Origin of the sequence: Pseudomonas sp. BGI-2 (genome assembly GCF_004310295.1) — a bacterium.
In the GTDB taxonomy this organism is placed as follows: Bacteria; Pseudomonadota; Gammaproteobacteria; order Pseudomonadales; family Pseudomonadaceae; genus Aquipseudomonas.
This window is the reverse complement of the sequence record NZ_SISB01000033.1, coordinates 1-57,671: the sequence shown is the minus strand read 5'-3', so window position 1 is coordinate 57,671 and position 57,671 is coordinate 1. Positions and strand designations below refer to the sequence as shown.

Sequence of the window (57,671 nt, the reverse complement as noted above, 5' to 3'; positions counted from 1 at the left end):
CGCGCCAGATCACTTTTCAGCGTGTCCAGAACACTGCTACGTCGCGGGCTCGATGCAGCAACGGGTGCCTGAGCAACGATCAGTTCAGTTCCCACCCAGTAGGGCTTGCGATCAAACGGGTAACCTGGCAGTTCAATTCGCGGGTATCGGGCCGCGTGCCCGATGTCGTACAGCGGCAGGTCGATACCTGCCAACCATCGCTGCAAGCGTTCGGCAAGCACGGTGTCGGGCAAAACCTCGACCTTTGAGCAGCCTACGCCGAGCTGCTCTGTCGGTGTTGCTAGCCATTGCTGCAATTGCGTCACCAAAGACAAACGAGTCGAAGCCGTGACAGCCAGACGCAGACGATACGGCTGGCTCCCTTTGCCAAGTGCCACACTGAGTGCCGCCAATTGATCGTCCGGCAGTCCATCGAGAACGCCCAGTACCTGGCGGATACGCTCATAAAGGCTGGGGCTGGATTGAGCGCTGATCAGAAAAGCCCAGGGGCCTGGGCTATTCTGCGGGTCAATCTTGCGCGGCTCCGGCTTGCCGAGCACGAGGTGAGCATTGCTACCGGTAAATCCAAAGGCACTGACACAGGCATACGCCTTGTCGGACGGCCAGGGAACTGCCTGCTCGCTGACCTTGAACCGATCAAGATCCAGAGCGGTATTGAGGGAACGCGCTAGAGGCTGGCCCGGAATGGTGCTATGACGAAAGATCAGCAGTGTTTTGATCAAACTGGCCAACCCGGAACACACCAGTGTGTGGCCAATTACGCTTTTCGAGGCGCCCAGATAAGTATCGTAAGGTTGTGCCTGAGCTCGAAAGCCGTTGACCAGCCCCGCCACCTCAATCGAATCCCCCAAGCGCGTGCCAGTTCCGTGGGCCTCGACGTAGCCGATGCGCCCCACCTCAATGCCACAACGCTCGTAGGAACTGGCGATCAGCGCCGCTTGAGCCTGACTGTTGGGCGCCATCATGCCATTGCTCATGCCGTCATGATTCAGGCTGATCGCTTCGATGCTTGCCAGCACATCCAACCCGAGTTCCCGGGCTTTGCTGGCGCTCATCAACATAATTGCCGCCACGCCCTCGGACGGGACGAAACCGTCGGCTTCGTCACCGAAGGCGTCGCAGTGCCCCCGCGCCGACAACATGTTCGAGCGCTGGGCAAACTCGAAAACCTCCGGGGTGGCAAACACCGAGACCCCAGCCACCAGTGCAGATTCACATTCACCTGCACGTAGTTGTGAAACGGCAATCTGCAAGGCTGTCAATGACGATGAGCAAGCGGTATCAAGGCTCACCGAGGGGCCATGGAAATCGTAGAAATAAGACACTCTTCCCGCCAACGACGACGTGGCGTTGCCAAGAAAGCTGTGGCTGCTGAAAGCTGATTCAGGCTCCTGCGCCAGCAGAAACTTGTAGTCTCCGGGCAGGCCGGTGCAAAACACCCCGCACTGCAAGTCGCGCAAGGTCTGGACCGGCACGCCGCAGTTATCCATTAGATGTTGCACGGTTTCCATCAACAATCGTTGTTGCGGGTCCATGCAGCGCGCTTCGTTGGGCGAGATACGGAAAAACCCCGCATCAAACTCGTCCACATGCTCCAGCAGGCCGCCATGGACCGCCGTTTCGCGCAGAGACTCCCATCGCGTGACCGGGGCAACGCAACGCTGACCGGCCATCAGGTTCCGCCAATAGGTCGACAGCGAATCGCTGCCAGGCAAACGGCAGGCTGCCCCCACAATCACCACTTTTTCGGCCGATTGCGATTTCAGGTGTGCTGTCATGTTGTGTGTCTCGTCCGTGTGCATGCTCTGCTCCTGTGATTTCAGCGATTGCCCGGCTGAACCTGTGATCCATCGTCAAACCAATACCGGCGCGTATCGAAGGCATAACCTGGTAAATGGAGCCTGCCCGCCTGCGGGTACAAGGTCGGCCATTGGACCTCCCCCCCGTGCAAATACTGTTCGCGCAGGTCATGCCATTGCCCGTCGACTTCGGGCGCTTCGGTGCCTCGCTCAACGTGGTGTACATCCGGAGTCTGTTCCGCGCGCAATGCATGCAACAACGCATCAACGGTTCGAACGCTCCAAGCCAGGCGATATTCAAAATGCTCGCGTCCGGCCCCAAGGGTAAACGCGATGTCAGCCAAAGACTGTGATCGGCCCTGTGGCGAATCAAGGTGAACAAGCAAGGCCTGCTTCATTGCCAGCAGTGAGTCACGGCTGCGGGCAGACAACACGATCAAATGATCCCCGTGTATCGACGACGCCCGTGCGGCGAGCGCCGGTGGTTCAGATAGGACAACATGAGCATTGGTCCCGCCGAAACCGAACGAGCTGATTCCGGCGACGCGATCGTGCCCCTCCCAAGGTATATTGCGATCCAGCACCTTGAACGGCGAGCCTTCGAAATCGATGTAAGGGTTGAGCGTGCGCAAATGAAGGTTGGCAGGCAGCAACCGGTTCTTGAATGCCAGAATCACCTTGAACAGTGACGCAATCGCGGCGGCCGGTTCTAGATGCCCGACATTGGTTTTGACCGAGCCCAGCAAAACCGGGTGCTTCTGGCCGGGTACCAGCGTGTGCCAGGCGCCCTTCAAGGCATCGATTTCCACAGGATCGCCCAAGCGCGTCCCCGTTCCGTGAGTTTCGATGTAACTGACTCGGGCTGCCAGCGATGGCGAGTAGGCGGCAAGCAACAGACGTTGCTGCGCCTTGGGGTTGGGTGCCGTCAGCGAGTTGGCCCGCCCTCCGTGATTCTCCTCGGCGGCCTCGATCACCGCATGAATGCTGTCTCCGTCGCGGCGAGCATCGACAAGTCGCTTGAGCAACAGGCTGCCAACCCCCTCCGCACGAACGTAGCCATCGGCTTCGCTATCGAACGTGGCACAACGAAAGTTCGGCGATAGCACGCCCATGCTTTGCGCCGCTTCGGTCATGTCGCTGTCTATCAATAAACTGACCGCACCGGCCAGCGCGTAGTCGCACTCCCCCCGTTGCAGCGAAATGACGGCACGGTTCACCGCCACCAGTGCACTCGAACAGGCGGTATCGATAGACTGGCTCGGGCCTTCGAAATCGAACAGGTAGGACACCCGATTAGCCAGCATCGCATGGGCATTACCGGTGGCGGCGAAGGGATGAAAACTCTGTCCGGAACGCTGGAGTAGTGTCTGGTAATCGCTGAACTGAACGCCAGCGAAAACCCCCACGCGCTTGAGCGAGGACGGCGTGTAACCTGCATCGAGCAACGTGTTGTAGCACGCTTGCAAAAACAGTCGGTGTTGTGGGTCCATCAGCATCGCCTCGCGCGCCGATATCCCGAAAAAACGTGCATCAAAGTGCCCGATCTCGGGAATAATCCCGGCATGGCAGGCCTTGTCAGGCCAGCGGTCCACCGCTTTGATCGCACTGCGATTGGCTAACAGCCCTTCCCAGAATCCGGCCAGATCCTGGCCGCCGGGCAAGCGACCGTCCATTCCGATGATCGCAATCCGTTGGTCATCGACGTCTGGATCGATGGCCAGCGTTGCCATCGGTATCGACGACGAACGTGCGTCTGGACCTTGCGCTTTGATGGGGGCCGCAGACTGCGCCCCCCGTTCACGAAGGTAATCAATCAACTGCACGACTGAGTTGTACGTGAACAGCGTATTGGGGGCCATCGGCACCTTGAACTGTTCCTCAATATCTTGCGCTAACTGTTGCAACATGACCGAGTTCAAACCCAGGTCACCAAAACTGCAACGATCATCGATGTTTTCAGGCAGCAAACCGGTCAACGCGCTCAAAAGCGCTTTGAGCCGAAGCTTCAGTTGCTCCGGTGTCGCCGATCCCCTGCTGGTTTCAGCGATGGCCACTGCGTCAGGCGCCAGCGCTGCGCTGCTGCGCAATCCTTCAGGAGCAACACTGCGACGGATTTTCTCGCCGTCGCCAACGAACGGGGCAATCTGAGTCATGCTCGAGTCCACCCCATCGATCAACCTCACCAACAGGTCGACGCCTGCGGCGGGGGTCAGCGCTTGCATGCCGTAGTTGTCCTGCAAATAGCGACTCAGGGCAACTCGACCCTGTGGGTCGGTATCTTGTTCCTCAAGCCACAAAGGCCAGTTCACCGACAGACTCAGCCCACGACGATGACCACGGGCAACTTGCCGCTGACGACCGCCGGCAAACAGGTCCAGATAATAGTTGGCCACGGAGTAATCAGCCTGGCCGATATTGCCGAACAACCCGGACACCGATGAAAACAACACGAAGAAATCCAACGCTACATCAGCGGTTGCGCTATCGAGATGGCGAGCGCCGTTGAGTTTTACCGCTATCACCTCCTGGAAGTCCGCCAGTTGTTTATTGCGCAACAGTCCATCCCGGGTGATACCGGCAGCATGCAACACACCGTGCAACGCGCCATGCCTGGCAATTACCGTCTTGACCAGTTCAACCACTACGGCGCTATCGCCTATGTCAGCGCTGATGTAATCGACGTTTGCCGGCGCGGCCAACCCGGCAAGCTTGTGTCGGATCGCTTCCCCCGCTGGGCTCCGACCGACCAACACGACCCTCGCATCGAACTGGCTGATCAAGCGTGCGGCAACCGCCAGCCCGATCAGGCCCATCCCCCCGGTTATCAGGTAGACGCCCTTGTGGCGAAAACGGCTGCCAGTCGCTACGGGCCAATGAACTTCACGCAAGCGAGCCTGCCAGCGCTCACCGGCCACATGCCGACTGACACTAAAGCCGTCAGAGGCATTAGCTAGCTCATCCAGCGCTGACAGCAACAGCTCAGGCACACGCTCGAAGTCGTGCGATGAGACAGTCATCGACACCAATTCGAATTCGGGCTGTTCCATTTGCAGCACGCGGAACAATCGGCTCACGGCCCCCGCTGCGGGCGTTGGCCAGACCTCCAGCCCTTCTTCGTGGACAAAGGCCATCCGATAACGGGCGCCGGCGGCAATGATCGCCTTGGCTAGCGTGAACTGCCAACACGCCCATGCGGCCTGCATGTCCTCGCCCGAACTTTGCACCAGATTGATCAGCCACGGTCGCTGCGCCACCTCACCTGAGGCATAGCGTTGCAAAACTTGCCGGCAATCGTCGATCGAATCACTGCGCACTTGGGCGAAATGATCGTCCAGACGCAGGCTGTCACCGAGCGTGACCACCACAATATGCGGTTGGTCGATCAACGCCCGAGCCTGTGACGGATTGCAAAAGACAATGGCATCCTGACCTCTCGCACCCGATGCCTGAACGGGCCGGGATTCCCAAACGGTTTGAAAACACACGGGCACCGAGGCCTTCGTCAACGCCGAAGCGCCTTCCTCCACAGGCTTGAGCGAGGCAGCGCCCGTCGGCCCGGAGGGAACGAGCTCTTCGTCCCAATACGTTTGTTCTTCGAATGGATAATGTGGCAACGACACCAGCCTACGGCTGTCATGCATCGCCGCGAAATTCAGTGCTTCCCCCGCCAGGTAAGACGCTTGAAGGGACAGCAGGGTAGACCGCGATTGATCCACGACGTCGGGCACGCCAGCCGCGGCATCCTGCAACTGTTGCTTGAAGCGAGCCAGGTTATCGCCAACGAAACAAACACGGTGGACAAAGTGTTCACGTGCGACGCCCAAGGTATACGCAATCGCGGCAAGGCTGACCTGTGGATGCTTGTCGATCCAGACGATCAAATCGTTGATCCGAGCCTTCAACGCCAAGGGTGTGCGCGCCGAAACAGGCAACAAATATTCCACCTGTGACGCAGGCCCGAGCGACGCATCAGTGTACTGCTGAACGATGACATGCGCATTGGAGCCCCCGGCACCGAACGAACTGAGTCCAGCCAGCAGCGGCGTGTCAGCGGTCCAGGATTCGGTGTCGCGTGGCAAGCGGAAATCAGTGTCGGCCAGGTTCAACCAGGGGTTTTCGATTTCACAGTTGAGCGTCGGCACTCGCTTCTGGTGCTGGAACTGCAGCAAGATTTTGACAAGGCCAGCCAGCCCCGCAGCCGATTCAAGGTGTCCGATATTGCTCTTGATCGAGCCGATGCAGCGTCGCTCACCCTGACGAGTGCCATAGGCCGCGTTCAGTGCATTGATCTCGATCGGATCGCCCAGTCGAGTGCCGGTACCGTGGGCTTCCACATAATCGATCTGGTTGGCGTCCACACCGGCCTTGCTTAACGCTTGGCGAATGACCTTCTCCTGGGCTCTTGCCGAGGGCACGGTAAAACCGCTCGAGCGCCCGCCACTATTGAGCGCAGAGGCACGAATGACCCCGTGTATCCGGTCCCCATTGGCTTGCGCCTTGGCCAGCGGCTTGAGCATCAGGGCGATGGCCCCCTCTCCCGGAACATAACCGTCGGCTTCGATACCAAAGCTGTGGCACCGTCCGCTGGGGCTCAGGAAACGCCCTGCCGACAGCAATTTGAACTTGCCCGGGTGAGGCATGATGTTGACCGCACCGACCAGGGCTTGGGTGCATTCCCCGCTACGCAGACTGTTGATCGCCAGATGCAGGGCGGTCAGCGACCCCGAACACATGGTGTCGACACACAGGCTCGGGCCTTGGAGATTAAAGGTGTACGAAATGCGGTTGGCAATCGATGCAAATGAACTGCTGGTCACCGTGTTGGCAGCGTTCAGGTTTTGATAATGACCGAACATCGCAGCGGTGAAGACCCCAGTATCCTCCTGCGGATCGGCAAAATGTCCCGAGTCTTCCAGGGCGTGGTAGGCGATTTCCAGCAAACGCCGTTCCTGTGGGTCAAGACGCGTCGCCTCGACCGGGGTGATGGAAAAAAAGGCTGGATCAAACTGCTTGGCCCGCCGCAAAAAACCGCCATGACGGCCATAGCTGGCGCCCGGTTGTTTTGGGTCGGCTGAGTAATCGAGCTGCCAGTCCCAGCGTTGCGCGGGGATGACGCTGATCGCCTCGGACCCGGACCCGGACTCAAGCAACGTCCACAACTGGGCCAGGTTATCCGCCCCGGGAAACTCGCCAGCCACGCCGACAATCGCGATGTCGTCCGGCCGATAGTGAGCACCGAGACCAGGGGCGACATCAACCTCCGGGCTCACCGCCACCGTTGCCGTCACGACTGCCGAGTTGATCCCCGGCGCCATCTGCGCCTCAACAGTGTCCAGCACGGCGACAATCTGCGCTTCATAACGATCTATCAGGAAACGCACAATCTGATTGATGCTCGAGTATTCAAACAACAGCGTCTTGCTGATGCTGACCGGGGTTTGGGTCGACAAACGTCGCGCCAGTTCGGTGGCAATGTTGATACTGGCCACCGAATCCAGGCCACGCTCAAGCAGATTGTCGTGTACCGACGGATCGGTTATTCCGCTGAAGCGCCGAACCACCTCTTGCACCCACTGCGTCAGGCGGTCCTCAAGGTTGATGTGTGCGCCAGGCGTGGACGTAATCGTCTCGATGGCCAGCAAGGGCTTGGTCGGCCCACCCCCTTCACTGGCAAATGCCGCAGCGAGCGCCTGGGGCTGGGTGCCGAGCAAATACTCACTCAACGCGGTCACCGATGAGTAATCGAAAATCAGCGCCTTGCTCAGGGAGACCGCGACACCGGTGCCGTTCAGTCGATGCTCCAGGGCCGAGACAATGCTGATCAGCGCCGAAGACGTCACGCCCAGCGCCACCAGCGATGCGTCATGCGACACATCGCGTAAGCCGCTGTAGGTATAAACCAGTGAACCAATCCACTCACTGACCTGAGCTTGGGATGGCAAGCACACGGCAGCCGGTGCATCTGCTGCGCCTTGCCCGCCACCGGACGGGTTCAGTGCGCCAAGTACTGCGCGGCTGCCGACGAAGGCCACCAGACGCGGTGCAGCCTGGTCGAGGATGGTGCGCAATGCCGCCAAACCCTGCTCATCCGACAGGGCCAGTAATTCACTACTCCCTTCGGCCATTTGCATGCCCTCGGAAGCCCACAACCCCCAGTTGATCGACTGCCAGCGAGCGCGACCGGCTGGCGCCTGGCGACTGACAAAATCGGTCAGCTCATCGATAAAACCATTCGCAGCGGCGTAGTCGGCCTGACCGACATTGCCCACCAGCCCACTGAGGGAACTGAAGTGGCAAACAAAGCCTGGCTGTATCAGGGGGTCCAGGGCCCAAAGATTCAAGCTGCCGGCAATCTTGGGCAGCAGCACCCGCTCGACATCGGCACCGTTTTTGTTGATCAGCAAGCGATCGGCCGTCGTACCTGCCAGGTGAAAAACCCCGTCGATGGCGCCATAACGATCCTTGAAATGATTCAGTGCCCCCGCCAGTGACTGTCGGTCCGTCACATCGGCCTGCACATAAGAGGTCACACCGTGAGCCAAGAGCATTGCGCGTCGTTCGTCATCCACCGAGGAACGCCCAACCACACAGACCTTGGCCTGATACTCACGGGCCAGCCACCGGCAAAGCAGCCGCCCGACACCACCGCCGCCGCCCGTGACCACATAGCAACCGTTGTGGCGCAAGGTGGATCCCGGACTCGACTCGACACGATTGCCCACTGGCTCAAGTTGCTCACGCGCCAGGGTCTGCCCGTCAAAGCGATGCCGTACGCCAGGCTGGTCCAACGCCGTGGCAATCGCCTGGGTCAACGTCGACGTCAACGCACCCTCAACGATCAGCGAGGCATAACGCAGGCGGGTCGTTTCCTGGCACGCGGACAACCCCAGGCCATCGAGCACACTGGCCGCCAGGGCGTCGCGACGGCGCAGCCCCACCAGCGCGACGGCTCTGGATTGGCTGATCAGGCCCTTGAGCAGCGCCAGAAAAACCTGCGCACATTGACTGACCGCAGGGTATTGCTCAACCGCTGGCGGGCATTCGCCAGACAATGCACAAAGGACGGTGTGCGCACGGCTCGCGTCGAGGCGCGACAGGAGTTTTTCCAGTTCATCCGGCGCGGCCAGACGCTCAATGTCCGTCTGAATGACCAACAGCCCAGCGGTGCTGCCCCAGCGTGCAAACTCATCACTGTCAGTCAACAGGACGCTGGTGCTCAACACTGGATCCGAACCGGAAGCCATCGGTGTCGGGACGAAATGACGCTTGAAAATATCCATATCAAAAATATCTCTCGGGTAACCATCGAAGCAGGCGTGCGGGCAGGCCCTTTGTTCGCTTAGCGGATGTACCGCCCGTCCAGGTACTTCATCGCCAGATCGATGTAATCGGGGCGCGTGGAATGGCGTATGCATTCGAAGAAAAACATTTCCCGAGTCAGCACGCGTATGCCTGCCTGCGCCAGATTGGCCAGCGCGTGCTGGTGATCGAAAAGATTACGGGCGCTGCACGCATCCGCCATCACGCTGACCTCATAGCCCAATTCACGCAGCCCCAGTGCCGACTGCAGCAGGCACACATGTGACTCCGCCCCCGCCAGCACCACCTGCCGCCGACCGGTGGCCTCAAGCGGATGGGCAATCGAGTCATGCGAGCTGCAGTCGAACCAGGTCTTTTCGAGGTAAGAGGCGGCGCCCGCCACCTCTTTCAATGCCTGGGACGGTGCGCCGAGTTTGCTGTGTTCGATAATCAGCGTTGGCACGTCGAGGGTCTGTGCCACATCGGCGAGCCAGCAGCAGTTGTTCAGCACTTGCGTGCCTTCATGCAGCAACGGAATCATTTCCAGTTGCATGTTGAAAATAACCACGCATACGTTGTCGGCCTTGATCAACATGATGAAACTCCCTGTCAGATGATGTGTTCGCCAAGCCCTGGGTCGGCTTAAACGATGACGTCCTTGATGAACTTATGAGACTGACTTTTGTGCAGCGAGGTGCCTTTGGCGGCAGCGAACAAGAGGTTGCCCAATGTCGCCTTGAAGCGTTCGGAGGGTCGGTGTACCCCCATCAGGTCCTTGATGACATTGAACTGAATGGTGGCCAGGTTGTTGTCGGCATAAGGATGGTCGGCACCCAATCGGTGGGCAATGACCATACCCGACACTACCGCCCCTTCGTGGCCGGTCAGTGAGGTGTCGGTGCCGCAATACCAGAGCTTTCCAAGCCCTTGAATGCGTCGATAGCGCGATTTCTGGTAGAAGTCGATCGGACGCAGCTTCGGCAACTTCCAGTGCTGTTCATGAACCTGCCGATCAGGGGCGATCGCCTGTTTGGGGTCGAACGTCACCAGCACCGGTTCACGCACATGGGCATAGGGCGCCAGGGCATTATTGATTCGCGTCAATTGCCCGTGGTCCGTGCCCTCGAGGCCTGAAGGTCGGGAAAACTCGCAGTACTCACCGCGCCCGCCTTCGACCAGCACCTGTTCGTCGGTGTGCAGCACACTGCGGGTCGGGACATAGTCGAAACGCGAAAGAATGTCCCGTTGCTCGACGGTCGGAGCTTCAAGCAACTTAAGGGTGACATCGGCGTGCGTGGCAAATACCACACTGTCGAACTGTTCAATGTCGCCTTGTTCGGTCTCGACCAGCCAGCCGCGACCGGTGTCCTTGCGCACTTGCCGTATCGGGCACGCAAGGCGCACCCGCGCGCCCAGTAACTCGCCGAGCAGCAGCAAATAACCATCGATGCCGCCCTTGGCTTTACGCCAGACGCCCGGCGTAAAAAACGACAACAGACTCATGTTGAACGAGATCGCCACGTACATGAGTGTGTATTCCAGCGAAGGCGCATTGCACCCGGAAAACGTCGTCAACAAGGGCAGCAGCGCCTGTTGCCTGAAGGCTTCGGAGTAGTTGCGCTCGGTCAGGAACTCGCCAATGTTGAGTTTCTTGTAACGCGGATCACCGCCGCTGAGCACCTGGGTCATGTCCAGATGAAAACGGTCGATCTCATCGGCCAGTTCACCCCGCAGTCGCCCCCGGCCATGGAGATTGCTCCAGGCATTGTCAACCCCAGGAAATGCCGCGCGAAACGACATGGGCGCGATGTAGGTATCGATGCCCAATTGCTGCAACATCGCGAACAGGTTAGGGGCCAGGCGCTCGTTGAAATACTCCACCCCCATGTCCACGTGAAGCGTGTCCTCACCCACACTGAAATGGTGGGTATAGGCATGGCCGCCCAAGCGCGGTCCGGCCTCGAACAGTGTGACATCGTGCAGTGTGCGCAGCTGCCAGGCGGCTGTCGTACCTGCCGCGCCGCCGCCAATAATTGCAATCCTTTCGCGTTTCATATCGACCTCGTCCGTGTCTGTAAGCGCAGTTCAGTTGTGCGCAAGCAATTGAGCGTTAAGGCGGGTCAAGACCTGGCCCGGTCCGACTTCCTCGAAAGCAATCTCGTCAAAGCGTGAACACAAGGCTCGAATGCTTTGGGTCCAGCGCACCGGACGAATAAGCTGCAAGCCCATTTCTTCCAGCAAGTGCGCCTCCCCGAGACGCTCGCCACTGGTGCTGGAAATAACCTGTGTGCCGGGAGAACCCAGGGTCTGTTGTTGCAGGAACGCGACATAGCTCAGCCGGGCCGGTTCCATGTAGCGGGAATGAAAAGCTCCGCTGACGGGAAGCCGCACACAACGCAGGCTGTGCTGTTCCAGCGCTTTGCACGCCGCGTCGATATTCTCGGACTTACCACTGATCACTGCCTGCACCGGGCTGTTGTAGTTGGCGATATCAATTTGATGAAATTGATGTTCAAGCAGCAACTCGGGTAGCCGTTCGACGTTCTCGCCAATGATCGCCGCCATCGCCCCACCCTGCACCGCCGCCATCAACTCCCCCCGCTTGGCCACCAGCCGCAGGCCGGTCGCCAGGTCAAAAGCCCCAGCGCCGAACAACGCGGCATACAAGCCCAGACTGTGGCCGATCAACAGTTGCGGCAGGTCACCGGCTTGCTGTTGACGTTCAAGCCAGGCCAGGCAACTGACGAAAAAAATCGCCGGCTGGGTGTAAGCCGTCGAGTTCATGCGCAGGGAATCTTCACCGTTGCACAGGGCGGTAATCGAGTAACCGAGAATGTCGTCGGCGATTTCGCATTCCAGCGCATAGCGGGCGAACAACTCCCGCCCCATACCAGGGAACTGGGATCCCTGGCCGGGAAACATACCTATCAACATGAGCGTTCCTCTCTTAATCCAGGTCGAAGGCCACGATCCGCGCCGGTTTGTGGACCGCCAAAAAATCGCGGTCGACGCCAGTAGGCCGCTCGGCTTTCAATGCGCTTTTATGCACCACCACCGATGTCAGCTCACGCATGACAATCAGCGGTTGGCCTTGGCCGTCACTGAAGAGCAAATCAAAGGTCACCGATCGATCACTGGCCTGTGCCGGACGCATAATGCAGTGACAGAACACCGCTTCATGCTCCGGAATGCGCAATACCTGACACTCTCCCAAGTGGTAAGGCACCAGCAGTTCGTCCGCGCCAAGACTTTGCAATTGCGGAATCAAAATGGCGGTTTGCAGGCCGCCATCGAGCAGCGCTGGCGATATCCGGTAACCCCAGTCGCGTCCTGCATCGAGCAATGTCCTGACGCTGTTCTGCCCCACCTTCGCCCAACGCAGAGGTCGCAAATCTTCTCCGTACTGGTAACCCAGCCTTGTGAACTGCCGGTAAATCTCCTGATGCCCCAGAAAGGTCGACGAGGGTTCGGGAGTTGGCCAGTTCACCACCGTATTTTTGACAGCGGGTTGCAACAACCCTTCACAGTAGATCTGTGAGTGATCCAGGGAGCGCAATTCGAATCGCTCGCCGGTGATGTCCAACAGCACATCATCCAGATCACGAATGACACTGCGCCATATCACGGCCTTCAAGGTCACGTCGCGGCGGTTCTCCAGGCAGTGCGCGAGCGCCCACGCGGCCGGTGCGATCTCAGTACCAAGAATCGAGTGTTGGCGTACGAGATCATTGGCATGATGGAACGCACTTTGTGCCGACTTGACCCACGACCGGGTTTTCTCGAACGGATACCCGGGTAGTGAGATGACCTCGCGCAGGGGAAAGAATGCTGACCATGCAATGTCCTGCCCCGCCCTGAACGCCAATACCAGTTCGGCAGCCTGAGCCGCCTGCAGCCGACCGTTGCCGGCCACCGCTTGAGCAATTGATAGTGCATTGACGGGATCGGCAGCCGCAGGCGTACGCTGCTGTAAATCTTCTCGCAGCAGACTCAACAATTGCGCCTTGCTTGAGAACACGTACCCCTGGCGATGGGCGAAATGTTCCCGCGCACAACACAGGGTGTAGCTGACGGCGGTGAGCGACGGATCGTGCTGCTCCAGCCAATCGTGCAGCGCATCGATTTGACGTTGCAGACCCGCCTCGGTACGCGCCGACAAAAGCGCGATGTTCACCTCGGCCGCCGGCTGTTCCATGGGAGCCGGCACCGACTGCAACACCGCGTGGGCATTGGCTCCGCCGGCACCAAAAGAACTGACTGAGCCGTACAAGGTTCCGTTGGCCGGCAATGCCTGGGGTTGTTGGACCAAGTAAAACGGCGTGTCGGCGAGGTTCAACAATGGGTTGATCTGCTGCGCATTGATCGAGGGGGCCAACGTACGAGCCTGCAACTGCTTGAGTACCTTTATGACGCCGGTCATCCCAGCCGCCGACTCCAGATGCCCGACGTTACCTTTGACCGAACTGATGGCGACTGAGCCCGATGCCACTCCTTTGAACACGGCGCTCAGACCACGAATCTCGATCGGATCGCCCAATTCGGTACCAGTGCCATGAGCTTCGACAAAATGGATGTCGGCAGGCGTCAGCCCGGCACGCTCAAGGGCCTTGCTGACAACCCGCGATTGCGCTTGCGGGTTAGGGGCCGAGTATCCGTTGGATTGGCCACCGGCATTAATGGCCGTCCCGCGAATCACACCGTAGATACGGTCATTTGCGCGGATCGCATCAGCATAGGGCTTGATCAGGATCGAGCAGATACCTTCACCGTCAACAAAACCGTCCGCCGCCGAGCCAAACGGGCTGCAGGTGCCCGACCGCGACAGCATGTGCAGGCTGCAGAGCTGCTCGTAATGACGCGGGTTAACAATCAGGTTGACTCCACCGACCAGCGCCTGGGTGCAGTCACCGCTCCGCACCGCCTGACACGCCAGGTGCAGCGCGGTCAGCGACGCCGAACAGGCGGTGTCGATGGCCATGCTCGGCCCTTTGAGATCGAACAGGTAGGAGACACGATTGGCAATGGACCAGAACAACGACGTCGGCGTCGGATCCGTCGGTTTGTCGGGCCGATGCCAGGCATAACCGCCATTCATCACCCCGACGAAGACGCCGGTTTCACTGCCCTTCAGATCACCGCGCCGGTAACCGGCATCGGCGAACGTCTGATACGCGTTCTGCAGGAAGAGACGCTCTTGGGGGTCCATCCGCTGCGCTTCAAGCGGTGTGATATTGAAAAACTGATAATCGAACGCATCGACGTCCCGCACAAATCCACCGATCGAGGTGTAGCTGCCGCCTTCAAGCGGACTGCGCGGGTTCTCAAAACCTTCCAGCGGCCAACGTTGGCCAGGAATCGAAGCGGTGCACTGGCGCCCAGCCTGCAAACTGGCCCAGAACGTCTGTACATCATCGGCGTCGGGAAACTGCCCCGCCACACCGACGACCGCCAGATCATCGGCACGCGCCAGCGACGCAGCGTCCATGCCGGCGTCGGCGCAGGACGGTTGCGCGGGCTCGCGCAGTGATTCGTTGGCCACCTGCGCAGGCACTGAAGCCTGCGGCCCTACGGCATCGGGGTAATGCTGTTCCAAGTAGGTCGCCAGCCTGTCGACGGTGGGATACTCGAACAGCAACGTCGCCGGCAGGTATCCAAAACGTTCACGCAACGGTTTGAGCAACTCCAGAGAAATGATCGAATCGATGCCATATTCCTTGAACGGAACCGTGTCCTCTAGCTCATCGGGCTCCATCAACATGGTCTCGGCGATCACCTGGCGCAGGAGCGCGCTGGCCGGCCGCTGCGAGGTTGGCGCCGCTGCGACGGCAGTGACAGCTGGCGCTTGCGACGGTGGCGATGTCGGTGTTACTGCGACTGGCGGTTGCTGTGTGCCAGCGGCGAGTGGCGATATGGCGCCGGCCGCCCGCTGCACCACGTCGCCGAACTCCGTCAGGAAGTGCCGTGCCAGACGCGAGACGGTGGGATGTTCGAACAACACGGTGGCCGGCAAGTACCCAAGGCTTTCCTTGAAGGGTTTGAGCAACTCCATCGCAATCAACGAATCGACGCCGTACTCGTTGAAGGGTTGGTTCACATCGATTTCGTCTTCATAGGCATGCAGTACATCGGCGATCACCTTGCGTACCCAGTGCTCGACCGACGTCTGGGAATCAGCGACATCGCCAACGTTCGGGGTTGCTTCGGTCACTGCCGCAGACGTAGCGCCTGCGGGCTCAAGCCTGGCAACGATCACCTGCTGATCGTCGGAACCGTGGCCGATCGTTGCACTGAATCCAGCGTCGCTGAGCAACGATCGCCAGGTTGCGGCTGCCACCAACGGGCTGTTGGGAATCCGGTAAGGATCAACACTCAACCACCAGCCCTCGGTCAGGCCAAAGGTCAGCGTGGCGTAGTCCTGGCAGGACGTTATTTCATTTAGGATGAATATTCCTCCAGGTGCCAGTCGATCACGTACATTGGCCAGGGTTGCCGGGAGATCGGCGGTCGCATGGATGACGTTCGTCGCGATGATGACGTCGTAACGCTGATCGCTGGTGGTCGGCTGTGAGATGTCGCAGAGCTCGTAACGCACAAATCCGTACTCGACAAAACGGCTGCGCGCCTTGTTCAAAAAGGCATGGGACAGGTCAGTGAAGGTGTAAGTAGCGTCCGTCCCTTGCAATACCGGGAGCACGAATTGACAGGTACTGCCGGTGCCAGCGCCCACTTCAAGCAACTGCAAGGGTCGTGCTTGTTGACGGGCAAACCTGTCGACGACCTCTGCCACAATACTGTTGAAGTAATCAGCCAGGGGATTGTCCCGGTACACCGGCTCGACCAGAGCGAAACTTCCTTCGGGGAACAGCACGGTCAACGGGTCGATTTCACCACTGAGAATTTGGGGATAGCGCGCCAGGCAAGCGTCGAGCAACGCGACATGTCCGACGCTTTCCGGAAACTCGCTCAACAGTTGTTCACGACTGGGGCCTTGGCTTTGTGCAATGACCTTGATGGCGGCCACCAGTTTTGCGTGTCGGGGTACTGTAACCGCTGGAATGGTGGTCTGCGCCAGGCGAGCGCGTGCGTAATTTTGCAGTCCCAGGGACAAGCCAATATTGCGGCGTACGCTCTCACTGTCGGCATCAAAGGCCGGAACGACTGCAGCCAGCAGCGATTGCGCAGCGTTCACCGGGACCTCTATCCCACTCTCCGGATGGGGGCTGATGCGCAGCCGCTCCAACGCTTGCGGCGACGCCTTGACCACGCTGATCTGGGGGACGGTGCTATGCAGCAAAGCTTCGATGATTGCCAGCCCCTCCGGCGCCTCGATCGAACCGATCTGTAGCTTTTGCATCCGTTCACGGTAGAGGGGCGAAGCCACGATCCCGATAGTCCCCCAATACCCCCAGTTGATGACTTTGGTGTTGACCATCAGTACGTCACGCAGCAATCCACCCAGTGCGTCCTTGCTGACACAGGCCGCCGTGTAGTTGGCCTGACCTGCGTTGGCAATGTAAGACTGGATCGAAGAAAACAGCAGGACAAAATCGAAGTCTCGCCCACGGACTGCATTCAACAGATTGACCATGCCGTGCAACTTCGGCTCCAGCACACGCATCAACGCGTGCTCGGTCATGTTGCTGAGCACCGCATCATCGAGCACCAGCGCTGAATGAATAATCCCGTCTATTTCGGGATAACGCGCCAACAGTGCCGCGACCGCGCCAGCATCAGCCAGGTCAGCCTGTTCATACACCACACTGGCGGCCAAGGGGCGTAGACCAGCGAGCAGTTCATCGGCGCTGATGCGACGGCCGACGAGAATCAGACGGGCCTGATAACTACTGGCCAGGTATTGAGCAAGCATGCTCCCCAAACCACCGGTAGCGCCGAATATCAGGTAGGTGCCACCTTGTTTAAAACCTTTGGCAGTCTCGACCCGTGCCAGCGATTGAGCAGCCAGGGTTTGTGTCCACCACTGATGGTCATCCAGGGTGATTGGTTGGCCGCTCTCGACCGTGAATTGTCCGTGTAAGGCAGCCCGAAAAAGCGCCTGGGTGAACGCCGCCAACGAGAAACAGCGCACGTCCCAGCCACTGAACTCCTTGGCCGCCGTCTGCCCCAGACCGATGTAGACACTGTCGACCGGATGGGTCGGCGCTTCAGCAGCCGGTGACACAATCGACTTGACTGTCACGATGTCCAGCCGCAGATGCGCCAGTTTGGACAACCGCTTGGTCATCTGTAAAAAGACTTTGATCGCCTGATCATCGATGCCATCTCGCCAAGGCGTGACCGACATGAAAACAATGCGCGAAACCGCACCGCTCTCGACCAACTGCCCAATTCGCTCGACGTTTTCGGCATTGAGCAGCAGCGACTGCGCATTGGGCAACCACTGCTTGAGCGATTCGAAAGTAGCGACCTGCCTGGCCGGAACCACAATCAGAATGTCGCCCTCGATGCAGGAGCGAGTGTCGGGCTGCAGCTTCGAACACTGCCACCGAGGTGCGTATACCAATGATGCAACCTGGGAGAACGGAAGAACGGGCTGGCTCATGTTTCACCTCCATATGAATATGATCTGCGCTTTACAGAAGAGACGGTTTGACGCCCAGGTCGCGAACCGAAATCAGCGGTCTGCCGTCATGGCTGAGCACGCAAATGTCGGTTCGAAACTCAGTGTTTTTTTGGGTGGTGACCCAGTATTCACTCGTGTGACTGAAGTCGATGGGCGCATGCAGCACCAGCGTGCCGAGTGAAAACGGCATCAGGCTGCCGCGCTCGGTGCCAATGGAAATGGCCATGCCCGATTGAAACGCGCAGTCCAGTAGATTACTGAAGCAAAATCCGGCACCGGCCTGCCTTGAAAGCAAGGCCAGGGACTGTTGCTCATGGATGCGCACATCGCTGATCTTTTTGAAGAACGGGCCGTAGTCGATCCCCATGCCCGTGAATTCGGCGTACACCTGCTGATGGCTGAAATACCGGCTGAAGTGCCGCCCCAACTGCTCGCGAATACGTTGGCCCTGCGCAGGAATGTCCGTTTTTGCGGGCTCCGCGCAGAGACAGCCCAGCGCATAGGTATGTTCCTGGTCACCGACGGTAAACGCCAGACGCTCATCGCCGACCGGCTTGAACTCGATGTTCAGTCGCGGGGCCGGGACGTTGCCAAGAAACGGCCTGAGCCACAGGCAATCTTCCAGAGTGCTTGTCGTGTAGTGCGGAAAGAGTAACTTCGCGGCATTCAAGACCAGCTCCAGGTAACTCACGCCGGGCAAGACCGGCATCGAGCGCACCTGATGATCAGAAAAGCACGGATGATGGGGCGGCAGACAGAGCGTCGCGGCGTGGCCCTGCGCCTGAATGAAAGGAGCAAAAATACCCTCCCCGATCATCTTGCTGATTCCTGACCGGCGCGGTTTGGACGTATCTGGTCAAACCAATAGTCGCGCTCGTCGAAGCGATAAGTCGGCAGATGCACTCGCTGGCCGCTTTCGCCCCGATGGACGCTCGTCCAATCCAGAGTCTCGCCCAGCAAGAAGCATTCTCTGAGGGCTGACAACGCTTCGTGCCGGGGCAGGTCTGACCGCAGCACTGCAGCAGCGGCGCCATTGGCTTGAGCGACCGCACGCCATGAGGCAGACGGTAGTGCCAGTTGCTGTACCAGATCAGCAAGACTGCTAGCCACCCAGGCCAATCTGAATTCCGCCTGAGCACGACCGCTGTTACACGTGTAGGCAACTTGTTCCAAGTCGAGGAGCGACGGATCATTGCGCAACGTAAGTGTCAAAAAGTCTTTGAGTTGTTCACGCATGGCCTGCAAGGCGTTGTCGCTGGCAGCGGACAATGTGACCAGATAACAGGCGTGAAGATTGGTACATCGCACACGGTGCGGCGCTTGGCCAACGACCAAATGAGCATTGGCTCCGCCGAAACCGAACGAACTGATACCCGCCACCTGCGGCGAAGGCCACGGCTGTGTTTGGGTGAGGATCGAGAACGGGGACTGCTCTAGGTTGATCAGTGGATTTAACCGACTGAAGTGATGGTTCGCTGTCAGAGTGCTGTGCTGCATGGCCAGCAGCACTTTGGCCAGCGACGCGGCCCCAGCGGCTGGCTCCAAATGACCGATATTGGACTTTACGGCCCCCAGCCAGACCGACTGCTCAGGCTGGTTCGGACACAGTTCGCGCCAGGCGGCTTTGAGCGCGTCAATTTCGATTGGATCGCCCAACAACGTACCGGTGCCGTGGGTCTCGATGTAACTGACTTGTGCGGCGAGCCCTGGAGGACTGTAGACGCGAGTCAACAGCGCAGCCTGAGCAGCCGGGTTAGGCGCGGTCAGGGAGTTGGCCCGTCCGCCATGATTTTCACCATACGCCAGGATCACACCATGAACGGCATCCCCATCCTGCTGGGCCTGACGCAGAGGTTTAAGCAAGAAACATCCCACGCCTTCTGCGCGGACATAGCCGTCGGCAGACTCATCGAAACTGGCACAACGAAACTTCGGAGACATAAAGTTGCCGGCCTGTAGCCCCAAGGAAATCTGGTCATCGGCAATCAGGTTGATGCCGCCCGCCAGCGCGACTTCACAAACACCCGAAGCCAGATCCTGGCACGCCTTGACCAGTGCACTCAACGAGCCTGAACAGGCGGTATCCAAGGTGAAGGACGGGCCGCGCCAGTCGAAAAAACTCGACAGACGATTGGCCAGGATACTCAACGAGTTGCCAGGCAATGTGTACGGGTTGGGAGGCGTGGAGAACCTGGCCTGCAGCGTGGCGTAGTCGGCACCTGTTCCTGCGATATAGCAGCCGGTTCGACTGCCGGCCAAGGCGTGCGGTGCATACCCGGCGTCTTCAAGTGTGCGCCAGGTCGTCTGCAAGAGCAGGCGTTGACGCGGATCCATGTAATTGGCTTCCAGCGGTGAAATGGAAAACAACTTGGCATCGAACGCCTTGATATTTTTTAGAAAACCGGCCTGAAGCGGCGCGGTAAAACCGGGACGCAAGGTGCTGGAGATCAGGTTTCGATTGTCCAGCAAAGCCTGCCAGAAACCTGGGGCCTCAAGGTCTGAGGGCATCAATACGGAAAAACCGATGATCGCGATCTGATCGTCCCGTTCAGTTCGGGTCGCTGGCTGCGACGTCTCACTCGCCTGCTGGCTATCGGCATCTCCGTTCAGCGGCTGGCGGTCCGACAGCTCTTCGGTGATGGCAGCCAGCGTGTTGAGGGCATAGAAACGATGGGGGGCGATTCTAACCCCTAGTTCGTCGGACAGTGACTGTGACAACAGATTGTAGGAAATCGAATTCAGGCCCAACCATCCCAGAGGCAGTTGCCTATCGTGGACATCCACCCCAAGACAAGAAAGGATAATGGCCCGGACTTTGGCCTCGCGGCCCTCAGACTCGTGGTTTGATGGTGCCAGCGCAGAAACAGGCTTGACGGCGCCAGAGGGCAAGATGCTCAGCAGCTCCAGTGGGTCGCTGGCCAGGCTTCGTAAATCGACCTTGCCACTCGTAGTCAGCGGGATCGCCTCCAGACGCAAGAGAGCAGCCGGGATCATGTAAAGCGGAACTACTTTTTTCAGTTCAGCCAGGACGCGAAGCTCATCCACTGCATCGCCCTGCCCGGACCAGTAAAAGCTGTACAAGTGAGGGACGGCGCCGGTACGCACGACCGTGAACACCTCCACCGGCCCGAGCAACGCGGCAAGACGAACATTGATTTCGTCAAGTTCGATCCGATGTCCATTGAGTTTGAGCTGACTATCGGCCCGCCCCAGATAGGCCAACTGCCCCTCGCCGAAATGTCTGACCTGATCGCCCGTACGGTAGACTTTGCCGTGGATGCCGGGCACATCGATGAACGCCTTACGGCTGTCGACATTAAAATAACCCGGCGCCACGCTGGCTCCGCTGATCAGCAGTTCCCCTGCCTGGCCGTTGGCGACGGTTCGCAGGTTTTCGTCAACGACATAAAAGCGACTGTTGAGTACAGGACGGCCGAGGTAAATGACATCGGGATCGTCAATACGCGCACAAGAAGCCCAAACCGTTGCCTCCGTAGGACCATAAACGTTGTACAACAAGTGCCGGTCCCGGAGCAGGAACTGCGCGATATCAGCCGTCAATGCTTCTCCACCGCAAACAATCGTCAGCCTGCGAGGGCAGGACCATCGGGCATTCTTAAGCAATCGCCAGGTGGCGGGAGTAGCCTGGACTACCGTGGCGGCAGAGTCATTGATGTGCCGGGCGAGTGCCGTCGCCGAGCGACGAGTCTCGTCATCGACAATTTCCACTGTGCCGCCGACAACCAGTGGCAGCAGCAGTTCGAGAATCGAAATATCGAAACTAATGGGCGTCAACGCCAGGAAATGGTCTTCTTCACAGAACCCAGGCTCAAACGTCATGGCCATCAGAAAATTCGAAAGGTTGTCTCGGGTCGGTGCAACGCCCTTGGGCACACCAGTCGAGCCTGAGGTGAACAGAATGTAGGCCTGATCGCAGCCCAACTCCCGAAGCGGTTCCTCACTGATACTCGACAGCGTGCCGGAGTGAGGTAATTCGATCACCAGCACCCCAGGATGGCGAGCCTTTAATTCCGCGACATCCACCAGCCCATCGCTGAGCACCACCGCCAATCGCGTCGAGACAATGATCGCGTCTAGCCGTTGGCCCGGCAGCGCGCTGTCCAGGGGAATAAATGGGACCTGAAGATTCAATGCGGCGAGCATCGACACCGGTAGCCAGGAGGAGCGCCCTAGCAACAGGCCGATACCGTGCCGCAGCGGTGCTCCTTCGACAACTGCCTGAATTTGCCGGGCCAGATTTAGCGACTGGTCTGACAATTGAGCATACGTCAGCGCCTGATGTGGCGACTGCACGGCGGTTTTTTCCGGGCGCAATTGCACCTGTTCACGCAAGCGTGCAACCACACTATCAGTCTCGGTCAACGCCACTACATCGCCGCATGCCGCCGGGTGCAGGGGTTGGGTAAACTCGATGGCGTCGATGGGGGTATCGCCGTCACTCACGAAGCGATTCAACACCTGCATGAGGTTATCGGCCCACTGTTGGACCAGGGCGACAGTAGCAAGGCTTTCGGGGATATCGACACTCAGAGAAAGCCCCTCGGCATCGTAATGGAAATTCACCCCTAGATCGTATGGCCCCCCGGTCAATGGCGTTTCGATCAATTCGACCTTGAGCCCTTCCAGCTCAGGGCAGACGCTTGGCAACAGTCCCTCGGACTGGTTGACCACGACGTTCAGGACCGGACGATTACGATTTAGACGCTCATCCGCAAGCCCCAACATCGTCTGGGGTGCCAACAGTTGATGCGCCCTGAGGGCGCGGCGTTCCTGATCCACATGGCTCAGGTACTGGCGAGGCGACCACTCCGGGTGGTGTGGAATCCACAAGGGCACCAGGCTGGTGAAGCATCCCAGCGCACCGGGCTGCTGCCGAGTGTCGAGCGTATGCGCAATGCTGACCCCTTCAAGGTCCTGATCCTTGCTGTAACGGGCGATTGTTATGGCCGTCGCGGCTACGATCAATCTGAACAACGTACTGTTTGACGCCGCAACAAACGCCTGGAGGGCTGCGTAGTCCGAGCCGCTCAGCGAGCGTTTGACAGTCACAAAGAGGGATTCACCCCGATATCGCGCCTTGAGAAACGTCAACGTTTGGCCGAGCGGATATCGGCTCAGCCGGTCCTTCCAGAAAGCGACCGAGTCGGCCGATTGAAGGGACCTCGCCTCAAGAGGAATACATTGGGTACGTTGAGCTTCATCGACCGGGTCGGGTCGGACACGCGCTTGTCCGTAAAGTCGGGTTAGCAACGTACAAAATATCCGATAGCTCTGCCCGTCGAAAATCAGATGGCTGAACGTCAATCGAAGATGGTGGAGATGCTCCGAGTGTTTCGTCAGCGTGAAGCTATACAGCCGGCTGTCCGGGAGTGAAATCGTAGAACCGGGCATGAAAAAAGGCTCACTACGGGAGGTACACTCTACATATTCCAGTACATTCTTCGGCATTGCAGCCGGATAAACATGAAGACCAGACTCTCTTCTAACGAATGTGCTTAATGCCGTTCGATAATCTCGAAAAATCAATGTGTACAGTGCATCATTCAACACACTTGCCACTATTTCGCCATGAAGTAGAAAGGCATATGACAGCGTGCAACCGGGATCACCCCGATTTTTCTCTATTCGGTCGAATATAAGTTCCTCATGGCAACTCGCGAGCCTGTGCATTGTATATCGGCCCTCCCGGCCATTCTACGACGCCTTATTAAACGTCCAGTCCATAAATTACTAAAAATCACCTGAATACAACATGTTATGACTACTCAGCGAATTATAACCCTTTGCGAAATATCAACTATTGACGAAGAGCCTACAGCACAAAAAGCGTAGGAAGCAACCCGACTTGCAAATATCAAATATTGGGCTACATTAACTGCGAAACCACTTTCCTACATCTGCAATCCATTTAAAAACCACGATATTTGACTGACTTAACCTTCAGCAAATTCCCACATCAGCCAATGAATTCGGCACTTCGAAGACCTTTCACTCAGCAACTTCCTACATGGATATTTTTTATGGATGATATAAACACAAGCTCACTACCGCTGAGCTTGGAGCAGGACGCTTATCGTGAGAAACGCTGGCAAGCGTTAGTAATTGTCTGCCTGGCCACATTGATGATTGTGCTAGACACCACGATCGTTAACGTCGCGCTGCCCTCGATCAAATTAGAACTGGGCTTCAGCGATGTTTCGCTGGCCTGGATCATCAATGCGTATTTGCTGACGTTTGGAGGTTTCTTGCTGTTGGGCGGTCGTTTGGGCGACTTATACGGTCAGCGCAATCTTTTCATTGGTGGAGTCACCCTCTTCACGCTGGCATCACTGGCCTGCGGGCTGGCATCGACGCAATGGACCCTTGTGGCCGCGCGGGGTTTCCAGGGCCTAGGCGGCGCACTGGTCACAGCCACCGCGCTGTCGCTGATCATTCATTTGTTCACCGACCCGATCGAGCGCGCGAAAGCCATCGGCGCCTACAGTTTCGTATGTGCCGGCGGCGGCAGCATCGGTGTGTTGTTGGGGGGCGTCCTGACCAATACCTATAATTGGCATTCGATTTTCCTGGTTAACTTGCCCTTGGGGATCATCGTTCTAGGCCTGACCAACCGCTTGCTTCCGCCTGCCGAAAAAATCAACAAAGGTAAGCTCGATGTGGCCGGCGCCATCACAATCATTGCTGCACTGATGCTGGCGGTGTACGCGATCATGAATGGCAATCACGCAGGCTGGGGTTCCAAGCAGACGCTTGGCTTACTGGCACTGGCGGTCTTTATGTTCGTGCTGTTTTTAGCGATAGAGCTTCGCGTGAAGGAACCGTTAGTACCGCTGCGTCTGTTCCGCTTACGAAACCTGAGCACAGCCAACCTGATCGGTATCCTCTGGGCAACGTCGATGTTCGCTTGGTTTTTTCTGTGCGCCCTCTACCTGCAACAGATTTTGGACTACAGCCCGCTTGAAGTAGGACTGGCCTTTTTGCCCGCCAACCTGGTGATGGCCGTGTGTTCATTGAGCCTGTCCTCGAGGCTCATCATTCGTTACGGCATCAAGCCGCCGCTGGTCCTGGGTCTCGCGCTGGCCGCCGCAGGTCTGCTGCTACTGTCAAGGGCACCCGCTAACGGTGATTTTCTGTTTGACGTCTTACCAGGCATGCTGTTATTGGGATTGGGTGCCGGAATGGCGTTCAACCCGGTGCTAGTGGCCGCCATGAACGATGTGGAACCCAGTGAGTCCGGCCTCGCTTCAGGTATTGTCAACACATCCTTCATGATGGGCGGTGCATTGGGTCTCGCCCTCATCAGCAGTCTGGCTTCCTATCACCGTGATTACCTTATAGATAACGGTCTTGGACCTCTTGAAGCGTTGGGCGGAGGTTATGGGATGGCATTTTTAGTGGGGGCCCTGCTTTCCCTCTTAGCCTCGCTGATTGGAGCGGTGTTCCTGCGTAAATGATCCCTGACCCAAACACCAGCGAAGTAAATGGCCGACCCGGCAGCAACCGGAAGCCCTCGCCGACATGGCCGCCCGCTTCGTGCCACTGTCCGACGCGCTGGACGGCTTGAACGGCGCGCTCTACAGCGAAACCGGGCAGCACTGGCAAGGCGAAGAATTGTGGCGGGCGATCAAGGCGATCCCGATTGCCGAGCGGGTTCAGGACCCGGTGGGTGACAGTGGCCTTCCGCCGCTTTACCCAAAATAGTCACTGCCACCACACTCCCTGTAGCAGCTGGCGAAGCCTGCGTCCGGCTGCGCAGCAGTCGTAAAATCAGCGCATGCGGTGTATCAGACAAACCGCGCAAGCCGCATTTACGACTGCTGCGCAGCCGGACGCAGGCTTCGCCAGCTGCTACAGGGTTGTGGTGTTGGCCACATCCACCGCGTTTGCCAGTAAACTCTCTCCCCTTTCGCCGCCATCATTTTCCTCGCGGCCATTACCTTATTTCCTACGGAGTTCGCCTTGCGTCTGTTTCACACCTCCGACTGGCACCTTGGGCAGAACCTGCACGGCCAGGAACGCGATTTCGAGCACGCCTGTTTTCTTGAATGGCTGCTGTGTCAGCTGAAGCTGGACCAGCCTGATGTGCTGCTGATTGCCGGCGACATCTTCGACACGGTCAACCCGCCCGTCAAAGCCCAGGAACGCCTCTACGATTTCATCGTCAGTGCCCATGAGCAACAGCCGAAGCTAACCATCGTGATGATCGCCGGCAACCACGACTCCGGCTCGCGCATTGAACTGCCGGCGCCATTGATGCGACGCTTGCGCACCCACGCTTTGGGCCGTGTGCTGTGGCTTGATGACGGTCAACTGGACGCCGAACGCCTATTGCTGCCTCTGCCCGATGCCACCGGGGACATTGCCGGCTGGTGCCTGGCGCTGCCATTCCTGCGACCGGCCGAAGTGACCGGCGCGCATTTGGGCGACAACTACCTACGCGGCATCGGTCAGGTTCACGAGTGGCTGATCGAAGCGGCCAATGCCAAACGCCAGCCGGGCCAGGCGCTAATCGCCATCAGCCACGCGCACATGGCCGGCGGTTCGGTGTCGGAAGATTCCGAGCGCAGCCTGATCATCGGCAACGCCGAAGCGCTGCCCGCCAGCCTGTTCGGGCCGAGCATCAGTTACGTCGCCCTCGGCCACTTGCACAAGCCGCAGAAGGTCAATGGTGAAGAGCGTATCCGCTACAGCGGCTCGCCAATTCCGTTGTCGTTCTCCGAAATCGGTTATCAGCATCAGATTCTCGACGTCACGCTCGACGGCGAAACCCTGGTCAGCGTCGAACCGAAACTGATCCCTCGCGCAGTCAACCTGCAACGCACCGGCCCGGCCCCCTTGGCCGAAATCCTCTTGCAGTTGGCCGACCTGCCAAACATCGATTTGCTGGCCGATATCCAGCGCCAGCCGTGGCTGGAAGTTCGGGTGCGTCTCGACGAGCCGCAACCCGACTTGCGTCATCAAGTGGAAACCGCCCTGCAAGGCAAAGCCGTGCGCCTGGTGCGCATTGCCGCCGAATATGCCGGCAACGGCAGCCGCGAGGGGCTCGATGACGGCACGACCTTGATCGAACTCGACCAGCTCACACCTCAGGAACTGTTCAGTCGCGCCTGGCAGGACAGTTACGGCAGCGAGGTCGATGAGCAAACACTGAAGGACTTTGCCGAGCTGTTGCAGGATGTGCAGATGGAGAGCGAACAACCATGAAGATCCTCGCGATCCGCCTGAAAAACCTCGCCTCATTGGCCGGGCCTTTTGAAATCGACTTCACCGCAGAACCGCTGGCCAGCGCCGGGCTGTTCGCGATCACCGGGCCGACTGGCGCCGGCAAAAGTACTTTGCTCGACGCCTTGTGCCTGGCGCTGTTCGGCGCTGTGCCTCGGCTGAGCACTGCTCAGGTGTCTGCCAAAGCGCCGGACGCCGACGGCGAGATCAGCACGGGCGATCCCCGCACGCTGCTGCGTCGCGGCACGGGCGAAGGCTATGCCGAAGTAGATTTCGTTGGCATCGATGGCCTTCGCTACCGCGCTCGCTGGGAGGCTAATCGCGCCCGCGAGAAGGCCGGCGGCAAGCTGCAAGCCAGCCGTCAGAGTTTGCGCGACATCGATCAGGATCAACTGCTGGCCAGTCAGAAAGTCGACTTCAAAACCCAGCTCGAAGCCGTGCTGGGCCTGAACTTCGAACAGTTCACCCGCGCCGTGCTGCTGGCCCAAAGCGAGTTCAGTGCCTTCCTCAAGGCAAACGACAACGAACGCAGCGAACTGCTGGAAAAACTCACCGACACCGCGCTCTACACCCGTCTCGGTCGCCGCGCCTTCGACAAAGCCAAAGAAGCCCGCGAAGCGCACAAGCTGCTGCAGGATCAGGCCACGGGCGTGACGCCGCTGTCACCCGAATCCCGGGCCGAGCTTGATGAGCGCTTCAACGAGGCGCAGCAGCAACTCAAGACTCAGCAAGCGCAACTCAAACAGCTTGAATTGCAGCACACCTGGCTCAAGGACCTGCGTCAATTGCAGGACGAGCAACAGAGCGCCACCGAGCAACTGACCAGCGCCCGCCAGCACTGGGAAAGCCTGGCTGGTGAACGGTTGAAGCTGACGCGCCTGGAACATCTGGCCCCACAGCGGCACCAGTTCGCCCGCAAGACCGAACTCACCGCCCAGCTCACCCCGCTGGCGGCGCAGATTCAGCAGCACACCCAACAGCAAGCCGAGTTGAACGAACGTCAGGCGCAACTCGAACAGAGCTTGAGCGCTGCGCAGACCGCGCTGGTTGAAGCCCAAAGCCAACACACCGCAAAGGCTCCGCTGCTAAGACAGGCCTTTGAAGCGCAAAGCACCCTCGCCCGGCTGGTCAAAGACGCCAGTGCGAGCGCGGACCTCAAGCAACAAGCGGAACTGGCCAGTACGCGAGGGCAGAACACGATTCAAGGCCTGCTTGAGCAACAAAAGCAGGTGGCTGCACGTCTGGATCGGATTGCCGGGGAGCTTGAGCAAAGCACGCACCTGGCACCGTTGAGCGAAGCGTGGAACGCCTACCGTGATCGCCTGCAACAGCTGATGCTGATCGGTAATCGCTTGAACAAGGGCCAGGCTGAACTGGCCGCGCTGGAGCACAGCGCCACCCGCGCGGGCGAAGAACTGGCTGCGCAAAAGCAGAATCTGGAAGTGCTCTACAAAGAAGCGGGTGCCGAGCCTGAGGCCGTGGCCGAACAGATCCAGCTGCTGGGCAACCTGTTGCAGGACAACCGCAAGCAACTGCGAGCGTTTGAAGAACTGACGCGGTTGTGGGCCAGTCAGCAGGAGATCGACAAGCGCGGCGCAGAGCTTTCGCAACGTCAGCTCAGTGCCCAGCAGGAACGTGATCGCCTGACCCAGGACGGCGTGAAGACCAAGAACGATCTGGTCATCGCCGAACAGACCCTGACCGTCACTCGTGAACTGCTGGAGCGTCAGCGTCTGGCTCGCAGCGCCAGCGTCGAAGAACTGCGAGAACAGCTGCAGGACGATCAGCCGTGCCCGGTCTGCGGCAGCCCCGACCATCCTTATCATCAACCCGAAGCGTTGCTGCAAAGCCTCGGTCGCCACGATGAAAGCGAGCAGGCCAACGCGCAGAAAGCGGTTGACCTACTGAAAGAAAAACTCACCGATTTGCGCGCCGAAGTCGGCGGATTGATCGCTCAGCAAAAAGAGCTGTTGCAGCAACAGGACCAACTCGCCGCCCAGCAACAAGGCCTGACACCGAGCCTCGAAGCGCATCCATTGTCCACGCAATTGCTGGCTCAGGACGCGAGCAAACGCGACAACTGGCTCGTGCAGCAAAATAGCCAGTTGAACCAGAGCATCGCCCAGGATGAACAACGGCAAACCGCCCTGCTCACCCTGCAACACGACGCTGCTCGCCTTCAGCAGCAACTGCGCAGTGCCGAAGCGGCGAGCCAGCAAGCGACTCAGCACCTGAGCAATCAGCAGCGTGAACTGAGCAGTGATCGCCAGCGACTGGACGAAGAGTTGGGCGCCTTCAGCACCCTGCTCCCGGCCGAGACGCTTGAGGCCTTGCGCAACGAACCTGCCGCGACCTTTATGCAGCTCGACCGCCAGATAGCCCAACGTCTGGAGCAACTCGACCAGCAACGCGATGAACTCGGCGAACAGCAACAACGTCAGCAGACACTGGAAAAAGAACAGGACCGCCAACTGGCCCGCGCCCAGGCACTGGAAGCGGCTCAGCAACAGTTCACCGTCCTCGCCGAGCAACAACAGGCTTGCCAGCAACAACTGACCGAACTGCTCGGCGAACACAGCAGCGCCGAACAGTGGCAGCAGCAACTGGATCAAGCCGTCGAACAGGCGCGTAATGCCCAGGTTACGGCGAATCAGGAACTGCAAACCGTGCGCACGCGGTTAGTCGAATTGGCCGCCGAACTTAACGCCAAACAGGAGCGTCTGCTGGCCCTGGAAACCGAGGACCGCGAGCTGAGCGCGAAGGTCGCCGACTGGCGCGCCTTGCATCCGGAGCTGGATGACGGGGGGCTGGAAGCTCTGCTGAGCATCGACGATCAACAGGTCAGCGAACTGCGCCAGCAATTGCAGCACAGCGAAAAAGCCATCGAACAGGCCAACGTGCGATTGCAGGAACGCGATCAGCGCTTGCTCAATCACCAGGCGCAACACAACGGCAACCTCGACGCCGAGCAACTCGCCACGGCCCAGACAGAACTGCAAAACCTGTTCGCCGCCAGCGAACACCGCTGCGCCGAACTGCGTGCCGAACAGGCCGAGGACCAGCGGCGGCAGAACGCCAATCAGGCCCTGGCGCAGCAGATCGCCGACGCCTATAGCGAATACCAGCGCTGGGCACGCTTGAATGCGTTGATCGGCTCGGCTACCGGCGACACCTTCCGCAAGATCGCTCAGGCCTACAACCTCGACTTGCTGGTGCATCACGCCAACGTGCAGTTGCGGCAACTGGTGCGGCGCTATCGCCTGAAACGCGGTGGCAGCATGCTCGGCTTGTTGGTGATGGACACGGAGATGGGCGACGAGCTGCGTTCGGTGCATTCGTTGTCGGGCGGCGAGACGTTCCTGGTGTCGCTGGCCTTGGCGCTCGGTCTGGCGTCGATGGCCTCCAGCACACTGAAAATCGAATCACTGTTCATCGACGAAGGCTTCGGCAGCCTCGATCCGGAATCCCTGCAACTGGCCATGGACGCGCTGGATGGCTTGCAAGCCCAGGGCCGCAAGGTCGCGGTGATTTCCCACGTGCAGGAAATGCATGAGCGGATTCCGGTGCAGATTCAGGTCCACCGCCAGGGCAATGGCTTGAGCACCCTGGAGGTGAAATGAATACGCTGTACTCGTTCCGCCGCTGCCCCTACGCCATGCGAGCGCGCATGGCCCTGCGGTATTCGGGTGTCGCGGTGCAGATTATCGAGGTCAGCCTGAAGGCCAAGCCTGCCGATATGCTCGCGCTATCAGCCAAGGGCACGGTCCCGGTGTTGAGTGTCGACGGTCAGGTGATCGATGAAAGCCTGGCGATCATGCGCTGGGCCTTGGCGCAGAACGATCCGCAGGATTGGTTGCTCAAGGATGATCCTGCTGGACAAGCGCAAATCGCCGCGCTGATTGAAGAGAACGATCAGGCGTTCAAGGTGCATCTGAATCGCTACAAGTACGCCGAGCGTTACCCCGAGCAGCCGATGGAAACTTATCGCGCTGCGGGTGAGGTGTTCTTGCGAAAGCTGGATGAGTTGCTGGAGGGGCGCGACTACTTGCTGGCCGGGCATCCGAGTCTGGCGGATGTGGCGTTGATGCCGTTCATACGGCAATTCGCCCATGTCGATCGCGAGTGGTTCGGGCAGACGCCTTATGTGCGGTTGCAGGTTTGGTTGCAGCGGTTTTTGGAGTCAGAACTGTTCACCGGAGTAATGCAGAAGTAGCCGCACCGCCCCCTGTAGCAGCTGGCGAAGCCTGCGTTCGGCTGCGCAGCAGTCGTGAATCCGGTTGTCAGATGTATCTGGAAGACCGCGTGCTCTGGTTTCACGACTGCTGCGCAGCCGAACGCAGGCTTCGCCAGCTGCTACAAAGAGTGCGTCGCCTGAACGACTCAGGCGAACACTTCACACATCTCCAACACCGAGCAATCAACCTGGAACGGCCCGAAAAAATCGTCTTGGCGTTTGATAGGCGGATTGCCTGCCAGCAATCCCAAGGCCTTTGCCGTTTCAATGTCCCGCGCAAGGTTGTGATTGGCTTCGATGGACCGTGCGACGGAACCTGCCGAGCCCTGCCCTATCCCCAACAGGGAAGAGCCATTGGTCACGAACGCCAGGAAGGCGATGACCCAGAGTTTGCCCCCTTTCATGCCCCTGCCACTCCCGCCAAGTCTGCGTGTTCAACCATCACGCTTTGAGCGCGGTGTTCGAACTGGATGGCGGGATAAGCGACCTGAATCGGTGCTTCAACGGTATGTTGCAATTGAGCCGAAAGGCTGACGACCAGTACCAGGGCCACATAAAGGCCTATGGCCAGGTAGGCGCCGTATTTGGCAGAAGTGAGGATTGAGCTGGCCATGGTGTTCTCCGTGGGCATGTTTCAGAGCCCACAGAATCGATCAAAAAAGCTGTGTTAACCACTCAGGGTTTTCCATAGTAGCCATCAGCTTCGTTAATCATTAAGCCAGTCTATTTCAGTCTTCAATAAAACTCATCATGCGCTCGCGGGCCGCATCCGGGTCGTCTGGAACGGGCTGGGCAGCCGAAAGAATGGGGGTGGAATAGAGAAACAGAAGAACCACTGCCAGACGCATCGCCATGCTGTCGATCCTTGTTATTAGATAAGGAGTCAAAAACTCAGCGTCAAATCTAAACGCATGGCCATGTGACATCAAGCGCTTGATTAGTGGCTATGTGATGCTGACGTAAACGCGTTATGCAGGAGCGACATCACTCAGGTTTCTCGATGCTTTTCAGCTCTATCGGCGCAAGTGACTTCGCTCCTGCATAAAAGGTGCAGGGCTGGAATTTCAGGCTTGGGTCTTGTGATCCAGAGCCGCGTAGAAGTTGGCGCTCTGTTGCAAGTATTTCTGGGTGTAGCTCTGGGCGTGGGATTTTTTGTCGCTGATTTCAACGTTAGCGCTGGCTGGCAGAGCAACGGTGGCAGAGATGGCAGAAGCGGCGATGATGGAGAAGAGATTGAAGTTCATGGCGGTATTCCTCGGATTCAGTTGGCTTGCTTGCCCGGTGGGGCCGTGAAGCAAACTTAACCGTCGAGGTGGGCGCCTTGAAATCTTTTGTAGCATTAGCTGATATCAGCGTCATTAATACAAGGACGCAGGCCCCATCAACCGGGGCCTGCGGCCTATTGACGCACCAGAAACTTGAGGTCGCTCGGAGCATCCATCGGCAGCTTTTGCACGGTTTTACCCAGCAAACCGCTCTTGGCATCGCGTTCGACCACGACAATCTGGTTGCTCTTCTGATTGGCAATCAGCAAGAACTTGCCGCTCGGGTCGAGGCTGAACTCGCGTGGATGATCACCGTCCACCGAACGACGCTGCAACTCTTTGAGGTGGCCGGTCGCAGGATCAATGGCAAACACCAGCAACTGATTGGCGGTGCCACGGTTGCTGACGTAGAGGAACTTGCCATCGACCGATGCGTGCAGCGCAGCGGCTGCCTTGTCGGAAACAGGCTGACCCGCCGCCAGATCAACCCTCTGGGTTTGCTCAAGCTTGCCGTTCTGGTAATCGAACACCGCGACCTGCGCGCTCATTTCCATGGTCAGCCAGGCATGTTTGCCATCGACGCTGAACAACAAATGACGCGGTCCGCTGCCGGGTGGCAACTGGACGGATGCCGGGGTGGCTGCAACCAGCGGCAGCTCCGGGTTCGCCTTGGGATCGAAGCGGTAGACAAAGACCTTGTCTGCCCCCAGGTCATTGGAGAACACAAACTTTCCGTCCGGCGATGAAATCGTCGAGTGCACATGCGCCGACATCTGCCGCTCGGGGTTAACCCTGCTCGACGGATGACTGCTCATCTGCACTACGTTTTTGAGCTTGCCATCAGCGCCAACCGGCAACACCGCCAGCGTGCCACCCGGGTCTTCAACCACCGAATAATTGCTGACGAACAAATGACTGGCATCACCGCTGAGGCTCGAATGTGTCGGCTCGTTACCCAGGCTCTGCACCTGATTGATCAGGCTCAGTTCGTGGGTCTTGGGGTCGATGGCATAACTGCTCACGCGCCCTACCGGATCTTTCTGTCCGGGGCCGTTTTCGTTGACCACGAACAGGCGCTGCTGATCCTTGGAAACCGTCAGCCAGGACGGGTTTTCACTGGTGACCACTTGCAGCGGCTTGGGGTTGATCTGCCCGGTGGTGCTGTCGAAGTTCAGGCGATAAATCCCCTGACTCTGCCCCGCCGTGTAGGAACCGACCAGCAATTGATAGTCATCGGCCGACGCCGCCTCAATGCCCATCGCGCCGATGCTGCCGGCCATCAACAGTGGCCAAAGTTTATGCATCCTCATTCCCTTCTTCATCCTCGTCGTCACCACGGAACGCGGTCATGCACACCAAGCGGTGCTCGCCGGAATCACCGGTGATCAGCCAGCTTTGCAGGGTAGGGTCGAAGGTTGCGGCCTCGACTTGGGCCGGGGTGAACTCCCAGTGCTTGGACACGCGGCCGTCGAGGCATTCGATGTGCAGGTTATCGTCTTCATCGAGGGAGAATTCGAAGGCGTGCAGCCCGTCGATTTCCACCATATCGCAGTGTTCGAGGGTGGCGAGCAAGGTGTCGGTAGCGGCAGTCATGGCAGTAATCTTTGAATGGGAAAAACGCAATGATAGCTCAATGTGAGGGAGGGCCTGTGCCTGGCACACATATCCCATACAACCCCGAACAAATGTGGGAGTGAGCCTGCTCGCGATAGCGGCGTGTCAGTCGACATCATTTTTGACTGATAGACCGCTATCGTCGGAACGCCGCCCGGAGCCGGCTCACTCCTACAGGGGGTTTTGCTCGGCGGTCAGAGGGCGTCGCGGGATGGTTGGCCGTTCACCAGTCGTTGAATGCGCAATGGATTCCCATTTTTCAACGCCTCCGGCAGCAGGCTGTCAGGATAGCTTTGGAAGCACACCGGCCGCAGGAAACGGTCAATCGCCAACGTACCCACCGATGTGCCGCGCGCATCGGAAGTCGCCGGATACGGCCCGCCATGGACCATCGAATCACAGACTTCAACGCCCGTCGGATAGCCATTGAGCAGGATCCGTCCGACCTTTTGCTCCAGCAACGCTGTCAGCTCGCGGAACTGTTCGAAGTCCGCCGGTTCGCCAATGATCGTCGCCGTCAGCTGCCCGTGCAGGCCGTTCAATGCGGCACAGAGTTGCGCCTGATCCGCGACTTCGACGAACACCGTGGTCGGGCCGAAGACTTCTTCCTGCAAGACTTCATCGCCATTGATCAACAGGCTGACGTCGGCTTTAAACAGTTGCGGTTGCGCCTGATTGCCCTGCTGCACCTGGCCGGCCAGATGCTCGATACCCGGGTGAGCGAGGAGTTTTTGCAAGCCTTTGCCATAGCTGCTCAAGGTCCCGGCATTGAGCATCGTTTGCGCCGGCTGATCGCCTATGAGTCCCGCCACCTGTTGCGCGAACGCGGAGAATTGCGCCGAGCGAATACCCATCACCAGGCCCGGATTGGTGCAGAACTGACCGCAACCCTGCACCACCGAAGCGGTCAGGTCGCGGGCAACGGTGTCTGCGCGAACGTCCAGGGCCTGCGGCAACACGATCACCGGGTTGATGCTCGACATCTCAGCAAACACCGGGATGGGCTGCGCACGTGCTGCGGCCATGTCACACAACGCACGGCCACCCTTCAGCGAACCGGTAAAACCGACCGCCTGAATCGCCGGGTGCTTGACCAGCGCTTCGCCGACTCCGCCGCCGTAGATCATGTTGAATACGCCGGCCGGCATGCCGGTTTTTTCCGCCGCGCGAATCAACGCATCAGCCACCTGTTCAGCAGTGGCCATGTGGCCGCCGTGAGCCTTGAACACCACCGGGCAACCGGCGGCCAACGCCGAGGCGGTATCGCCGCCCGCCGTGGAGAATGCCAACGGAAAATTGCTCGCACCAAACACGGCGACGGGCCCTAGGCCGATGCGGTATTGGCGCAAGTCCGGACGTGGCAGCGGTTGGCGATCCGGCAATGCCTGATCAATCCGCGCGCCGTAGAAATCACCGCGACGCAGCACTTTGGCGAACAGTCGCATCTGGCCGCTGGTGCGCCCGCGTTCACCTTGAATACGTCCGGCAGGCAATGCCGTTTCGCGGCAGACCACAGCGACGAAATCATCGCCCAAGGCGTCGAGTTCATCGGCAATCGCATCGAGAAATTGCGCGCGACGTTCCGCGCTCAGGCTGCGGTAAGTCGGGTAAGCGGCTGCGGCTGCCTTGGCGGCGGCATCGACTTCTTCAGGCGTGGCCTGGAAGAAATCATGAGGCAATGCCTCGCCGGTGCTGGCATCGATGCTTTGCAATTTGACGGTGCCGGCGGCGCTGCGCTGGCCGCCGATGTAGTTGTGACCAAGAATCAGGGTCATGGGTGTCTCCTTAAAGGGTGCCGACGGTGCCGGGCTCGAACGCTGCTTCAACCGGTGCAATCCCGTTGATCAACGGCGCGCCGAACTCGGCCTGACTGATCTCGAACACATCACCCGGTCGGGTGCGAATGCCGTCGGCAAAGGACAGGGTCGCGGTGCCGAAGAAATGAATGTGCACGTCCCCCGGACGCAGGAACTGGCTGTATTTGAAATGGTGGTACTCGAGGTTTTCCAGGCTGTGGCACATGTTGGCCTCGCCGCTGAGGAACTCGTTTTGCCACAGCACCTCGCCGTCACGCAGGATGCGGCTGGTGCCGGCCAGATGCTCCGGCAATTTGCCGACGCGAAGCTCCGGGCCATAGCTGCAACTGCGCAGTTTCGAATGCGCCAGGTAGAGGTAATTCTTGCGCTCCATGACGTGATCGGAGAACTCGTTGCCCACCGCGAAACCGAGGCGATACGGTTTGCCATCGTGGCCGATGACGTAGAGGCCACTGAGTTCAGGCTCTTCACCCGCGTCCTCGGCAAAGGGCGGCAGCGGGAACGGTTGGCCCGGACGCACGACGATGCTGCCGTCGCCCTTGTAGAACCACTCCGGTTGCACCCCAGCCTGGCCGGCCGCCGGTTTACCGCCCTCCACGCCCCATCTGAAAATGCGCATGGTGTCGGTCATCGCCGCTTCGTCGCCGACCTGCTGATGCATTTTGTCCCGGGCCGAAGCGCTGCCGAGGTGGGTCAGGCCGGTGCCGCTGACCAGCATGTGCGCCGGATCCGGGTGATCCAGCGGCGGCAGGATCCGCAGTTGGGCCAGCAACTCTGCGTAGTCATGGCTGATGCCAAGGCCAAGGGTTTTCACCTGCTGCTGCAGATTGACGCCCGCCTCGATCGCCGCCAGGGCCAGGTCGCGAACAGTGCGCGCGTCCTGCACTTCGCGGATCAGCCCCTCTTCGACCACGCCCACCCGACGCTCGCCGTTACTCAGTTCGAACTGCACTAAACGCATGGATTTTCTCCTTTAAACAAAACTCGAACACACCGCAAAACCCGTGCGGGAGTGAGCCTGCTCGCGATAGCGATCTGACAGTCGACTCCATTGGTGAAAGTGAGTCAGTCATCGCGAGCAGGCTCACTCCCACAGTGGATCGGTGTAACTCCTCAGGTACGGGTTGCGCCTCTGGCACTGGCGGCAAACTGGTCACCCGACAGCACATGCTTGCGCTCCAGCAACCGATACACCACGCCGGTCAACACCAGCCCGAACACCATCACACCCGACAGGAAATACAGCCCCGATGCCAGGTTGCCGGTGTATTCCTTCAGCGCACCAATCACGAACGGCCCGATATAGCCACCCAGGTTGCCCACCGAGTTGATCAACGCGATCCCCGCCGCCGCACTGGCGCCTGCGAAGAAACGACCGGGCAAGGTCCAGAACACCGCCGTGCAGGAAAACAGCGCAAACGCTACCAGGCACAACGCCGCGAGTTGCAGCATCGGCACCGTCAGCCAGGCGCTGAGGAACAGGCCGATGGCACCCAGCACATAAAGCACAGCGAGGTGGCCGTAACGATCATTCAGGCGGTCGGAACTGCGCGGAATGATCAGCAAACCAATGATCCCGAAGATGTACGGCACCGATGACACGAAACCGGTCACCAGATCAGAGCCGCCGAACTGTTTGATCAACGTGGGCAGCCACAGGCCCAGGCCATAAATGCTCAAGGTCACCGGCAGATAAAACAGCGCCAGCAGCAACACGCGCTTGTCTTTCAGGGCATGCAGCGGATTGCCGTGCCGGGTCTGGCCGTATGCCTCAAGGTCCTTTTTCAGCTCACCGGTCAGCCAGTCTTTCTCGGCCTGATCCATCCATTTCACCTGTTGCGGGCCGTCCGGCAGATAGCGCAGCACCGGCCAGGTCAGCAGGATCGCCGGGGTGCCGATGACGATGAACAGCCACTGCCAGCCATGCAGACCCAGGATGCCGTCCATGCCGAGCAAGCCGCCGGACACCGGGCCGGTGATCATCATCGCGATGGGTTGGGAAAGGATGAACAGCCCGAGGATCTTGCCGCGATGACGAACCGGGAACCATTGGGTGATGTAGTAGAGAACGCCCGGAAAGAACCCGGCTTCGGCCGCGCCGAGCAGAAAGCGCATGACATAGAAGCTGTGCGGCCCCTGGACGAAGGCCATGCCGATGGTGATGGCGCCCCAGGTGACCATGATCCGCGCGAACCAGCGCCGGGCGCCGAAGCGGTCGAGCATCAGGTTACTGGGGATTTCCAGCAGGAAGTAGCCAATGAAGAACAACCCTGCGCCGAGACCATAGGCCGCATCGCCCAGGCCAATGTCGGCGCCCATGTGCAACTTCGCGAACCCTACGGCGGAGCGATCCACATAGGCGATCAGGTACAGCAGGATCAGGAAGGGAATCAGTTTCAGCGTGATGCGACGAATAAGCCGCAGTTCCTGGCTCATGAGATCGGTCTCCGATTGTTGTTGTTATAGAACCTCGGGGGACGCCTCTCGCCGAAAACTGCCAGGGCAATCCCTCCGTTGAAAACGACTATATAGTAATACTAATTGGCCAACAACACTTCCAAACAGGCGAAATTGCGCTTATTTTACGCCGTAGCTCGAACAATATAGTCATACAATAAGAGAATCGATCATGTCTGATAAGAAACCCAACCTGCGCTCCGCCCAATGGTTTGGCACCGCCGATAAGAACGGCTTCATGTACCGCAGCTGGATGAAGAATCAGGGCATCGCCGACCACCAGTTCCACGGCAAGCCGATCATCGGCATCTGCAACACCTGGTCGGAACTGACCCCGTGCAACGCGCATTTCCGCCAGATCGCGGAGCACATCAAACGTGGGGTGATCGAGGCCGGTGGCTGGCCGGTGGAATTCCCGGTGTTTTCCAACGGCGAATCGAACCTGCGCCCGACCGCGATGTTCACCCGCAACCTGACCAGCATGGACGTCGAAGAAGCGATTCGCGGCAACCCGATTGACGGCGTGGTGTTACTGACCGGTTGCGACAAAACCACCCCGGCACTGTTGATGGGCGCGGCCAGTTGCGACGTGCCGGCGATCGTGGTCACCGGCGGGCCGATGCTCAACGGCAAGCACAAAGGCCAGGACATTGGCTCCGGCACCGTGGTCTGGCAGCTCAGCGAACAGGTAAAAGCCGGCACCATCACCATTGACGATTTCCTCGCGGCCGAGGGCGGCATGTCCCGTTCGGCCGGTACCTGCAACACCATGGGCACCGCGTCGACCATGGCCTGCATGGCAGAAGCACTGGGCACGTCCCTGCCCCACAACGCGGCGATTCCCGCGGTTGATGCGCGGCGTTATGTGTTGGCGCACATGTCTGGCATGCGCGCGGTGGAGATGGTTCGCGAGGATTTGAAGTTGTCGAAGATCCTGACCAAGGAAGCCTTCGAAAACGCCATCCGTGTGAACGCCGCCATCGGTGGCTCGACCAACGCCGTGATCCACTTGAAAGCCATCGCCGGTCGCATCGGCGTCGAACTGGACCTGGATGACTGGACGCGTATCGGTCGCGGCATGCCGACCATCGTCGACCTGCAACCGTCCGGGCGCTTCCTGATGGAAGAGTTCTACTACGCCGGCGGCCTGCCAGCAGTACTGCGTCGCCTCGGTGAAGCCAATCTGATTCCCAACCCGAATGCCTTGACCGTCAACGGCAAGACCCTCGGCGAGAACACCAAGGACGCACCGATTTACGGCCAGGACGAAGTGATCCGCACCCTCGACAATCCGATCCGCGCCGACGGCGGGATCTGCGTATTGCGCGGCAACCTGGCGCCACTGGGTGCGGTGCTCAAGCCCTCCGCGGCCAGTGCCGAACTGATGCAACATCGCGGGCGTGCGGTGGTGTTCGAGAACTTCGACATGTACAAGGCGCGGATCAACGATCCGGAACTGGACGTCGATGCCAACTCGATTCTGGTGATGAAGAACTGCGGACCGAAGGGATATCCGGGCATGGCCGAAGTCGGCAACATGGGCTTGCCGGCGAAGCTGTTGGCTCAGGGAGTGACGGACATGGTACGCATTTCCGACGCTCGCATGAGCGGCACGGCGTACGGCACGGTGGTTTTGCACGTTGCGCCGGAAGCGGCGGCCGGCGGGCCTTTAGCCACAGTGAAGGAAGGTGACTGGATTGAACTGGATTGCGCCAACGGGCGTTTGCATCTGGATATTCCGGATGCGGAACTGGCGGCGCGCATGGCGGATCTGCAACCGCCGCAGCAATTGATCGTGGGCGGTTATCGTCAGCTGTACATCGACCATGTGCTGCAAGCAGATCAGGGTTGCGACTTTGACTTCCTGGTCGGTTGCCGCGGCTCCGAAGTGCCTCGCCATTCTCATTAATCCTCTCCACCGATCGTTCCTACGCTCTGCGTGGGAATGCAGCCCGTGACGCTCCGCGTCACTTCCCGCGAGGGGACGCAGAGCGTCCCTTGATACATTCCCACGCAGAGCGTGGGAACGATCACCGCGCGCCTGTTATCATGCGCCGCATCTCCATCGCACAGGATCGCGCCGTTCCCCATGGATTACCGCAAACCCTCCGACCGCAAAAGCATGCACTCGCGCATCGTCCAGGAATTGGGCATGCAGATCGTTTCCGGGCGCTTCAAACCGTGTGACAAACTGCCCGCCGAAGCCCTGCTGTGCGAGGAGTACGCGGTCAGCCGCCCGGTTTTGCGCGAAGCAACCCGCGTGCTGGTTGCCAAAGGCCTGGTGTATTCCCGTCCGCGGGTCGGCACCGTGGTCAAGCAGCGCAAGGAATGGCACATGCTCGATCCGGATGTGCTGCATTGGCTGATGCAAAGCAGCCCGCAGAATGAATTCTTCGATTTGCTGACCAGCGTACGCAGCATCATCGAGCCCGCTGCCGCCGCCCTCGCCGCACAATTCGCGACCGACGCTGACATCGCTTCCATCGGCGAAGCCTACCAGCGCATGGAAGCCGCACCGACACCAGAAGCGCTGTTGCAACCGGACCTGGACTTTCACAGCCGCATCGCCGATGCGACCCACAACGATCTGCTGGCCAACCTGTGCAACATGCTGTCGGTGGCGATTGCTGAAGCGCTGAAGCATTCCAACCAGCGGCCAAATCTGCATGAACTGGCGTTGCCGCGACACAAGGCGATTCTGACGGCGATCGAGAACCGTGATGCGCTGGGTGCGCGGCATGCGACGCTGGTGCAGCTGGATGATGCGCGCAGTGCACTGAATGTCGTGCTCGGCAGCGATCCCTCTTAACAGCAAAAATCCCATGTGCGAGCAAGCCCGCTCCCACAGTGGTTGGTGTGAAATTTGAGAGTTAAAAAAGCCGCAACCCGGGTTGCGGCTTTTTCGTTTCGGCTTGAAAGCGTCCCCTGGCACATCGAATTGAACAATGTGCGGTAAGCGGCTACCGCACATCCTGTCCGACGTTGATTTACGTTGCGGAACCCTTCATGCAATGGATTGCATAATGCCGACATCTACCCCACTACCCGCCGCGGGCTACACCAATATCATCGCGCGAGCGGTCAACACGCGATTCAATACCCGACCCACCTTTCGCTCGCAAACCGTTCGCATGCTCAAGGACGGCATTCTGGAAAAATACCCAAAACTGGAGTTCGACCCTGACCGAACCAAAGTTGCCCAACCAATCCCGGATGGTGCCTGGCGGCTGACACTGCTTGTGGACGTGGTGCTGGAATATCTGGCCGGCGGTGCGTTTCCCGATTTAGACGAGCAATTTGGTCGCAGCTGCTTTTTGACAAACCGAGCCCCCGCGCAACTCACCGTCGATAAAACAACGTCCCGGCTGCCCGATATGCAAGTGATCGCGAATGTCATCCGCGAATTACCCAACATTCTCTATATCGGCTTTCAGGAAGCATTGACGACTTACTGGAACGAGAAAGACGAAACCGGCGTGAGCCGCTGGCAATGGCTGGGGGATTTACTCACCGGCGTGCTGGAAACGTCGGCTACGCGCCTGTCAGCGGTAAATGCGTTACAGGCAGAGGTCCTCATGGAATTGGTCCGCCAGCCAGACAACCGGCAACGCCTTCAGCGACCTTGGGAAAAAAGCACTGTTGAAGCCTGCACGCTTCAAACCACGCTGACCAAAGGCGACGTGTCTATCACGCTGCAGACTTCCGACATCCTGGTAATTTGCGGTGATACCCATTTACTGTGCAGCGTGACCGGCAGCATCGAGTCTTACCCTTCCCTGCAAGCTTTTGGTCAGTCGTGGGGTACCCGGTTTCAGAAAAACTTCATGTTTGATTCCATGAAGTGGAAACGTTTTAAAGCGGACGGCAATATCTTTGATACCCAGGCAGCCCTGCTCCTGAACCAGCAACTGGAAGATCTCGAGTCGCTCAAACTGCCTGCCTCACAAAGTCTGGATGGCCTTGAAAAACGTTTTGATTCGGTCACCGATTTGGCCGCGCGGTTTATCGGTGGCGACAACAACCCGGCGCACCTTCGACCGATACAGACAACGATTCCCCAGTGGTTGCAGGACACGGGCAGCACGGATCGGATGGCGTGGCGCAAACACACGTTGTCGATGGCTAGCGTCTACCAGCAGATCCAGGGACGCTCGTTACGCGACGATGTCGTTGACCTTCGCACGTTCGCTAGAAATGCGCTGCTTGAACAAATGCTCAAAGACCAGCCTCTGGCACCCGGCTACAAGTCAGATGAACTGGAGTTAACCTTTCATGTGCCTGTCGGTGACCTGGGCAGCGGCTACATCGAGCCCGTTCAAATGTCACTGACCGATCTGGCGATCAAAAATCTCGCAGGCAAACCCAAAGGCCGGATGACCATCCGCCACACCGGGAATCAGCTGATTCAAGACTGGACAACCGAGACCTATTTGCTTGATCTGGTGAGTCGGGTCGATGTCGGAAAACACTACCCCGAATACATCGATGCGCAACTGCTTGGGGATAGTCCCAAGATCAAGGAGCGGCTACGACTCTTCGGTCTGGAGCTGAGCATACAGTTGCCGCTGCGTGCCCTTGAGCACTCGATCAAGGGTGAGCACGGCTTCACCCGCCAGGGCTATCGATATGTCGATGCAGTGTTCCATCCACTTGCTGCCGAGCGAATCGTTGATGAACAGTCGATCGTTATCAGGCCTTTGGCGTTTCAACGCAAGGCAGGCGCCACGTGTGACGTGGTCAGCAACATGTTCATCATCGAGCCAAAAGACCTGAATGCCGTCAACCCACATATTCTTTACCGACCGCTGTACTCAGATCCCCTGCACCAATACCCCACCCGTCAGGACTTGCTGAATGCGATAGCTCATGCCGGCCCGTTGCAAACCAGTGTGCTGACCTGGCTGCCGGATCGCGCACGGCCGATCTACGACAACAACGGGTTCAACGAACCCCACATTGTTCACTTCCATGCCGGCGACGAATTCACACTGCCGGATAAGCCGCAACCGGCGATTCTCGCAGGCGACGAAGCGGCCGGCGACTGGCTCACCGCGCTGGACGAAGGTCGATTGTTGACCAGCCTGTTTGTCAGCAACGCACGCACACTGATTGATCTGGCGGACCGGCAATCGGTGTCGAATGCCGAGAGCCGGTGGGCGATCATCCTCGAGGGTGGATGGCTGGTGTTCAACAACGTGATTCTGCCGCTGCTGCGCGGCCCCGCCATGGTCGTGGGCTGGATGCTGCAAATCGCCCACAGCCTGATCAACGATCTTCCAGCGCTGGACAGTGATGACCCGAAGGCGCGGAACCAGGCCTGGATCGATGTGCTGTTGAACATTGGCCTGCTGGTTCTGCATGTGGCCCGAGAAGACGGAGCCCCAGCACTTTCCAACAGCGCAGCGACGGAAATCCAGGACGCCCTCGCCTCCTTGCGCCGGCCTTCGCAGACGTTCTCATGGCCCACGGAGGCAACCATCACCCAGGACACTCCGGGCCTGCCCTCCGAGCCGCCGGGCAGTGGCAATACCCTGTTGGACTTCAACCTGTCGAGCGCTCGCGATTCGGCATCGGCCCGGCTGTTCAACACATTACGGGAGGTTCAGGTGCCATGGCCGACACCTCTGCCAACGCCCATTACAACCGGCGCCTTCAAAGGTTTGTACCTGATCGGCAACAAATGGCACGGCACCGTCGCGGGTCTGCTGTTTCGCGTCAGTATCGTGCCCGGGTTCGGTGAGGTTTATCTCATCCATCCAGAGCACCCGGATCATCCGGGGGTCAAGCTCAAAACCAATGGAGATGGCCGCTGGACACTGGATCAAGGGCTGAAACTGCTCGGCGGCGGGCGCAACGCACGAATCAACGCCCGGCGGGAAATCACGCAACAACGCATCAGCCTGCTGGAATTGAATCGTCAGGAGTTCGTGGACCAACAAGCTCGAGGGCAGAAGCGTGTCGACATCGCTGAAAACCTGATGCAGCTGAAAAGAAACGACCCCGCCAGCACCGAACTCGATCGCGCCACCTACAGGCAACGGTTCGTTGATGAACTGGGCAAACAGACCGAAAGCTACGCCACACTGTTGGTGGAGATCAGGGAACTGGGCGAATTGACCAAATCCGATCCCGATCCGGTGCAGCTATGCAGCCTGTCAGAAAACCTTATCAACAATACTCGCAAACAGATCGTCATCGCTGACTGGGAACGCGAAGCTGCCGATCGCCAGTACGCAGATTTGAGAAATGGTGTCGGGCATTTGCATGAAGCGCTGAAAACCGAAGGCACCGTGGTGCTGGAACGGTACTTTGAGTTCATGCGCAAAACCTCCGACATCAACGAAACCATGATCAAGCTTCTTGAACAGGTGGACAGTCGACTGCAGGAACTCAAGCGGGTCCCTCGCCTGGGCATCGAGTACTGGAAACGACTGACCGGCAACAGGCCCGAAAATGAAATGACGGCACTGCGAGTCAAGTGCTACCAGATGAGTGTCTTGCGCCTGCTCAGTCTCAAGGCCCTCGGAAGCAACACCATGGGTGTGCTCGAACACACCCTCAGCCCCTTGCTGCTGCTGTCTCGCTCGCATGCAGAACTGCAAACGGAGCACACCTACAGCAATAGCGACCGGATCGCCGTTCTGGAGAATCTGGTCGATCAGTACAACAAGGCACAGGACGGACTTGAGGCGATAGGCATTTTCAGTACAGATGAACTGCAGACACATCCCTTCAATCGTCTGCGCGAGCTCATTGATCAGCTGCGTGTCGATGCCGAGCGACGTCTGGCGGAAGCGCTTCAACTGCAGCCGCAACCGCAGGAGCCGTCAACGTCTGCATCCGGACCCTGGCCGCCGGTGAAACGTCCCTATTCATGGTCCAGTCGCAAGAGGGTTATCAAAACTGCCAAAGGCACATTGATTGGCGATCTGCGCCAACGAATCGCCAACCAGGGAGGCGACATTGTCGACATCAACCACCCTTTCGAAGAAAGGCCACTGGCTTCGTTCCACGAGCACGAGCCCAATGTCTGGGTAGAAGTTGTCGATATCAGGCCGGTAACTCCCAAGGCTCCGCACCCCTATCAGCAGCTCAAGGGTGATGCCCGCAAGGCGTTGGCCGATGTCGATAAACACGTGCAAAAGATTGAGGGTTACGCGCAACGCGCCAGTTCTCCCAAGGAAATCGAAGAGCAATTGCAACGTGAGGCACAAAAGCTGATCGGGTACGCCGATAGCCTGGAGCAGCACGAAAGCCCTCCGTCCAACCGGGATCCAGACGTTTCGCTGATCAATGGACTCAGGGACAAGGCGTGCATCCTCAACACCAAGGCGACCGAACTTCGCACCCGCATGACTCTCGCCCGACCGCCCAGTAGCGAGGGCGTGGAATACCTGCTGCGGCGCAACGCCATTTTTGCGCGAATCATCGGCCAACGGGTTCAGCTGAAAACCGGACGGCGTGACTTCATGCAAGAGTACGTCTTGTTGAATAACGACAATCAAGCCTGCTGGTACGGGCATTTTCACTATGCCAACGCGGATGATGCCAAGATTGACTACACCCAGGCCCATCTAAAAACGAGAGAACAACGCTTCGAAACCTACGAATCGGCCATGGCCAAGGCCAAGGATCCGAGGCAAAAAATCGATATGCATCATGGAATCATCAGCAAGGAACTAGCGAACAGCGATTTTTTACCGTTGGAACCGCGCTGAGTTTTCCAATCGCCCATTAAAAAAGCCGCAACCTGAGGTTGCGGCTTTTTTTGGTTTTGTGTCTCGTCCTGAATAAGGTTTAGTGAGCGAACAACGAGTTGCCCTTCTGCCCCGCCAGTTTCTCCGGTTTGATCAGGAACCGTGCCAGCGCTGGCAGCAGCCACAGTGCGCCGAACATGTTCCAGAGCAGCATGAAGGTCAGCATCAGGCCCATGTCGGCCTGGAACTTGATGGCCGAGAAGATCCAGGTGCACACGCCGATCGCCAGGCACAGGCCGGTGAACAGCACGGCTTTACCGGTGGACTTCAGCGTCTGGTAGTACGCCTCTTGCAACGGCAGGCCCGCACGCAGGAAGCTTTCCAGACGGCTATAGATGTAAATGCCGTAGTCCACGCCAATCCCCACCCCGAGCGCCACCACTGGCAGGGTCGCGACTTTCACGCCGATGCCCATGAAGGCCATCAGGGCGTTGCCGAGTACCGACGTCAGCACCAGCGGCAGCACGATGCACAAGGTCGCCGCCCAGGAACGGAAGGTGATCATGCACATGGTCGCGACGCAGATGTAGACGAGGATCAGGATGGTCAGCTCGGATTCCTTGATCACCTCGTTGGTGGCCGCCTCGATGCCCGCGTTACCCGCCGCGAGGATGAATTCCAGGCCGTCCTTGTTGTTTTCCTTGGCGAAGTCCTGCACCGCATGCACCGCGCGATCCAGGGTGGCGGCCTTGTGGTCGTTGAGGAACACCAGTACCGGCGCCAGGGAGCAACTGTTGTTGTACAAGCCATCGGCACGGGCGATGGAGTTGTTCAGTACGTCAGGGTTGCGCGACAGGGTTTCCCATTTCAGGTTGCCCTCGTTCATGCCCTTGATCATCTGTTTGGATACGGTCACCAGGGAGATCGCCGACTGCACGCCCTCGGTGTTCTGCATCTTCCACATCAGTTCGTCGATCGGCGCCATGGCTTCGTAGCGCGAGCAGCCTTCGGACTTGGTCTTGACCATCACCACCAATACGTCGGAACTGGTGGAGTAGTTGCTGATGATGAAGTTGTTGTCCTTGTTGTATCGCGAGTCCGGACGCAACTCGGGAGCACCCTGATCGAGGTCACCGATCTTCAGGTTCTGGCTGTACCAGAGGCCGCCACCGAAGGCCAGCAAGGCCAGGATGATCGACACCGGTGCGACTTTCGGGCTGGCGAAGCTCGACAGCAGGCGCCAGAACGGGTGTTCGCGGTGTGCATCCTTCTTGCTGCGTTCGACGGCGCGTTTGCTGATACCAACGTAGGAGATCGCCACCGGCAGCAGGATCAGGTTGGTAAACACGATCACCGCTACACCAATGGAGGCGCCGATGGCCAGTTCACGAATCACACCGATGTCGATGATCAGCAGCGTGATGAAGCCCACTGCGTCCGCGAGGATCGCGATCATCCCCGGCAGGAACAGCTGACGGAACGTGCGCCGTGCGGCGGTCAAGGCGTTGTCGGCTTCGCTGGACTGCAACGCGATCCCGTTGATCTTCTGCACGCCGTGGGAAATACCGATGGCGAAGATCAGGAACGGCACCAGCATCGAATACGGATCGAGTCCGAAGCCAAAGAAGTGCATCAACCCCAACTGCCAGACCACCGCCACCAGCGTGGTACTCAACACCGCCACAGTGCTGCGCATGCAGTTGGTGAACCAGTACAGCAGGATCAGCGTGATGATGAAGGCAACGCCGAAGAACATCACCACCATGACCAGGCCATCAATCAGGTCGCCGACTTTCTTGGCGAAACCGACGATATGGATCTGCACGTTAGGGTTCTGCGCTTCAAACTTGTCGCGAATCTTTTCTTCCAACTCGTGGGAGAACTTGCGGTAGTCCAGCGCCAGCAACTTGCCCTGGTCCTGCGGATCCGGGTAGGACTCCAGCAGCGGGATATCGACGATGCTCGACTTGAAGTCGTTGGCCACCAGACGCCCGACCTGACCGGACTTGAGCACGTTGTTGCGCAGCAGGTCGAGGCTTTGCTGGGAGCCGTTATAGCTCTGCGGAATGACTTCGCCACCGGCAAAACCCTCCTCCGTCACCTCGGTCCAGCGTACGCTTGGGCTCCACAACGACTTGAGGCCGGAACGATCGACACCGGAGATGTAGAACACCTCGTCGTTGATCTGACGCAGGGTCTCCATGTATTCCTTGGAGAAGATGTCGCCATCGGTGGCTTCCACCGAAATGCGCACCGTGTTGCCCAGGTTCGCCAGATCGTTACGGTGCTCCATCATCTTTTGAATGAATGGATGCTCCAGGGGGATCATTTTTTCGAAACTGGTGGACGGCCGGATCAGCGTCGCCTGCCAGAACAGGAAGATGCTGACCAGCAGGCAGATGACGATCACTGCCGGGCGGTTATTGAAAATCAGGCGTTCAAGAAACGTCGCCTTGTCTTGGTGATGACTGCTCAAGGATGTCATAGACCCGCCTTCTTGTTATTTGCCCGGCTCATTTGGACGACCCGTTTTTGCCATTCTCTGCGCCGGCACCGGTTGGCGAGGTGATGCGAACGCCGCCCTGCCCCGCCAGAATCAGATTGCCGTTGCCTGCTGCAGTCACTGCCGAAACGGAAATGCGATCCGGACGGTTGAACACGCTGAAGGTTTCGCCGTTGTCGTTGCTGCGGATCACCGAGCCGCCGTTGCCGACGATGACGATGGAGCCGTCGTCAAGCAACGTTGCGCCGGACAGACCGAACTCCAAAGCGCCGCGGGCAGCCTTGAGCTCGACCGGCTCCCAGGTGGTGCCGAAATCGGTGGAGCGAAACAGATTGCCGCGCAACCCGTAGGCCAGCAGCGTGTTGGCCTGAGCGGTGCCGATCACGCCGAACAGCGAACCTTCGTATGGGCCTTCAAGCTTTTCCCAGGTCTGGCCCCAGTCGGCAGAGCGGAACATGCTGCCCTGCTCGCCGACGATGAACAGCCCGGCATCCTTGACCGCCGCAATGCCGTTGAGGTGGTACTGGTCTTCGTTGTCGAGGCGATCGCTGGCATCCTCCCAATGCTTGCCACCGTCGGTGGTGGCCAGCAACGCGCCGTAAGCACCCACGGCAAAGCCGCTGTTGACGTCCTGGAACCAGACGTCGAGCAGCGGCGATTCGCGTTTCAAATCTTCGAATTGCTTGGTCCAGGTAGCGCCACCGTCCTCGCTGGCGAGGATCTGTGCGTCATGGCCGACGGCCCAGCCGTGCTTGTCATCGGCGAAAAACACCGACGCCAACAATTGCCGGGTAGGCACCTTGGCCTGGGTCCAGGTGGCACCCTGGTCATCGGAATACAGAATGTGCCCGCGATCACCGACGGCCACCAGGCGCTTGCCGGCATGCACGACGTCGAGCATCAGGCTCTTGCTGGCTTTGGCAGATTCAACGGAATACACGATGTCGGATGCTGGCGCCGCAGCAGCCAACGCAGGTGCCGACAGCACCGCACAACCCAACAGCGAGAGCGCTGTAGCCAGCAACGCGAACTTGCGTAATACCGGCGGGCGGCAAATACCCACACCCATGACAGGCTCACTCATAGACCTTCCCCCATTATTATTGTTAGGTCATTTAACCTTTCAGGGCGCCGTAACGGTGCTCATCGGGATTGCCTGTTCTGGAGCATAGTCCTGAAATGCGCAATCTAGAGCCCCTTCGGAAGCTGGCTTATCCTATCGGGGTTTGGAAAGGTCTGACAATCGACGCCACGTTATGTTTTGTTAACTGGGGGGCATAACGGGCGTGAGTGAATGGGGAGGTATTCTGAGGGGTGATGTTTAGCAAGATCGTGAAGATCGTTCCCACGCTCTGCGCGCAGAGCGTGGGAACGATCAGGTACTCCGCGGAACAGGGATCAAGCCAGGCTTTTGCTGACCACCTCGAACACATCACTGGACAACTGACCCGAAGCACGAATCCGCTCCAGCTCACCTTTCATCAAAGCCTGACGAGCGTCGTCGTATTTGCGCCAGCGAGTCAGCGGTGCCAGTTGGCGAGAAGCGATCTGCGGGTTAAACCCGTTCAACTCGATCACCAGATCCGCCAGGAACCGATACCCGGACCCGTCAGCCGCATGGAAGTTGATCAGGTTCTGCCCGGCAAACGCACCGACCAGTGCCCGCACCTTGTTCGGGTTCTTGATGTTGAACGCCGGATGCTCCATCAACTGACGAACACGCTCCAGACCACCCGGCAACGTGCTGCCCGCCTGGACACTGAACCACTGATCCATGACCAGCGGATTGTCCTTGAAGTGCTCGGCAAAACTCGCCAGCGCCCGTGCTTTGTCTTCTTCATAGGGCGAGTTGACCAACACCGCCAACGCCGTCAGGCGTTCGGTCATGTTGTCGCTGGTCTCGAATTGTTCAAGCATTGCCGCCAACACTTCCGGCTTGCCGCTGAGCATCAGGTACGACAGCGCAATGTTCTGCAACGCGCGACGCGCAAAATGCTCCGCCTCGGCCACATACGGGGTTTTCTTCGACAGGTCGCGGTTGGCCTGATAACGCAGCCACAGCGCTTCGAACAAACCTTCAGCCAATTGCTTGCGGGCAAACTCGCGAGCGCTATGGATGGCATCGACGTCAGCCACTTCGCTGATTTCAGTCAGGTACGCCTCGCCTGGCAGCGAAAGCATTTCCGCAACCATCGCCTGGTCCAGCGTCTCGTCGGACAGCACGGTACGCAAGGCAGAAATCAGGCGCTGATCCAGCACCAGTTTCTCGCCCTTCTGCTGCTGAGCGATCAGCTCTTGCAGCACCTGAACTGACAATTGCTGACCGGCATCCCAGCGGTTGAAACCGTCGCTGTCGTGCTGCATCAGGAACATCAGTTGATCGCGGTTGTACGGGAAGCTCAGTTTCACCGGTGCCGAGAAACCGCGCAGCAACGAAGGCAGCGGCTGTTCGGCGATGTCGACGAAGGTGAAGGTCTGCTCGGCTTCGGTCACCGAAATGACCCGCGAAGTGCCTTGGGCACTGGCTTCACCGGAAAGACGCAACGCAAGGGCCGCCCCTTTCGGGTCCAGCAGGCCCAATTCCACAGGAATCACGAACGGCAGTTTTTCAACCTTGTCCGGGGTCGCCGGGCAGCTCTGGCGGAAGGTCAGGCTGTAGGTTTTCGCCGCCGCATCGTAAGACTCGCTCACCGCCAGACGCGGCGTGCCGGCCTGGCTGTACCAGCGTTTGAACTGGGTCAGGTCGACACCGTTGGCGTCTTCCATGGCTTTGATGAAGTCATCGCACGTCACGGCCTGGCCGTCATGGCGTTCGAAGTACAGGTCGCTGCCTTTGCGGAAGCCTTCGGCGCCGAGCAAGGTGTGGATCATGCCGACCACTTCCGAACCCTTTTCGTACACGGTCAGGGTATAAAAGTTGGAAATCTCGATGAAGCTGTCCGGGCGCACGGCGTGAGCCATGGGACCTGCGTCTTCGGCGAACTGATGGGTGCGCAGGTACGCCACGTCCTGGATACGCTTCACGGTCGCCGAGTTCATGTCGGCGGAGAAGCCCGAATCGCGGAACACGGTGAAGCCTTCCTTGAGCGACAACTGGAACCAGTCGCGGCAGGTCACGCGGTTGCCCGACCAGTTGTGGAAGTACTCGTGAGCGACGATCGCTTCGACACGCTGGTGCGCGGCGTCGGTCGCGGTTTCGGCGCGGGCCAGCACGGCGCTGGAGTTGAAGATGTTGAGGCCCTTGTTCTCCATGGCGCCCATATTGAAGTCGTTAACCGCGACAATCATGAAGATGTCCAGATCGTACTCGCGACCGTAGACCTCTTCGTCCCAGCGCATAGACTTCTTCAGGCTGTTCATCGCGTGCTGGCACTTGTCGATGTTTTCCGGCTCGACATAAATGCGCAGCGCGACGGAGCGCTCGCTCATGGTGGTGAAGGTGTCTTCGACGCACCACAAGTCACCGGCCACCAGCGCGAACAGGTAGGCAGGTTTCTTGAACGGGTCTTCCCAGGTCGCCCAGTGCCGGCCCTCTTCGCCGGGACCTGAGGCAATCGGGTTACCGTTGGACAGCAACACCGGATAGCTGTGCTGCTCGGCGACCACCGTGGTGGTGAAGGTGCTCATCACGTCCGGGCGGTCGAGGTAATAGGTGATCTTGCGGAAGCCTTCGGCCTCGCACTGGGTGCAGAACATCGTGCCGGATTTGTACAAACCTTCCAGGGCGGTGTTGGTTTCCGGGTGGATCTTGACGCTGGTATCGACCGTGAACGTGGTGCTGGTCGGGTGCAGGGTCAGATGGCTTTCAGTCAGTTGATAATCAGCGTCGCTCAACTCGTTGTCGGCCAGGGTGACCGACAGCAGTTCGAGTTGCTGGCCATCCAGCACCAGCGGCGGCAGGCCCGGACCACGCTCAGGATTGCGGCGCATCACCAGTTGCGCATGGACCAGGCTGTGGTCCTCGAACAACTCGAAGGTCAGGTGCGTCTCGTCGATCAGGTACTCGGGCGCCTGATAGTCCTTCAGGTAAATCATCTTCGGTTGTTCGGTGCGCATGCTGGAGTCCTTACTGATGCACGGCGAGCTGATAAGCCGTGTATTTACGAATATTGATTACGCCGGTGTCGAAAATCAGGTATTGGCCCTTGATCCCCAACAGCGTGCCTTCGGCAATCGGATTCTTGTCCAGGTTGAAGCTGACGATTTTGGCCGGGTATTGCTCGACCGGATAGCGGATTTCGAGGGTTTCTACGTCGGCAATGGTCTGGATCGCTTGTAGGCCAAATCGTTCCTGCAAACCTTGCAAACCTTCGGCGCAACTATCAAATAGCTGATCGCGAACCTCGGCCAGGTTCACCAACACCGCGTCGCCCTTGAGTAAAGCACGCCAATTGGTCTTGTCTGCCACCTGACTGCGGAACAGGTCTTCGACAAACCCCGACTGTTGGCGGGTCGAGACGCGCATGATCGGCAACGCCTGACGGGCGCCCTGGTCGATCCAGCGAGTCGGCAGCTGGGTGGCGCGGGTAATCCCGACCTTCACCCCGGATGAGTTCGACAGATACACAATGTGATCGGTCATGCAGAACTTCTCGCCCCACTCCGGCTCACGGCAGGTGCCAGCGTCGTAGTGGCAACGCTCCGGGCTCATGATGCAGAGATCGCACTGCGCCAGTTTGGTCATGCACGGGTAGCAATACCCCTGGCTGAAACTGGTTTTGGTCTTGCGCCCGCAATGGGAGCAATGGATTGCCCCCAAGTATTCCAAACGCACCGTGGAGCCGATCAATGGATTGACCGGCACCTCGACGTCGTCCAGACGAAACGCGTACTGCACGTTCGGCCCGTCAAGGCGCGCCGACATTTTGCTGATAGCACCGCGGCCAATCTCAATCAATGGACGGCATCCGACTTGAACAGGATGTTCGGCACGCTGATCGACTTCGAACTGCATTCCTGCGGGCCCATGTAGCCGGTACGCACTTCCTCGGGCAGGTTCTGGATTTCCCAGGCGATCATCGCTTGCAACGACAGTTCGCGTTGCTCGGCGGTGAGTTTGCCACCGTCGGACCATTTGCCGATTTCCACGGCCAGTTTCAGGCTCTGGTAGATATCGGGGGTGATGTTTTGGATCATTTCGTTAAAAGAGGACATCAAGGGCTCCGCTCTTTAATACATAACTGATTTAGACGGCCAGTTTACGGCGGTTGTACAAACCACCCAACAAACCGGTCAAGCATCCGACGAGCAACCCGCTGACGTGGGCCGCGTTGGCGATTTCACCGAAACCGATCATCGAGACCAGGCCCGACAGGCACAGCACCAGCCACACCAGCATCATCACCAGTACGCCGCGCGGCAGGCGATAAGCCGGGTTCGGCGACAACATCTGGAAAATCCAGCAATGCCCGAGCAGGCCGTACAGCACACCGGACAACCCGCCAAACAAGGTCGGGCCGCTGAAAACAAACTGGGCGTAGTTCGAGACCAGGCTGAAGAGCAAGGTCAGGCCGATCAGGTTGATGCTGCCTTGGCGCGACTCGATGCGCCGCCCCAGCTCCCAGTACCACATGCCGTTCATGGCCAGGTGCAGGATGCCGAAATGGATCAGCATCGGCGTCACCAGACGCCACCACTGCCCCGCCGCCAGGCTGTCAGCCAAAGGCACAAAATGGATGTACTCGCCGACGATGCGGAAATCGAGGAAGGTCAGCCAGCGCATCGTGTCGAGGTTTTCGCCCAGCAGCGTCACCGCACCGACAATCAGGCTCAGCAGCAACACCAACCCGGTCGCCTTGGCATGACGCAGCTGCTCGACGAAACCGGGACGTTTGGTGGTTTGCGCGACCGGAATGTCCAGCTGCTGATCAGGGTCGCCCGCCGGAAAACGTTCATATAAAGAGCGGACGTCTTCGCTGATATTGGCCGGCACCCACAGCACCTGTTCGCCCGACTCTTCGCTGACCCGATGCGGCACTTGCATGCGTTGCAGCAGTTTGACGAACCCACTCAAATCCACCGCCAGCGGCAGACGTAAAACGGCAACGGTACTCATTGCAGCATCTCCGGCCGCTCGACATCGACCCAGACAAATTTGTGCGGGTCGAGACGGGTTTCCTGATCCAGGCGATAGGCGACCAGTTTGCCGTAGAGCACCGCGCTGTAATCCAGGCAGGCCAGGTTTGGACGGATCGGTGCCGGTTTGCCGCTGCGCCAGTAATGGCCGACGAACAATAGCGGTTCATCGACGCCGTAACGCAGCAAAGTGTTTTTTTCGGTGGACGACAGTGGCGTCTGGGCCACGGGTTCGGGCAAGGCGTCAGGCTGGAACACAATGTCTCCGTAGGTTTGCGGGTCGTCTTCCCAGAATTTGGTGCGGAAGAATGAACGCGTCAGGCCATCGCCGCTGGTCATGGTCAAGCCGTGCGGCAAACGCATGTCGGTGCCGCGCAGCAAGCGATCGAACACGGTGCAGGCGAAACTGCCCGGCACAGCGGAGGCCTGGAGGAAATGTTCGTCGACGCAACCGTTGGGGAACAGCGCGCGCAACGGCTCGATCAGGCCGGAATCCCAGCAGGCATGCACCACGCGGAAACGTCCGGCATCCACGAACAATGGCAATTCGTAGAACCATTGCTGGAAGTCATGCCAGTCGCCCGGATGATCTTCAAATTGAGTCAGGGTTTCACCAAGCAGGCGTGCATGGCGTGGCGTGTGTTCGCGCACGAACTGCTTGCCACTGCCCGGCGGCGCCGGTGTAGCCCAGCCGAGGGCGTTGAATTCATGGTTGCCCATGATGCACAACGCCTGACCGGCCTCGACCATGTCGTGGACGATGTGCAGCGCCTCGCGAATCCGCGGGCCGCGGTCGATGATGTCACCGACGAACACCGCCATGCGCGATGGATGTCGCCAGACGCCACCTTGTTTGTGATAACCGAGCCGGTCGAGCAAGTGCTCAAGGGTCAGAGCGCAACCGTGCACGTCACCGATCAGGTCGTAGCTACGCGCGGGATCGAGCATCAGTCGCCTCCACCACCCAACCGGCTGCCCCAGCCGAGCTTGGTCCGGCAGACTTCATAGTAGTTGTGGTCGAGCGGGTGAATCAGCCGCAGCTTCTGGGCTTTTTTGCTGATGGTGATGGTGTCGCCCGGCGCGCAGGTGAAATGGTTCTGCCCGTCACAGGAGACTTGCGGGTAAATCTGCATATCTTTGGACACGACGATTTTCAGCTCACTGTTGCCATCGACCACAATCGGCCTGCCCGACAAGGTATGGGGGTACATCGGCACAATCACAATAGCGTCGAGCTTTGGATGCATGATCGGCCCGCCCGCCGACAGCGCATAGGCGGTCGAACCGGTGGGCGTGGCGACGATCAGGCCGTCGGCCTTCTGGCTGCAGACGAACTGGCCGTCGATGTACAGCTCGAACTCGATCATCCGCGTCGATTTGCCGGGGTGCAGCACCACGTCGTTCAGCGCGTCGCCCTGGCCGATGGCTTCGGCGTGGCGCCGCACTTCGGCTTGCAGCAGGAAGCGGTTTTCCACCAGATAGTGGCCGTCGAGCACTTCGGCGACTTTGACTTCCAGTTCATCAGGGCGAATATCGGTCAGGAAACCGAGGCTGCCCCGGTTGATGCCGAGCACCGGGATATTGTGTCGGGCCAAGGCACGCGCGGCGCCGAGCAGGCTGCCGTCACCGCCGACCACAATCACCATGTCACATACTTCGCCGAGCATCTTGCGTGACGAGGTTTGCAGGCCATGACCCGGCAGGACTTCGGCGATGGTGTCTTCGAGGATCACGTGCAGGTGACGATCGAGCAGAAACCGTTTCAGTCGGCGGACGGTATCCAGCACCTGCGAACTGCCCAGGCGACCGATGATGCCGATATTACGAAATTGCTCCATGAGGTTCCTGCGCGACGGTGAAAAACACGATTATGGTCGAAAGCGCGGGATAGACAAAATCCTTTCAGCCACAAGGGTGTACTCATGTTTAGGGCTATGCTCGCAAGATGATCCTATTTCCCGATTTGCTCCAGTTACCCCACCGGTTGCGCCACCCTGAAGTGCGCGACCTGGCGTGGGTCATCCTCGCGCCGCCGATGCTCGACATCACCCCGTGGCCGCAACGCCATCCGCTGGCCGGCAGCGACTGGGTGCAAGCACCGGAGCGGCTGGAACATTGGCTGAGGCAACTCGATCGTGACAGTTATGACTTGCTGCACTGGCTGGCACAAGCCAGGACCCGGCGACTGGGTCTGTATTACGAACGCCTGTGGCAATACGCCGTGCGCCATGCCCCGGGCATCGAGTTGATTGCCGCCAACATGCCGATCCGCCGCGAAGGCCACACGCTAGGTGAGCTGGACATGCTGTTGCGCGACCGCGATGGCGTGCATCACCTGGAACTGGCAATCAAACTTTATCTGGGCCCGCAGAAGGGTGACGGACACGACACGGCGCAATGGCTCGGGCCGGGCTGCCACGATCGGCTGGACCGCAAGCTGGCGCACCTGTCGCAGCATCAGTTACCGATTTCCGCCCGACCCGAGAGCCGCGAGGTGCTGGCGGCGCTGGATATCCAGCAGTTCAGCGCGCATCTGTGGCTGGGCGGCTATCTGTTGTATCCGTGGCCAGGACAAGCCGCCCCCCCCAGCGGCGCGCATCCGCAGCATTTGCGCGGCAGCTGGCTGCATCAGAAGGACTGGGCGGATTTTGTCGTGCAGCGCCCGTTCGGCCGCTGGCAACCCCTGCCCCGCCATGCCTGGCTGGCGCCGGCGCATTATTCTGTGGAACAGACCTGGAATACCGAGCAGTTGAATGCGTGGCTCAGCGATCTGGAGCCTTTGGCCCCGGCGCAACTGATGGTGCGGCTGATCGAGAATGCCGACGGTGATTGGGAGGAAGCTGAGCGCTTGTTTCTGGTGGCGGATCTTTGGCCGAATGTGCCGGGTAGTGGCTGAGAATTGTAGTGTCTGGTCTGACCCCTTCGCGGGCAAGCCACGCTCCCACAAGGATTGCGCAGAACCTGTAGATACTCTGTTCACGGTCAAGCTTTCGCGAGATGTTTTTCGCTAAAAAGCTTGGCCGTATTAAATTCTTCTCCAGAACGCATGCATGCCCATAACCCGGTCAGGTATTTACGCATCACTGC

33 protein-coding genes and 1 pseudogene (1 of these 34 running past the window's edge) are annotated in these 57,671 nt (G+C 59.0%); 9 read left to right on the top strand and 25 right to left on the bottom strand.

Annotation, left to right across the window (positions count from 1 at the left end; all coding sequences use genetic code 11):
- The 8 genes in view from EYC95_RS21235 to EYC95_RS21200 are tightly spaced (at most 59 nt apart) and all read right to left on the bottom strand, a layout consistent with a single transcriptional unit that may run on beyond the window.
- A protein-coding gene (locus EYC95_RS21235; protein WP_131062080.1) for an alpha/beta fold hydrolase crosses the window boundary here: on the bottom strand, nt 1-1,802 show its 5' portion. 964 nt of this gene lie to the left of the window's left edge; the window shows 1,802 of its 2,766 coding nt (coding positions 1-1,802); its start codon is at nt 1,800-1,802; its stop codon lies beyond the left edge, outside the window.
- 17 nt (nt 1,803-1,819) lie between these two features.
- Complete coding sequence (locus EYC95_RS21230; RefSeq protein WP_165557487.1) at nt 1,820-9,079, bottom strand: SDR family NAD(P)-dependent oxidoreductase; 7,260 nt, start codon at nt 9,077-9,079, stop codon at nt 1,820-1,822.
- A gap of 59 nt (nt 9,080-9,138) precedes the next feature.
- A complete protein-coding gene (locus EYC95_RS21225; RefSeq protein ID WP_131062078.1) occupies nt 9,139-9,693 on the bottom strand; it encodes an isochorismatase family protein in 555 nt (184 codons plus the stop codon).
- 47 nt (nt 9,694-9,740) lie between these two features.
- Nucleotides 9,741-11,153 (bottom strand): FAD-dependent oxidoreductase, encoded by a 1,413-nt coding sequence (locus EYC95_RS21220; RefSeq protein ID WP_131062077.1) that lies wholly within the window; start codon nt 11,151-11,153, stop codon nt 9,741-9,743.
- Between the two features lie 30 nt (nt 11,154-11,183).
- Entirely contained in the window at nt 11,184-12,032 is an 849-nt protein-coding gene (locus EYC95_RS21215) for an ACP S-malonyltransferase (protein ID WP_131062076.1), read from the bottom strand.
- 13 nt (nt 12,033-12,045) lie between these two features.
- Nucleotides 12,046-17,658, bottom strand: coding sequence for an SDR family NAD(P)-dependent oxidoreductase (locus tag EYC95_RS21210; protein ID WP_131062075.1), 5,613 nt, complete (start codon nt 17,656-17,658; stop codon nt 12,046-12,048).
- A gap of 31 nt (nt 17,659-17,689) precedes the next feature.
- A complete protein-coding gene (locus EYC95_RS21205) occupies nt 17,690-18,496 on the bottom strand; it encodes a polyketide synthase dehydratase domain-containing protein (protein WP_131062074.1) in 807 nt (268 codons plus the stop codon).
- Complete coding sequence (locus EYC95_RS21200; protein ID WP_131062073.1) at nt 18,493-23,370, bottom strand: beta-ketoacyl synthase N-terminal-like domain-containing protein; 4,878 nt, start codon at nt 23,368-23,370, stop codon at nt 18,493-18,495. The genes EYC95_RS21205 and EYC95_RS21200 overlap by 4 nt, the downstream gene beginning before the upstream one ends.
- Nucleotides 23,371-23,720: 350 nt before the next feature.
- On the opposite strand from EYC95_RS21200, the gene EYC95_RS21195 reads away from it, so the two are divergent.
- From EYC95_RS21195 to EYC95_RS21175, 5 genes and pseudogenes are all read left to right on the top strand, one after another.
- Nucleotides 23,721-25,154 (top strand): DHA2 family efflux MFS transporter permease subunit, encoded by a 1,434-nt coding sequence (locus tag EYC95_RS21195; protein ID WP_131062072.1) that lies wholly within the window; start codon nt 23,721-23,723, stop codon nt 25,152-25,154.
- A 37-nt stretch (nt 25,155-25,191) separates the two neighbouring features.
- Nucleotides 25,192-25,401, top strand: a pseudogene (locus tag EYC95_RS21190) (protein BatD); the annotation flags it as partial.
- A 258-nt stretch (nt 25,402-25,659) separates the two neighbouring features.
- The gene (locus tag EYC95_RS21185) at nt 25,660-26,904 is read left to right on the top strand and encodes an exonuclease SbcCD subunit D C-terminal domain-containing protein (RefSeq protein ID WP_131062071.1); all 1,245 of its coding nucleotides are present in this window, start codon (nt 25,660-25,662) and stop codon (nt 26,902-26,904) included.
- Nucleotides 26,901-30,542, top strand: coding sequence for an AAA family ATPase (locus EYC95_RS21180; protein WP_131062070.1), 3,642 nt, complete (start codon nt 26,901-26,903; stop codon nt 30,540-30,542). The genes EYC95_RS21185 and EYC95_RS21180 overlap by 4 nt, the downstream gene beginning before the upstream one ends.
- Nucleotides 30,539-31,135: a glutathione S-transferase gene (locus EYC95_RS21175; protein WP_131062069.1), complete on the top strand. Its 597-nt coding sequence runs from the start codon at nt 30,539-30,541 to the stop codon at nt 31,133-31,135. The genes EYC95_RS21180 and EYC95_RS21175 overlap by 4 nt, the downstream gene beginning before the upstream one ends.
- 167 nt (nt 31,136-31,302) lie before the next feature.
- Here EYC95_RS21175 and EYC95_RS21170 read toward each other — a convergent pair whose 3' ends face one another.
- The 9 genes from EYC95_RS21170 to EYC95_RS21135 all read right to left on the bottom strand — a co-directional run bounded on the left by EYC95_RS21170 (nt 31,303) and on the right by EYC95_RS21135 (nt 38,288).
- Entirely contained in the window at nt 31,303-31,560 is a 258-nt protein-coding gene (locus EYC95_RS21170; protein ID WP_131062068.1) for a hypothetical protein, read from the bottom strand.
- A complete protein-coding gene (locus tag EYC95_RS21165; RefSeq protein ID WP_131062067.1) occupies nt 31,557-31,769 on the bottom strand; it encodes a hypothetical protein in 213 nt (70 codons plus the stop codon). The genes EYC95_RS21170 and EYC95_RS21165 overlap by 4 nt, the downstream gene beginning before the upstream one ends.
- A gap of 115 nt (nt 31,770-31,884) precedes the next feature.
- The gene (locus tag EYC95_RS30700) at nt 31,885-32,010 is read right to left on the bottom strand and encodes a hypothetical protein (RefSeq protein WP_256656983.1); all 126 of its coding nucleotides are present in this window, start codon (nt 32,008-32,010) and stop codon (nt 31,885-31,887) included.
- A gap of 210 nt (nt 32,011-32,220) precedes the next feature.
- On the bottom strand, nt 32,221-32,400 hold the full coding sequence (locus tag EYC95_RS21160) for a hypothetical protein (protein WP_010459844.1): 180 nt from the start codon (nt 32,398-32,400) through the stop codon (nt 32,221-32,223).
- A gap of 155 nt (nt 32,401-32,555) precedes the next feature.
- Nucleotides 32,556-33,725 (bottom strand): lactonase family protein, encoded by a 1,170-nt coding sequence (locus EYC95_RS21155; RefSeq protein ID WP_131062066.1) that lies wholly within the window; start codon nt 33,723-33,725, stop codon nt 32,556-32,558.
- Entirely contained in the window at nt 33,718-34,014 is a 297-nt protein-coding gene (locus EYC95_RS21150) for a DUF5629 family protein (RefSeq protein WP_131062065.1), read from the bottom strand. The genes EYC95_RS21155 and EYC95_RS21150 overlap by 8 nt, the downstream gene beginning before the upstream one ends.
- Before the next feature lie 215 nt (nt 34,015-34,229).
- Entirely contained in the window at nt 34,230-35,810 is a 1,581-nt protein-coding gene (locus tag EYC95_RS21145) for an aldehyde dehydrogenase (NADP(+)) (RefSeq protein ID WP_131062064.1), read from the bottom strand.
- A gap of 10 nt (nt 35,811-35,820) precedes the next feature.
- Nucleotides 35,821-36,813, bottom strand: a complete 993-nt coding sequence (gene araD1 / locus EYC95_RS21140) for an AraD1 family protein (RefSeq protein ID WP_131062063.1) — start codon at nt 36,811-36,813, stop codon at nt 35,821-35,823.
- Nucleotides 36,814-36,965: 152 nt separating this feature from the next.
- A complete protein-coding gene (locus tag EYC95_RS21135) occupies nt 36,966-38,288 on the bottom strand; it encodes an MFS transporter (RefSeq protein ID WP_131062062.1) in 1,323 nt (440 codons plus the stop codon).
- A 193-nt stretch (nt 38,289-38,481) separates the two neighbouring features.
- On the opposite strand from EYC95_RS21135, the gene EYC95_RS21130 reads away from it, so the two are divergent.
- The 3 genes from EYC95_RS21130 (at nt 38,482) to EYC95_RS21120 (ending at nt 46,027) form a co-directional block, all read left to right on the top strand.
- Nucleotides 38,482-40,218, top strand: a complete 1,737-nt coding sequence (locus EYC95_RS21130; RefSeq protein ID WP_131062061.1) for an IlvD/Edd family dehydratase — start codon at nt 38,482-38,484, stop codon at nt 40,216-40,218.
- A 180-nt stretch (nt 40,219-40,398) separates the two neighbouring features.
- Complete coding sequence (locus EYC95_RS21125) at nt 40,399-41,118, top strand: FadR/GntR family transcriptional regulator (RefSeq protein WP_131062060.1); 720 nt, start codon at nt 40,399-40,401, stop codon at nt 41,116-41,118.
- Nucleotides 41,119-41,254: 136 nt separating this feature from the next.
- On the top strand, nt 41,255-46,027 hold the full coding sequence (locus EYC95_RS21120) for a dermonecrotic toxin domain-containing protein (RefSeq protein WP_256656982.1): 4,773 nt from the start codon (nt 41,255-41,257) through the stop codon (nt 46,025-46,027).
- A gap of 79 nt (nt 46,028-46,106) precedes the next feature.
- On the opposite strand, the gene EYC95_RS21115 is transcribed toward EYC95_RS21120, so the two are convergent.
- The 8 genes from EYC95_RS21115 to EYC95_RS21080 form a co-directional block, all read right to left on the bottom strand.
- Entirely contained in the window at nt 46,107-48,491 is a 2,385-nt protein-coding gene (locus tag EYC95_RS21115) for an RND family transporter (protein ID WP_131062059.1), read from the bottom strand.
- A 28-nt stretch (nt 48,492-48,519) separates the two neighbouring features.
- The gene (locus EYC95_RS21110; protein WP_131062058.1) at nt 48,520-49,593 is read right to left on the bottom strand and encodes a YCF48-related protein; all 1,074 of its coding nucleotides are present in this window, start codon (nt 49,591-49,593) and stop codon (nt 48,520-48,522) included.
- A 314-nt stretch (nt 49,594-49,907) separates the two neighbouring features.
- Nucleotides 49,908-52,565: an aminopeptidase N gene (gene pepN / locus EYC95_RS21105; protein WP_131062057.1), complete on the bottom strand. Its 2,658-nt coding sequence runs from the start codon at nt 52,563-52,565 to the stop codon at nt 49,908-49,910.
- 10 nt (nt 52,566-52,575) lie between these two features.
- The gene (locus EYC95_RS21100; protein ID WP_131062056.1) at nt 52,576-53,406 is read right to left on the bottom strand and encodes a DUF2797 domain-containing protein; all 831 of its coding nucleotides are present in this window, start codon (nt 53,404-53,406) and stop codon (nt 52,576-52,578) included.
- The gene (locus EYC95_RS21095; RefSeq protein ID WP_131062055.1) at nt 53,403-53,663 is read right to left on the bottom strand and encodes a YeaC family protein; all 261 of its coding nucleotides are present in this window, start codon (nt 53,661-53,663) and stop codon (nt 53,403-53,405) included. The genes EYC95_RS21100 and EYC95_RS21095 overlap by 4 nt, the downstream gene beginning before the upstream one ends.
- Nucleotides 53,664-53,694: 31 nt before the next feature.
- Complete coding sequence (locus EYC95_RS21090) at nt 53,695-54,564, bottom strand: rhomboid family intramembrane serine protease (RefSeq protein WP_131062054.1); 870 nt, start codon at nt 54,562-54,564, stop codon at nt 53,695-53,697.
- Nucleotides 54,561-55,535 carry a metallophosphoesterase gene (locus EYC95_RS21085; RefSeq protein ID WP_371928431.1) on the bottom strand — a complete coding sequence of 325 codons (975 nt, stop codon included), beginning with the start codon at nt 55,533-55,535 and terminating at the stop codon, nt 54,561-54,563. Before EYC95_RS21085 ends, EYC95_RS21090 begins: the two co-directional genes overlap by 4 nt.
- Nucleotides 55,532-56,422: an NAD(+) kinase gene (locus tag EYC95_RS21080; RefSeq protein WP_010459816.1), complete on the bottom strand. Its 891-nt coding sequence runs from the start codon at nt 56,420-56,422 to the stop codon at nt 55,532-55,534. Before EYC95_RS21080 ends, EYC95_RS21085 begins: the two co-directional genes overlap by 4 nt.
- Nucleotides 56,423-56,529: 107 nt before the next feature.
- On the opposite strand from EYC95_RS21080, the gene EYC95_RS21075 reads away from it, so the two are divergent.
- A complete protein-coding gene (locus EYC95_RS21075) occupies nt 56,530-57,480 on the top strand; it encodes a DUF1853 family protein (RefSeq protein ID WP_131062052.1) in 951 nt (316 codons plus the stop codon).
- Nucleotides 57,481-57,671: the final 191 nt, after the last annotated feature.

Bases quoted from the DNA above. Each gene is read 5' to 3' on its own strand.
- EYC95_RS21230 (WP_165557487.1), bottom strand. From the start codon at position 9,079: ATGGATATTTTCAAGCGTCATTTCGTCCCGACACCGATGGCTTCCGGT.
- EYC95_RS21225 (WP_131062078.1), bottom strand. From the start codon at position 9,693: ATGTTGATCAAGGCCGACAACGTATGCGTGGTTATTTTCAACATGCAA.
- EYC95_RS21220 (WP_131062077.1), bottom strand. From the start codon at position 11,153: ATGAAACGCGAAAGGATTGCAATTATTGGCGGCGGCGCGGCAGGTACG.
- EYC95_RS21215 (WP_131062076.1), bottom strand. From the start codon at position 12,032: ATGTTGATAGGTATGTTTCCCGGCCAGGGATCCCAGTTCCCTGGTATG.
- EYC95_RS21210 (WP_131062075.1), bottom strand. From the start codon at position 17,658: ATGAGCCAGCCCGTTCTTCCGTTCTCCCAGGTTGCATCATTGGTATAC.
- EYC95_RS21205 (WP_131062074.1), bottom strand. From the start codon at position 18,496: ATGATCGGGGAGGGTATTTTTGCTCCTTTCATTCAGGCGCAGGGCCAC.
- EYC95_RS21200 (WP_131062073.1), bottom strand. From the start codon at position 23,370: ATGCACAGGCTCGCGAGTTGCCATGAGGAACTTATATTCGACCGAATA.
- EYC95_RS21195 (WP_131062072.1), top strand. From the start codon at position 23,721: ATGGATGATATAAACACAAGCTCACTACCGCTGAGCTTGGAGCAGGAC.
- EYC95_RS21180 (WP_131062070.1), top strand. From the start codon at position 26,901: ATGAAGATCCTCGCGATCCGCCTGAAAAACCTCGCCTCATTGGCCGGG.
- EYC95_RS21175 (WP_131062069.1), top strand. From the start codon at position 30,539: ATGAATACGCTGTACTCGTTCCGCCGCTGCCCCTACGCCATGCGAGCG.
- EYC95_RS21170 (WP_131062068.1), bottom strand. From the start codon at position 31,560: ATGAAAGGGGGCAAACTCTGGGTCATCGCCTTCCTGGCGTTCGTGACC.
- EYC95_RS21165 (WP_131062067.1), bottom strand. From the start codon at position 31,769: ATGGCCAGCTCAATCCTCACTTCTGCCAAATACGGCGCCTACCTGGCC.
- EYC95_RS30700 (WP_256656983.1), bottom strand. From the start codon at position 32,010: ATGGCGATGCGTCTGGCAGTGGTTCTTCTGTTTCTCTATTCCACCCCC.
- EYC95_RS21160 (WP_010459844.1), bottom strand. From the start codon at position 32,400: ATGAACTTCAATCTCTTCTCCATCATCGCCGCTTCTGCCATCTCTGCC.
- EYC95_RS21155 (WP_131062066.1), bottom strand. From the start codon at position 33,725: ATGCATAAACTTTGGCCACTGTTGATGGCCGGCAGCATCGGCGCGATG.
- EYC95_RS21150 (WP_131062065.1), bottom strand. From the start codon at position 34,014: ATGACTGCCGCTACCGACACCTTGCTCGCCACCCTCGAACACTGCGAT.
- EYC95_RS21145 (WP_131062064.1), bottom strand. From the start codon at position 35,810: ATGACCCTGATTCTTGGTCACAACTACATCGGCGGCCAGCGCAGCGCC.
- araD1 (WP_131062063.1), bottom strand. From the start codon at position 36,813: ATGCGTTTAGTGCAGTTCGAACTGAGTAACGGCGAGCGTCGGGTGGGC.
- EYC95_RS21135 (WP_131062062.1), bottom strand. From the start codon at position 38,288: ATGAGCCAGGAACTGCGGCTTATTCGTCGCATCACGCTGAAACTGATT.
- EYC95_RS21130 (WP_131062061.1), top strand. From the start codon at position 38,482: ATGTCTGATAAGAAACCCAACCTGCGCTCCGCCCAATGGTTTGGCACC.
- EYC95_RS21125 (WP_131062060.1), top strand. From the start codon at position 40,399: ATGGATTACCGCAAACCCTCCGACCGCAAAAGCATGCACTCGCGCATC.
- EYC95_RS21120 (WP_256656982.1), top strand. From the start codon at position 41,255: ATGTGCGGTAAGCGGCTACCGCACATCCTGTCCGACGTTGATTTACGT.
- EYC95_RS21115 (WP_131062059.1), bottom strand. From the start codon at position 48,491: ATGACATCCTTGAGCAGTCATCACCAAGACAAGGCGACGTTTCTTGAA.
- EYC95_RS21110 (WP_131062058.1), bottom strand. From the start codon at position 49,593: ATGAGTGAGCCTGTCATGGGTGTGGGTATTTGCCGCCCGCCGGTATTA.
- pepN (WP_131062057.1), bottom strand. From the start codon at position 52,565: ATGCGCACCGAACAACCGAAGATGATTTACCTGAAGGACTATCAGGCG.
- EYC95_RS21095 (WP_131062055.1), bottom strand. From the start codon at position 53,663: ATGTCCTCTTTTAACGAAATGATCCAAAACATCACCCCCGATATCTAC.
- EYC95_RS21090 (WP_131062054.1), bottom strand. From the start codon at position 54,564: ATGAGTACCGTTGCCGTTTTACGTCTGCCGCTGGCGGTGGATTTGAGT.
- EYC95_RS21080 (WP_010459816.1), bottom strand. From the start codon at position 56,422: ATGGAGCAATTTCGTAATATCGGCATCATCGGTCGCCTGGGCAGTTCG.
- EYC95_RS21075 (WP_131062052.1), top strand. From the start codon at position 56,530: ATGATCCTATTTCCCGATTTGCTCCAGTTACCCCACCGGTTGCGCCAC.